Source organism: bacterium (assembly GCA_013360215.1).
Taxonomy (GTDB): domain Bacteria; phylum CLD3; class CLD3; order SB21; family SB21; genus JABWCP01.
Genome location: JABWCP010000004.1, coordinates 173,015 through 230,685, shown reverse-complemented (window position 1 = coordinate 230,685; position 57,671 = coordinate 173,015). Strand labels below are relative to the sequence as shown.

The 57,671-nt window shown below is 43.5% G+C and carries 54 protein-coding genes (2 of these 54 running past the window's edge); 17 read left to right on the top strand and 37 right to left on the bottom strand.

Features of this window, described 5'->3' with window-relative positions; translation table 11 throughout:
* Positions 1 to 449, top strand: partial view of a phosphatase PAP2 family protein gene (locus HUU58_04395; GenBank protein ID NUN44901.1) — the 3' portion only. Its footprint begins 427 nt before the window's first position; the window shows 449 of its 876 coding nt (coding positions 428-876); the start codon falls outside the window, past its left edge; its stop codon occupies positions 447 to 449.
* Between the two features lie 90 nt (positions 450 to 539).
* Positions 540 to 1,460: a hypothetical protein gene (locus tag HUU58_04390; protein NUN44900.1), complete on the top strand. Its 921-nt coding sequence runs from the start codon at positions 540 to 542 to the stop codon at positions 1,458 to 1,460.
* 54 nt (positions 1,461 to 1,514) lie between these two features.
* Here the strand turns inward: HUU58_04390 and HUU58_04385 are convergent, their stop codons facing one another.
* The gene (locus HUU58_04385) at positions 1,515 to 2,132 is read right to left on the bottom strand and encodes a Spy/CpxP family protein refolding chaperone (protein ID NUN44899.1); all 618 of its coding nucleotides are present in this window, start codon (positions 2,130 to 2,132) and stop codon (positions 1,515 to 1,517) included.
* Positions 2,133 to 2,278: 146 nt separating this feature from the next.
* Between HUU58_04385 and HUU58_04380 the strand changes: the two genes are divergently transcribed.
* The 4 genes from HUU58_04380 to HUU58_04365 all read left to right on the top strand — a co-directional run bounded on the left by HUU58_04380 (position 2,279) and on the right by HUU58_04365 (position 7,110).
* Positions 2,279 to 3,010: an SDR family NAD(P)-dependent oxidoreductase gene (locus HUU58_04380; protein NUN44898.1), complete on the top strand. Its 732-nt coding sequence runs from the start codon at positions 2,279 to 2,281 to the stop codon at positions 3,008 to 3,010.
* Positions 3,011 to 3,016: 6 nt separating this feature from the next.
* Entirely contained in the window at positions 3,017 to 3,667 is a 651-nt protein-coding gene (locus tag HUU58_04375; protein NUN44897.1) for a hemolysin III family protein, read from the top strand.
* Positions 3,668 to 3,700: 33 nt separating this feature from the next.
* Positions 3,701 to 6,577 carry a hypothetical protein gene (locus tag HUU58_04370; GenBank protein NUN44896.1) on the top strand — a complete coding sequence of 959 codons (2,877 nt, stop codon included), beginning with the start codon at positions 3,701 to 3,703 and terminating at the stop codon, positions 6,575 to 6,577.
* Between the two features lie 65 nt (positions 6,578 to 6,642).
* Positions 6,643 to 7,110, top strand: coding sequence for a thioredoxin family protein (locus HUU58_04365; GenBank protein NUN44895.1), 468 nt, complete (start codon positions 6,643 to 6,645; stop codon positions 7,108 to 7,110).
* Positions 7,111 to 7,113: 3 nt separating this feature from the next.
* On the opposite strand, the gene HUU58_04360 is transcribed toward HUU58_04365, so the two are convergent.
* From HUU58_04360 to HUU58_04270, 19 genes are all read right to left on the bottom strand, one after another.
* Positions 7,114 to 7,668 carry a DUF3592 domain-containing protein gene (locus HUU58_04360; GenBank protein ID NUN44894.1) on the bottom strand — a complete coding sequence of 185 codons (555 nt, stop codon included), beginning with the start codon at positions 7,666 to 7,668 and terminating at the stop codon, positions 7,114 to 7,116.
* A gap of 69 nt (positions 7,669 to 7,737) precedes the next feature.
* Positions 7,738 to 8,520 carry an enoyl-CoA hydratase/isomerase family protein gene (locus HUU58_04355; protein ID NUN44893.1) on the bottom strand — a complete coding sequence of 261 codons (783 nt, stop codon included), beginning with the start codon at positions 8,518 to 8,520 and terminating at the stop codon, positions 7,738 to 7,740.
* 19 nt (positions 8,521 to 8,539) lie between these two features.
* Entirely contained in the window at positions 8,540 to 9,550 is a 1,011-nt protein-coding gene (locus HUU58_04350; GenBank protein ID NUN44892.1) for a D-alanine--D-alanine ligase, read from the bottom strand.
* A 74-nt stretch (positions 9,551 to 9,624) separates the two neighbouring features.
* Positions 9,625 to 11,091 carry an NADH-quinone oxidoreductase subunit N gene (locus tag HUU58_04345; GenBank protein ID NUN44891.1) on the bottom strand — a complete coding sequence of 489 codons (1,467 nt, stop codon included), beginning with the start codon at positions 11,089 to 11,091 and terminating at the stop codon, positions 9,625 to 9,627.
* Between the two features lie 25 nt (positions 11,092 to 11,116).
* Positions 11,117 to 14,467: an AAA family ATPase gene (locus HUU58_04340; GenBank protein NUN44890.1), complete on the bottom strand. Its 3,351-nt coding sequence runs from the start codon at positions 14,465 to 14,467 to the stop codon at positions 11,117 to 11,119.
* 150 nt (positions 14,468 to 14,617) lie between these two features.
* Positions 14,618 to 16,204, bottom strand: a complete 1,587-nt coding sequence (locus HUU58_04335; protein NUN44889.1) for an NADH-quinone oxidoreductase subunit M — start codon at positions 16,202 to 16,204, stop codon at positions 14,618 to 14,620.
* Positions 16,205 to 16,248: 44 nt separating this feature from the next.
* Positions 16,249 to 18,261: an NADH-quinone oxidoreductase subunit L gene (nuoL, locus tag HUU58_04330; GenBank protein ID NUN44888.1), complete on the bottom strand. Its 2,013-nt coding sequence runs from the start codon at positions 18,259 to 18,261 to the stop codon at positions 16,249 to 16,251.
* Between the two features lie 45 nt (positions 18,262 to 18,306).
* The gene (gene nuoK, locus HUU58_04325) at positions 18,307 to 18,609 is read right to left on the bottom strand and encodes an NADH-quinone oxidoreductase subunit NuoK (protein ID NUN44887.1); all 303 of its coding nucleotides are present in this window, start codon (positions 18,607 to 18,609) and stop codon (positions 18,307 to 18,309) included.
* Positions 18,610 to 18,623: 14 nt separating this feature from the next.
* Positions 18,624 to 19,157, bottom strand: coding sequence for an NADH-quinone oxidoreductase subunit J (locus HUU58_04320; protein NUN44886.1), 534 nt, complete (start codon positions 19,155 to 19,157; stop codon positions 18,624 to 18,626).
* 64 nt (positions 19,158 to 19,221) lie between these two features.
* The gene (locus HUU58_04315; GenBank protein NUN44885.1) at positions 19,222 to 19,833 is read right to left on the bottom strand and encodes an NADH-quinone oxidoreductase subunit I; all 612 of its coding nucleotides are present in this window, start codon (positions 19,831 to 19,833) and stop codon (positions 19,222 to 19,224) included.
* 37 nt (positions 19,834 to 19,870) lie between these two features.
* Positions 19,871 to 20,893, bottom strand: a complete 1,023-nt coding sequence (gene nuoH / locus HUU58_04310) for an NADH-quinone oxidoreductase subunit NuoH (protein ID NUN44884.1) — start codon at positions 20,891 to 20,893, stop codon at positions 19,871 to 19,873.
* A gap of 28 nt (positions 20,894 to 20,921) precedes the next feature.
* Positions 20,922 to 22,535, bottom strand: coding sequence for a molybdopterin-dependent oxidoreductase (locus HUU58_04305; protein ID NUN44883.1), 1,614 nt, complete (start codon positions 22,533 to 22,535; stop codon positions 20,922 to 20,924).
* A gap of 73 nt (positions 22,536 to 22,608) precedes the next feature.
* Positions 22,609 to 23,127 carry a VOC family protein gene (locus tag HUU58_04300; GenBank protein ID NUN44882.1) on the bottom strand — a complete coding sequence of 173 codons (519 nt, stop codon included), beginning with the start codon at positions 23,125 to 23,127 and terminating at the stop codon, positions 22,609 to 22,611.
* Positions 23,128 to 23,145: 18 nt separating this feature from the next.
* Entirely contained in the window at positions 23,146 to 24,447 is a 1,302-nt protein-coding gene (gene nuoF / locus HUU58_04295; protein NUN44881.1) for an NADH-quinone oxidoreductase subunit NuoF, read from the bottom strand.
* Positions 24,448 to 24,532: 85 nt separating this feature from the next.
* The gene (locus HUU58_04290; GenBank protein NUN44880.1) at positions 24,533 to 25,009 is read right to left on the bottom strand and encodes an NAD(P)H-dependent oxidoreductase subunit E; all 477 of its coding nucleotides are present in this window, start codon (positions 25,007 to 25,009) and stop codon (positions 24,533 to 24,535) included.
* Positions 25,010 to 25,096: 87 nt separating this feature from the next.
* Entirely contained in the window at positions 25,097 to 26,404 is a 1,308-nt protein-coding gene (locus HUU58_04285; protein ID NUN44879.1) for an NADH-quinone oxidoreductase subunit D, read from the bottom strand.
* Positions 26,405 to 26,455: 51 nt separating this feature from the next.
* The gene (locus tag HUU58_04280) at positions 26,456 to 26,977 is read right to left on the bottom strand and encodes an NADH-quinone oxidoreductase subunit C (GenBank protein ID NUN44878.1); all 522 of its coding nucleotides are present in this window, start codon (positions 26,975 to 26,977) and stop codon (positions 26,456 to 26,458) included.
* Positions 26,978 to 27,018: 41 nt separating this feature from the next.
* The gene (locus HUU58_04275; protein NUN44877.1) at positions 27,019 to 27,411 is read right to left on the bottom strand and encodes an NADH-quinone oxidoreductase subunit A; all 393 of its coding nucleotides are present in this window, start codon (positions 27,409 to 27,411) and stop codon (positions 27,019 to 27,021) included.
* Positions 27,412 to 27,622: 211 nt separating this feature from the next.
* Positions 27,623 to 29,689: a Zn-dependent oligopeptidase gene (locus HUU58_04270; protein ID NUN44876.1), complete on the bottom strand. Its 2,067-nt coding sequence runs from the start codon at positions 29,687 to 29,689 to the stop codon at positions 27,623 to 27,625.
* Positions 29,690 to 29,922: 233 nt separating this feature from the next.
* On the opposite strand from HUU58_04270, the gene HUU58_04265 reads away from it, so the two are divergent.
* The 5 genes from HUU58_04265 to HUU58_04245 are packed head-to-tail and all read left to right on the top strand — an operon-like array spanning position 29,923 to position 33,169.
* Positions 29,923 to 30,390, top strand: coding sequence for an AIR carboxylase family protein (locus HUU58_04265; protein NUN44875.1), 468 nt, complete (start codon positions 29,923 to 29,925; stop codon positions 30,388 to 30,390).
* A gap of 10 nt (positions 30,391 to 30,400) precedes the next feature.
* Positions 30,401 to 31,132: a polyprenol monophosphomannose synthase gene (locus HUU58_04260; GenBank protein ID NUN44874.1), complete on the top strand. Its 732-nt coding sequence runs from the start codon at positions 30,401 to 30,403 to the stop codon at positions 31,130 to 31,132.
* A 58-nt stretch (positions 31,133 to 31,190) separates the two neighbouring features.
* A complete protein-coding gene (locus HUU58_04255) occupies positions 31,191 to 32,153 on the top strand; it encodes an acetyl-CoA carboxylase carboxyltransferase subunit alpha (protein NUN44873.1) in 963 nt (320 codons plus the stop codon).
* Positions 32,154 to 32,168: 15 nt separating this feature from the next.
* Positions 32,169 to 32,567, top strand: a complete 399-nt coding sequence (locus HUU58_04250; GenBank protein NUN44872.1) for an acyl-CoA thioesterase — start codon at positions 32,169 to 32,171, stop codon at positions 32,565 to 32,567.
* On the top strand, positions 32,564 to 33,169 hold the full coding sequence (locus tag HUU58_04245; protein NUN44871.1) for a phosphatase PAP2 family protein: 606 nt from the start codon (positions 32,564 to 32,566) through the stop codon (positions 33,167 to 33,169). Before HUU58_04250 ends, HUU58_04245 begins: the two co-directional genes overlap by 4 nt.
* On the opposite strand, the gene HUU58_04240 is transcribed toward HUU58_04245, so the two are convergent.
* The 8 genes from HUU58_04240 to HUU58_04205 form a co-directional block, all read right to left on the bottom strand.
* Positions 33,144 to 33,749 (bottom strand): nucleotidyltransferase family protein, encoded by a 606-nt coding sequence (locus HUU58_04240; GenBank protein NUN44870.1) that lies wholly within the window; start codon positions 33,747 to 33,749, stop codon positions 33,144 to 33,146. The genes HUU58_04245 and HUU58_04240 overlap by 26 nt on opposite strands.
* A gap of 5 nt (positions 33,750 to 33,754) precedes the next feature.
* Positions 33,755 to 34,387: a thiamine phosphate synthase gene (gene thiE / locus HUU58_04235; protein ID NUN44869.1), complete on the bottom strand. Its 633-nt coding sequence runs from the start codon at positions 34,385 to 34,387 to the stop codon at positions 33,755 to 33,757.
* On the bottom strand, positions 34,377 to 35,327 hold the full coding sequence (locus HUU58_04230) for a flippase-like domain-containing protein (protein ID NUN44868.1): 951 nt from the start codon (positions 35,325 to 35,327) through the stop codon (positions 34,377 to 34,379). The genes thiE and HUU58_04230 overlap by 11 nt, the downstream gene beginning before the upstream one ends.
* Positions 35,328 to 35,339: 12 nt before the next feature.
* A complete protein-coding gene (locus HUU58_04225; protein ID NUN44867.1) occupies positions 35,340 to 36,575 on the bottom strand; it encodes a peptidoglycan DD-metalloendopeptidase family protein in 1,236 nt (411 codons plus the stop codon).
* Entirely contained in the window at positions 36,568 to 38,010 is a 1,443-nt protein-coding gene (locus tag HUU58_04220) for a B12-binding domain-containing radical SAM protein (GenBank protein ID NUN44866.1), read from the bottom strand. Before HUU58_04220 ends, HUU58_04225 begins: the two co-directional genes overlap by 8 nt.
* A 94-nt stretch (positions 38,011 to 38,104) precedes the next feature.
* Entirely contained in the window at positions 38,105 to 38,725 is a 621-nt protein-coding gene (locus tag HUU58_04215; protein ID NUN44865.1) for a hypothetical protein, read from the bottom strand.
* Positions 38,726 to 38,742: 17 nt separating this feature from the next.
* Positions 38,743 to 40,047, bottom strand: coding sequence for a T9SS type A sorting domain-containing protein (locus HUU58_04210; GenBank protein ID NUN44864.1), 1,305 nt, complete (start codon positions 40,045 to 40,047; stop codon positions 38,743 to 38,745).
* A complete protein-coding gene (locus HUU58_04205; protein NUN44863.1) occupies positions 40,044 to 44,855 on the bottom strand; it encodes a fibronectin type III domain-containing protein in 4,812 nt (1,603 codons plus the stop codon). The genes HUU58_04210 and HUU58_04205 overlap by 4 nt, the downstream gene beginning before the upstream one ends.
* A gap of 389 nt (positions 44,856 to 45,244) precedes the next feature.
* On the opposite strand from HUU58_04205, the gene HUU58_04200 reads away from it, so the two are divergent.
* A complete protein-coding gene (locus HUU58_04200; GenBank protein ID NUN44862.1) occupies positions 45,245 to 46,288 on the top strand; it encodes an oxidoreductase in 1,044 nt (347 codons plus the stop codon).
* Between the two features lie 338 nt (positions 46,289 to 46,626).
* Here HUU58_04200 and HUU58_04195 read toward each other — a convergent pair whose 3' ends face one another.
* Entirely contained in the window at positions 46,627 to 47,280 is a 654-nt protein-coding gene (locus tag HUU58_04195; protein NUN44861.1) for a dihydrofolate reductase, read from the bottom strand.
* Between the two features lie 100 nt (positions 47,281 to 47,380).
* Here HUU58_04195 and HUU58_04190 point away from each other — a divergent pair, with 100 nt between their 5' ends.
* From HUU58_04190 to HUU58_04170, 5 genes are all read left to right on the top strand, one after another.
* Entirely contained in the window at positions 47,381 to 47,782 is a 402-nt protein-coding gene (locus HUU58_04190; protein ID NUN44860.1) for a DUF3592 domain-containing protein, read from the top strand.
* Between the two features lie 28 nt (positions 47,783 to 47,810).
* Positions 47,811 to 48,320, top strand: a complete 510-nt coding sequence (locus HUU58_04185; protein ID NUN44859.1) for a GTP cyclohydrolase — start codon at positions 47,811 to 47,813, stop codon at positions 48,318 to 48,320.
* 44 nt (positions 48,321 to 48,364) lie between these two features.
* Positions 48,365 to 48,916, top strand: coding sequence for a GNAT family N-acetyltransferase (locus HUU58_04180; GenBank protein NUN44858.1), 552 nt, complete (start codon positions 48,365 to 48,367; stop codon positions 48,914 to 48,916).
* A gap of 260 nt (positions 48,917 to 49,176) precedes the next feature.
* The gene (locus HUU58_04175) at positions 49,177 to 51,558 is read left to right on the top strand and encodes a copper-translocating P-type ATPase (protein ID NUN44857.1); all 2,382 of its coding nucleotides are present in this window, start codon (positions 49,177 to 49,179) and stop codon (positions 51,556 to 51,558) included.
* A gap of 31 nt (positions 51,559 to 51,589) precedes the next feature.
* Entirely contained in the window at positions 51,590 to 51,799 is a 210-nt protein-coding gene (locus tag HUU58_04170) for a heavy-metal-associated domain-containing protein (protein NUN44856.1), read from the top strand.
* A gap of 51 nt (positions 51,800 to 51,850) precedes the next feature.
* Here HUU58_04170 and HUU58_04165 read toward each other — a convergent pair whose 3' ends face one another.
* From HUU58_04165 to HUU58_04130, 8 genes are all read right to left on the bottom strand, one after another.
* Positions 51,851 to 52,582: a DUF799 family lipoprotein gene (locus HUU58_04165; protein NUN44855.1), complete on the bottom strand. Its 732-nt coding sequence runs from the start codon at positions 52,580 to 52,582 to the stop codon at positions 51,851 to 51,853.
* Positions 52,579 to 52,941, bottom strand: coding sequence for a DUF4810 domain-containing protein (locus HUU58_04160; GenBank protein NUN44854.1), 363 nt, complete (start codon positions 52,939 to 52,941; stop codon positions 52,579 to 52,581). Before HUU58_04160 ends, HUU58_04165 begins: the two co-directional genes overlap by 4 nt.
* A complete protein-coding gene (locus tag HUU58_04155; protein NUN44853.1) occupies positions 52,938 to 53,228 on the bottom strand; it encodes a hypothetical protein in 291 nt (96 codons plus the stop codon). The genes HUU58_04160 and HUU58_04155 overlap by 4 nt, the downstream gene beginning before the upstream one ends.
* Positions 53,229 to 53,236: 8 nt before the next feature.
* Positions 53,237 to 54,187 (bottom strand): curli production assembly protein CsgG, encoded by a 951-nt coding sequence (locus HUU58_04150; protein ID NUN44852.1) that lies wholly within the window; start codon positions 54,185 to 54,187, stop codon positions 53,237 to 53,239.
* A 248-nt stretch (positions 54,188 to 54,435) separates the two neighbouring features.
* Complete coding sequence (gene lpxA, locus HUU58_04145) at positions 54,436 to 55,200, bottom strand: acyl-ACP--UDP-N-acetylglucosamine O-acyltransferase (protein ID NUN44851.1); 765 nt, start codon at positions 55,198 to 55,200, stop codon at positions 54,436 to 54,438.
* 9 nt (positions 55,201 to 55,209) lie between these two features.
* Entirely contained in the window at positions 55,210 to 56,778 is a 1,569-nt protein-coding gene (locus HUU58_04140; protein ID NUN44850.1) for an amidohydrolase, read from the bottom strand.
* Between the two features lie 60 nt (positions 56,779 to 56,838).
* A complete protein-coding gene (locus tag HUU58_04135; protein NUN44849.1) occupies positions 56,839 to 57,450 on the bottom strand; it encodes a hypothetical protein in 612 nt (203 codons plus the stop codon).
* Between the two features lie 76 nt (positions 57,451 to 57,526).
* Positions 57,527 to 57,671, bottom strand: the end of a protein-coding gene (locus tag HUU58_04130; GenBank protein ID NUN44848.1) for a sugar transferase. It continues 467 nt past the right edge of the window; the window shows 145 of its 612 coding nt (coding positions 468-612); the start codon falls outside the window, past its right edge — the gene reads right to left on this strand; its stop codon occupies positions 57,527 to 57,529.

Here is a 57,671-nt window from a genome sequence, read left to right as displayed (position 1 = left end):
TCGGCGTTATTTTATTTACGCAGCGCGACACCAACTATTTTCGTTTGTTATTGGGTTTTACGGTCACTTTTTATGTCTGTTATTTTATATACATACTCACACCGGTACGCGGCCCTCTGGAGATGCGCGAAGTTCGGTTTTTAGACGGCGGATGGTTTGTACAAATTATGAATTGGATATACGCCAATGCAGAAAAACCCGGAGCTGCATTTCCCAGCTCCCATGTCGCAATCGGTTTACTTACTTTATATTATGCGTTTCGCTACCGGCGAAATCTTTTCTGGATTTTTTTACCGTTTATGACAGGATTGGTTTTTTCTACGGTTTATTGTTTTTATCACTACGTCGTAGATGTCTTTGCCGGTGTTTTTGTCAGTGTTGTTATGTTTTGGTTATGTGAAAAATGGTATGCGCATTCGCTAAAATCCCGTTTCCCTCCGTCAATCTAACTTTTTTCCGCTCTATACATTAAGTGAAACCTTCCGTAGTGAAGTACGTATCCTAATTTAATCCTTTCTCGTCTTACCAAAGGAAACCCTATGCGTATCCTAATTTTACCGATTACCGTGCTATTGATTGCTAGTTGTGCAAACAAGGCCTCTGATAACGAAGGATGGCGAAAGATGCAATCGGGCGTTACCGACGTGCTTCTGGGTATATCCATGCCCTCCCAAACTACGGGGTACATTGTCGGAACAAATGGTCGTATTTTAAAAACAACCAACGGCGGAAATGATTGGTCATCGCAAACCAGCGGTACGGCATCATTTCTGCGGGATGTTTATTTTGTAAATGATTCGCTTGGTGTAGCCGTAGGCGAATCCGGAAAAATATTACGTACGAACGACGGCGGAGAACATTGGAACGTTAAAGTTAGTAATACAACTTCACATTTAGTGCATGTGCATTTTGCAAATACAAAATCCGGTATTGCATCAGGTCAAAATGGTGTGATTTTATATTCCTCTGACGGAGGTGACACTTGGCTATCACGAACCAGCGGAACCGCATCCGAATTGGCCGGATGTTTTGCATTAAGTGATTCCGATTTTGTCTTAGTCGGCTTTGATGGAACAATACGCAGCAGTACGAATGCCGGCCGCAACTGGGTAAGCGAAACAAGTGGAACAACCCAACATCTGCGCGGCATTAGCAAAACCCAAAACGGAGATATGATAGTCGTCGGATACAACGGCGTCCTGCTTCGAAAAGTTTTCGGTTCATCAGAATGGGCGTCCTCCACAAGCCATACGAGCAATAATCTTTTTGGTGTGGATTGCGTTACAACTTCCGGTTCAGTTTTTGTGTCAGGCACATCGATAATACTAGAAAGCTCCGATAACGGTAATGTATGGAATACCCATGATGTTCCAACCTCTGTCGATCTATATGATATTTATGCAGCAAATGACGGAAAAGGTATAGCGGTGGGTCAAAACGGAACTATTCTAATCAAATAAAAAAGCGAAACCGTTTTCACGGTTTCGCTATACCAGAAGAGAGGGCGGTTATTTTTATTCCATACCGCCATGGAAAAAGCGTTTGAATTTCATTGCTTTGTGCCCACGCTTTTCGTGCCAGCGATCGCGTCTTTCGGAACGCATTTGATCCATTTTTTCACGTTGTTCTTTTGTCAAAATATTGCGGCAATCCAACCGTGCATTGATATGATTCATTTTCATTTGCGTTTTTAAGCTTTCTATTTCTTTTACTTTAGCTGCAATCTGTTCTTTTGACGGATTTTCAGCGTCCAAAAGTTCACGCAACTCGATTTGTTTCAGCTCAAGATTTCCGCGCAACGTGATATTTTGTTTTTTTGTTTCGCCTCTGATTTTTCGGATTTTATCTTTTTGATCTTTGGATAAATCTATTTTTTCGGCCGCACCGTCACCCATACCCATAGGTGGAAACTCTGCTTCGAGACCCGTCTCGTCTTCCATAATGACATTCATCATGGGCATATCAAGCATCATCGGTGCATCGGCCATAAAACCTTCTCCATCTTCAAAAAAGAAAATATCAACTTCTTCGCCGGTCCCTAGATCCGGCAACGGTCTTGCCTCTTGTGCATTGATATGTTGGGTTGTAGCTATCGCCCCCATCATCAGCAAACTGAAAATCATCTTTTTCATAAATAAACTCCTTAATTTTGTTTTAAATACACGTATTGGACGGATGCCGTTAAAATTGGTTTAATACCGTACTGTCGTTTAATTGGGATGGTGGTTCGTAAAATTACTTATTGGATTTGTCAGTTTTAATATTGAGTTTATCTATAATGAATTCTGCTAATCAAAATAAATTGTGTCTAGTTACGGGCGCATTGGGTCACTTAGGGCAAGCGCTAAGTGGATGCCTTCTTGAAGAAGGTTATCACGTAGTAGGCGTCGGCGCGGGCGGCGTTTCAAATGAAAATTTTAAAAAAACCGACTTTTTCAAATATGTTTCCGGAAAAGAAACTTGGACATTTTACTCAACTAACTTGACCAGCGAGGAGGAAGTCACTCAATTATTCCAATCCGTATCACAAAATAACAATTCGTTATTGGCTTTAGTCAACCTTGTCGGCGGCATTTATCCGTGGTCTATGTTACATGAAGTTGAAGCCAAAACATGGGACGCAACGATCGATCTTAACCTCAAAACGGCTTTTTTATGTTCGCGGGAAGCTCTCAAAGTAATGATTCCTCAACGTTGTGGTAAAATAATTAACATCGGCGCGCTCGCCGGTATAAGAGGTAATACGATGGCCGGACCTTATGGCGCGGCCAAAGCCGCTCTTATCAATATGACGGAAACTATGGCTGAAGAGAACAAAGGGAATAATATTCAGGTCAACGCCGTCGTACCCGGCATTATAGATACACCGACCAATCGTCAGTCTATGCCGGATGCAGATTTTAGTACGTGGGTAAAACCTCAATCTATAGCCGAAGTGATATCTTTTTTAGTCTCTGAAAAATCTAACGCACTAACAGGGTCTGTTTTGCGTGTAACCGGAAAATTATAAACGCCTATGAAACCTATAACCGATCAACCTGAATATTCTTTTGGTGAAGAATTAGCTCATGCTATCACACATGGTATCGGTGCCATTCTTAGTATCGCCGGTTTGACTTTGCTTGTCGCTTTTTCCGCATTACGCGGCGATGCATGGCATGTCGTATCTTCGGCAATTTTCGGAACAACATTGGTTCTTCTGTATTCAGCTTCGACACTGTATCATAGTTTCCCACAACCCAAAGTAAAACGAATTTTTCGCATCATGGATCACTCGGCGATTTATTTATTGATCGCCGGTACATATACCCCTTTTTTACTCGTGAGTCTTCGTGGCGCTTGGGGATGGACACTGTTTGGTGTTGTATGGGGCGCAGCCATAGCCGGTGTGTGGTTTAAAGTGTTTCACACAGGAAGATTTCCCAAACTTTCGACAACATTATACATCGTCATGGGTTGGGTCGCACTGGTTGCAATAAAACCGATGATGGAAAATATTCCCTTGGGCGGTCTGATACTCATACTGGCCGGAGGGCTTACTTATACCGTGGGCGTAGTATTTTATGTCATGCACCGCATGATTTATCACCATGCGGTTTGGCATTTGTTTGTTTTAGGCGGGAGTATTTTACATTTTTTTGCTGTACTTTTATATGTTATACCCTAAGCTCCCCTGTTTCAATTATAATCTATTCGTACTATGAAAACGCGTTATCTCATCTGTCATGTCGTTGCTTTTTTTTTGTGCTCGCATCTATCGGCACAAATTTTACCTTTGGGAACCGAACAAAATCCGCCCGGCATTGCATGGAAAGAAATTGAAACGAAACACTTCCGCGTTGTTTTTCCTGAAGAAATAACCCAAGATGCACAACGTGTAGCCACAACACTTGAGTATTTATATGAACCGGTTTCCCATTCATTAAAGAAGAAGCCGCATAGAATTACCGTTATTCTTCACAATCAAAATATTATTTCAAACGGATTTGTGACGCTTGCACCTCGACGAAGCGAATGGTACAACACGCCTCCTCAAACCGCTTTTACCGGAACCAATGATTGGTATAATCTTCTTTCGGTTCATGAATTTCGGCATGTCGTTCAATTTGATAAAATGAATCGGGGTCTCATAGCTTTGATGTATGGTTTATTCGGCGAAACAGGAACTTTGGCCGCAAGTTTTTTGAGCGTACCGTCATGGTATTGGGAAGGTGATGCGACAGGAACGGAAACGGCACTAACACAAAGCGGTCGCGGACGCCTTCCTTCGTTTAATATGCCGATGCGAACTATGTTATTACGCGGTCCACAGCAAAATTATTATCAGATGCTTATGGGTTCCTACAAAAACTATTTCGGCGGCGCTTACGAAATGGGCTATTATATGACTTCGTACGTCAAGCGTCACCACGGATCCGATATGTGGTCTGATATTCTTCGCCGCAATTCCAATTTTCCGTTTTTTTATACTTTTTCCTGGGCTATGAAAGCCAAAACAGGGAACGGTGCGCCGAATACATTTGAAAACATGTCACAAGAACTCAAAGATTTGTGGTCAACTCAGGAACCTTCTTACAAATCAGACCTGACAACGATCGAAGTTCGCCACGACAATGGATTTATGAATCCGTTCCCAAACAATCCAAAAGCTTTGACGGACGGCTCTCTAGTTTTTTTTGATTACAATCTCGGTGAAGCCCCCGGTATAAAAATAAAAACGACGGATGGAACAATTTCTCATATCACGCGATCAACATGGTCTGGTAATTTCAGCGCATCACAAAACAAAGTTATTTGGGTTGACCCTGATTGGGATCTGCGATGGGGACTTAAAAATGGCAGTCGTGTTGTCGCCTGGGACGCCACTACTCGAAAAACTCAAACTCTTTTAACTAACACACGACTCACCTATGTTGCGATGTCAGCGGACGGTCAAAAATTTGCCGCTGTGGAACACAGCCGCAGTAATCAGTCTTCAATGATATTGTTTGATACACAAACCGGTAGCATTATAAAAAAACTTTCCAATCCTAATAACGATATGATTATTAACCCGTCCTGGTCTTCCGATAACAAGCATATAGTTTATGTACGTCAAACCTTGCACGATGGGAAAGGCGTTACTCTTATGGATGTCGAAAATAGCACCACAACCGATGTGCTGCCCCCTCAACATACGATGAACTATACTAATCCTGTCATTTGGAACGACTGGATACTTTTGAATGCTCACTTTGACGGTGTCGATAATATTTTTGCCATACATAAAAACGATCGCACATGGAAACAAATCACGCACAGCTCGTTAGGCGCTTTCAATCCGTTTGTTTCCGGCGGTAATAAATTATTATTCGATGAATATAATGTAGACGGCTACATTGCTTGTTCTTTACTTTTGGATACCAATCGCTGGACAAGCATAGATATCCTGTCCCGTAAAAATGACGGTTATTATGAACCCTTGCTCAAACAAGAACTTGGACCCATCCGTTTTGATAGCATAACACCGGGTACCTTCGCCGTTAAAAGCTACAACTCCCTATCCGATCTGATCAACATACATTCATGGTCGCCTACACTGAATCCCAGACAATATGGCTTGTCCGTATTTTCCCAAAACATCATGTCCACGACGCGTTTATCGGCATCCTACAATTATGATCGCAATGAAAAAACATCCGGCGGTGAAGTGGGCGCGTCGTACGGTGGTTTTTATCCGATTGCGGATATTACCGCTAGACTCGGTTCGCGTTCATCTACATATACCGTTACTACTATCAAAGACGGTAAAAAAACTGAAAAACTGAAGTGGTACGGATGGAATGAAAAAAGCTTAAGCGCAGCATTGCGATTACCACTCAATTTTTCGAGCCAAGGATGGCAACGTTATTTTTCAGCATCAACCGGTTTTTCATATACAAAAATTTCCGACCAAAAAATCTCTTTCGCATTTGATCAAAACAATGGCGTTATGCGAAGTATCTTTTTTTCGGGCTTCTATTATAACGCAACACAACCGGCAGCTTATGTCTATCCACAGTGGGGTCAGCGCATTTGGATAACGTATAGCAAATCACCTTTTAAAGATCATTATAACGGGAGTCAATTTTTTGCCCAAGGTGATCTGTTTTTCCCGGGTTTACTAAAACGCCACAGTGGATGGATGCAAGGTCAATTTGAAAGACAGAAAACCGGAGCCAACTACAGATACGCAAGCTGGATGATTTTTCCGCGCAGTTATTCGTACATTTACCACGATGCTATTAAGAAATTGGGGGCGACTTATACTGTTCCGCTTATGTATCCCGATACGGATTTTTTAGCCATGTTTTATATCAAACGGATTTATGCTGATGTTTTTGGTGACTACGGAATCGGGCAAGATTATTCCGGACCCAACGTCAAAACCAAATATCGGTCTGCCGGAGCGGGAGGATATGCCAATATGCATTTTTTTACCTTACCCGTCGAGTTTAGCGTCGGTTATCGCTATGCATATGCCTTTGATAAAAAGAACACCGACGACAACAAACATGCTCAGCCTCAAATTGTAATTACGCTCACGGGACAATTTTAGTTTTATTAACAGGAATACATTATCGATCATTTCGTTCTAATCTAAGAATCATTTAAAGAGGATTTATGAGTTATATAGTTTGGCTTCATTTAATTTTGGCTGTGAATTCTAACACAAATGATTTGGTTTGGCATAAATTTGATCAAGGTCTTGCTTTAGCGGCTAAAGAAAACAAAGCTATATTGATTGATGTTTATACGGATTGGTGCGGATGGTGTAAAAAAATGGATCAGGATACCTATTCCGATCCGCGTGTTGTAAAATACCTACGCGAAAATTTTGTGCTGATACGAATGAACCCTGAAACGGACGGACCGGTGAGCTACGAAGGAGAACAATATCCGGCGGCGGCTTTTGCGCAAAGTATGCAGGTAACGGGCTACCCGGCTACAGCATTTTTCGAATCCAACGGGAAAATGATCACGATGGTACCGGGATATATTCAATCCGATGATTTTTTGAATATTTTAAAATATATGGCCGAAAAAAAATATTACACTGTCAGTTACGAAGATTTTTTGAAAGCCAAATGATGCTTAATCCAGTTTATTTTTTTTAGTTTGAAATAATCCGACAAGAAAAATATAGCTTCCTGCTATAAAAAAGCATCCTCCGGTTGAATACATTATATAGATCGTATGGGGAGGACGTATATGTGAAAGGTGTTCAACCACATTTGCCGGATTATAATAAACAACAAACGTCGAATCTTCTCTCACGGAAGCTACTTCATTTCTTGCTACGTTAAACCGGTTAGATTTGCTCCCAAATCCGGGAACTTCCATATCGGTCGTATCAGTTACCGAAAAACCGTTTACCGTATATGTATAAATAATTTCCGGTCTGAAAGCCCTTTTCCCTACAACTTGCGCAGAAATAACACGCGCAGGCGTCGGCAACCACGCCCGATACGCCTGATAGTTATCCAATTCCTTTTGCGCAAAAAACATAACACTTGTTGCCAACAGGAGAACGACGGTCATACTGCCAAGCCATATTTTTCTATTTTTTAATTCCAACTTACGGCCGGTAATAAAATACAGAAGAGCTGATAACATCAGACAAAACGATACTGTTATTAGTAAATTCATCGTCCACCTAACAAAAACTGCCGCAATTTATGTGCAACTGCGGCAGTTTTAACATATTTAATGTGTTGTTTATTTACCCTGAAAATTGGCTTTTCGTTTTTCCAAAAACGCCTTGGTTCCTTCCTTCATATCATCGCTGCTGAATACAAGTCCGAATAAATTGGCCTCAAAATTAAGACCTTCAGCCAATGTCATTTCCATTCCGCTTTGAACGGCTTCGAGCGTGAGTTTCACGGCTACCGGTGCTTTTGAAGCGATCGTTTGCAGGATTTTTTCGCACGTCGGTATCAGTTCTTCTTTTTTGACTATACGATTTGCCAAGCCCATCCGGAATGCATCTTCAGCTGAAATCATATCGCCTGTACAAAGAATTTCGATCGCACGCCCTTTGCCGACAAGGCGCGGTAAACGTTGCGTACCGCCATTACCGGCGATAAGACCGAGATTCACTTCCGGCTGCCCAAACTTTGCATTTTCGGAAGCGATGCGCATGTGGCATGCCATCGCAAACTCACATCCGCCGCCTAGCGCAAAACCGTTGATCGCGGCTATAACCGGTTTGTGCATCCGTTCGATGTAACAAAGAACCACTTCGCTTCGGAGGGCAAATTCTTTGGCCGTTACCGGTGTTTGTACGGCAAGTTCAGAAATATCCGCGCCGGCAACAAACGCTTTTTCTCCGCTACCCGTAACGATGACGCCGCTTACGGAGGCATCCTCATTAGCTTTTTTCATCGCATCCATGATTTCCATGAATGTTTCCGTATTCAATGCATTTAGTTTATCCGGCCTGTTAATTGTCAGATAAGCAATCTTGTTTTTTACTTCGAATAAAATGTTTTTGTAAGACATGGCTCAACTCCGAGTGAATTTATGGTAATGCTAATTGAATAATTTTTTCTACTAATTCCTCAAATTCCATCCCCCCCGCTTTCGCCGCTTTGGGTACAAGGCTCGTGGCGGTCATTCCGGGCAAAGTGTTTATTTCTAAACAAAAAAGTTCACTGGATTGATTCATTCTAAAATCTACCCGTGCATAACCTTTGCATCCGACGGATCGGAATGCTTTTATTGCAAATTCTTGCGCCTTTTTTGAAATAACCGGATCTATTTCCGCCGGGCAAAAATACTGGGTAAGACCTTTTGTGTATTTGTGTTTATAATCATACACACCACCCTCGGGCTTGATCTCTACGACTGGCAATGTCTGATCACCAAGAACTGCGACCGTCAATTCTCTACCGTCAATAAAACTTTCAAATAAAACATCGCCAATGGCCGCAGCTTTCCGAAAAGCTTCCTGCAATGATTCACCGGGATTTACGATACTGAGGCCTACCGAAGATCCGTCGTCATTGGGTTTGACTACTATTTTACCGGAAACTTTTGATCGTACAATTTCATCTATTTGATTTTGATCGGTATTTCGCGGCAAAAATACATATGCAGCCGAAGGCACCCTTTCCGTTTCAGCAATACGCTTGGTGAGCGTTTTATTCATGGCTATCGCGCTTGCCGCTGAACCGGAGCCGGTATATGTCAAACCATAAACATCCATCATGGCCTGCAAGGCGCCATTTTCTCCGATACCGCCATGGAGCGCATTAAAAACGACATCAACTTTTTTTTCGCTGATAAAATTTAATGCTTCGACAATCGTATGTGGATTTTTACTTCCCGGTAAATCGCGCAATTCCTCTTCGGTCGGCGGCAATTCTCCTACGGCTTTAATTTCGTACTCCTTTATACACCCGCCAAATGCCGGATCTACCGTTAGTACGTCATGACTCATTTTATGAAGTGCGGAAATCACCGCAAGACCGGAATTCAGCGAAACATTACGTTCGCTGGAATTACCTCCATATAATACCGCAATTTTCATCGTTTTGAGTCGTTAAAAAAAATAGTTCTCATCGCTTGGATGAGAACTATTGAATGGCATATCATATTTTTTATTTAAACAAAAGCTTGAAACACAGTACGTACCACGTCAGCGATCACCGTCGGTATCACGCCAAGCAATACAAGCCCGGCGCTGCTTAGTGCGAGCGCTGTGCGTGTGGACTTGGAAAGATAAATATCTTCAAGCGGGTTTTCCGCATCCGTAAAATACATTTTGACCATAACACCGAGATAATAATATACCGAAATCGTAGAAGTGATAACAGCGACGATCGTCAGGGCCACATAACCTGCATCCACAGCTGCCGAGAACACTCTTAACTTTCCTATAAATCCGCCGGTAAGAGGGAATCCGGCCATAGATAACATTGCAATAGACATCGCAACGCTTAACAGGGGATAGCGAAATCCAAACCCGGCAAAATCATCTACCTTAAGGTTTCGACCTTCACGCGTTTCAAAAACGTGAATGATTGTAAACGCACATATATTCATCAGCGAATAAACCATGACGTAGTAGAGTATCGAATCCATCGCTAGGTTAGGATTACTATCCATTAACTTCGGTCCGGCGAGTATAGCCATGATGATATATCCGGCATGTGAAATACTCGAAAATGCAAGCATACGTTTGATATCGCGTTGTACCAATGCCATCAGGTTTCCGCCGATCATGCTGATCACACAGATCCAAAAAAGCACTTCAGACCATTCGATCGCTAACGTATTGAAGGTGTCAATGAATACACGCGCAAAAGCTGCAAATGCGGCTACTTTGGGACCACTCGCGATGAATGCTGTTACCGGAGCGGGCGAACCTTGATATACATCGGGCGACCACATGTGAAATGGAACTAACGCAACCTTAAAACCGAAACCAATAATTAATAGCGAAGTGCCCGCCAACGCCAGAGGATCGCCGAGCAAATTATTCATTGAAAGATAGTTAGCTATTCGTGCAAGGTCAAAACTCCCCGTTGCTCCGTAGGTCAATGCAATACCATAAAGAAAAAAACCGGATGCAAAAGCGCCAAGTAAAAAATACTTCATACCGGCTTCCAGCGAACGAATTTTAGACCGGTTAATACTGATAAGGATATATAAACCTATGGACATGATCTCAAGCCCGAGGAAAATCACCATCAGGTTCATACTTGCCACCATGATCAGCATGCCCGTCGTTGACATCAGCAACACCGAAAAGAATTCGCCTACTTTATGTTCACTCACGTCGTCGTATGTCACGAGGCAAACTAGCGCAGCGCTCGCGAGTATGACGATACTGAAAGCATGCGTGTAATAGTTTAGCGTTATCATACCGCTAAACGCTACCATTTTAGTATCCCACATCGTCATCACATCAAGAAATGCGATCACACATGTCGCAAACGCGACATAACCCGCCCATTTTCTCAGATGGGGTGTAAAAACACCCATCAATAATGTTACGCATGCGCCGATGGTCAGGATCACCTGCGGCATGATCGCTGTTATATTCGTATCCGGAATGACTATTTCCACAAATCCTCCGTAAGGTTTTTATATTTTATGCGCCGCGCAAAACGAGTATTTCGTTTTCACTGCGTTTGATGTTATAAGCTTTACAATTCGGGTTTTGAATCATGACACGCGACAGCGGTCTGGATATCATGTCTTCCAATTGACGATTTATTCCGCGCGCGCCTTCCCGTTTGCTGTCGATGTCTCGCACGCACAGCGCCGCAACATCTTGTTCGATATGGATGCGAATATCACGGTCGGCAAAACGTTTGACTATTCCATCCAACTTCTGCTGCGCGATTTGTATAAGCGCTTCATCATCCAATGGCCTAAACACTATAATTTCGTCAATTCGATTCAAAAATTCAGGTGAAAAATGCTTTCGCATGGATTCTGTGATACCTTGCGAAATTTGCTTGTGAACATCTTCTGTTCCACCCGAAAAACCAAGTTTCTCTTTTCCATAAATATGTTCGGCACCGAGATTGGATGTCATAATCATCGTCGTATGAGAAAACGAAATCACATTTCCTTTACCATCCGTCATACGACCGTCATCAAAAACCTGCAAAAACGCTTCATAAATTTTTGGGTGCGCTTTTTCGATTTCGTCCAAAAGTATTACCGCCGAAGGATCTTCGCGCACAGCTTTAGTTAACCGCCCTTCGTCTTCATACCCTACAAAACCGGGTGCCGTTCCGATCAGTTTGGATAAGGCATACTGATCATTATACTCCGACATATCAATGCGAACAAGTCTTTTATCGCTGCCTTCTAACGCTTCGGCCAATGCTTTAGCCAATTCGGTTTTTCCTACGCCGGTCGGGCCTACAAAAAGAAAAACACCGTCCGGTCGTTCCGGATTTACATCAAGACCGCTTTTGGTCATGCGTACGACTTCAGCGACTTTTTGGATCGCTTCCTCTTGCCCTATCACCCGCATGCGCAAACGATCTTCGAGCGACAGCATGCCCATCATGGCGTCAATTTGAATATTACTTTCGGGAATGCGTGTTACTTGAGAAACCGCTTGTACGATGTGCTCTTCGGTAACTTCTTTTATTTCACCTTCGGCGCCCGAACGCGACAGACTTGCTTTGATCGAAGCGCGCTCAAGTAAGTCACAGGCCTTATCCGGAAAGTAACGGTTTTTGATATATTTTTCGGCCATATCGTACGTCGTACGGAGCATACGATCACTGACTTGCACATGATAAAACGGTTCGATTTTTCCGCGCAAAGATCCGAGTATATTCATCGTCTCATCACGCATAGGTTCAAATACCGTAATACGTGTAAAACGACGATCAAAAGCTCCGCTTTTAGCTATGTTTTTCTGATATTCTTCGTCCGTCGTCGCACCGATCAATTTGAATTCCGGTTGCGTCATCAGCGGTTTGAACATTTCATCCAACCCACCTGTTTCATGCGAACTATAGGAACCGGCACCCATCAATGTGTGCAGCTCATCGATAAAAATAATTACTTTGTTCTGCCGGCAATATTGAGCCAGTTGCATAAATTTCTGCTCAAGCGTTCCGACATATCGTGTACCCGCCACAACAGCAAAAACTTCCAGTTCGAGCAAACGGTAATCTTGCAAAATATCGGGAACTTTTTTTTGCGCCAGTAAGTGAGCAAGACCATTCACCAAAACCGTTTTACCGACGCCCGGTGCGCCTACGATCAACGGATTAGCTTTATTCCGACGGCACAAAACTTCGATCAGTTCCATCAACTCATGCGTGCGGCCAAAAATGTTTTCGATCTTCCCTTCTTTGGCCAATTGCGTCAGATCGCGTAAAAAATTCGGAAGCGCCGGCGCCACTGTTTCACCCAAAACGCCCGTACCGGTGGTAACCGGTGTTTCGGTTACATTTTCCGGGATAGCCGTCGGCGTATAATTGGGATCCATCTCTGTCAGAAGTTCATCAAACCATTTATACGTTGGATCAAACTGTTTGCCTTCGTTCAATGTTTTTCGGGCCAGATCATCCTTACCTAACTTGTGATAAGCCAAGGCGAGGTAATAATAGCCGTACGAATTCTTATTTTCGATGGCAAATGATTTTTTAAGAACCTCTATGGCTTCCTGGTAGCGTTGCAAATCACAAAACACACGTCCCAATTCGCGCATGACTCGTGCATTTTTAGGCTCAAGTTCGACAAAGCGTTCAAACGCTTTTACGGCTTCATCCAATCGCCCCGTATTCATCAAACTATATCCATAATAATCGTAAACAAACGAATCGGTGATTTTATTAGGATACGTTTTTTCGACGAGTTCGATGAGTTGTTTATCGTCTTTCAGATCATAGTAGAGAATTTCAAAAATATGATGCATCGCCCAATTATAGTACGACACATCCGTGCGCTGGTACTCTTTCATTACCTCAATAGCTTTTTGAGGGTTATTGAGCTTGCGATACATTTCTTTGGTTTCATACGCCGCATTACTGTCTTTATTATTAATCTTAAGAATGCGTTCAAAATATTTCAGCGCTTCTGCCCAATTGCTTTTTTCTTTATACAGTTTTCCGAGATTACGCAACGTGTCTAAATTGGATTCTTCCGATGCGAGGCTGCGTTTGTACATTTCAAGCGCTTGTTCGGGTTTATTTTGCTTTTGATAAACCTCCGCAAGACGGTTTAATGCGGAAACATTGGAAGGCTGCGATGAAACGACTTGCTGAAACGCGGTTTCCGCTTTTTCGTAATTCATCTTTCCGAGATACAGATTGCCCATCGCGAAGTGGATTATCCGTACTTCCGGATGTTGTTTGCGAAGCTCTTCGTAGGTTGACTCCACCATAACAAGATCTATCGCATCATCAATCAATTGATCAAAGTTTTTGATATACGCACCGCTGAGAGCCATCGCCATAAGATAAGAGCGAGCGCTGAGCGTAGATTGATTTTGTTTGTCATATACTTCGGCGATCCGCGCATGATGGCGTGACTCCATAGGATCCAACCGAACAGCTTCTTGGGCATGTTTGAATGCCGCCTCAAGCATACCGATCTGCTGACATGTTTCCGACAGGGCGTGATGATTCCACGCATCTTGCGGATTGATTTGTACGGCACGTTCGCAGCACGCAAGCGCTAGTGCATCCTTATGCGTCGCATGCAGTTCCATACCGATCATACGCAGTGCTTTATCATCCAAAAAATTGCGGTGTATAAGATGATGAATAAGAAGCCCGACTTCTTCAAAACGTTCTTTTTCGATGCCGGTGCGAATTTCTTTGACACACAGCCCGTGATCTTCCGGTACGATAAAACTTTTCAAATCCACACTAAACAAGTAACGACAATGCGGGCATGCGGCCGGTTGCGTATCCGCCGTCAATTCTTTACCGCAATTGGGGCACAATGTGGTTAGTGAAGATTGCATTGGAAATTAATACTGAGTTTCTAGTTGTTCAAAGTTCTATACAAAAAAGGTTCGCAGCATGCGCGAACCTTTTCATAATTGGTCGAAATCACTGCTTCATGCGCTATCGTCAGTTGTTTATCATTCGCACAAAGCCGCATGCAAAAGATATTAGTACGGTATCGGCTGATTGGTCATCATCGGGCCGCTATTCTTTTTGGTTTTGGCCTGCTCGACAGCCGTTTTCTGATTATTCAGATACTTGTGCATGGTTGCTTCCGTTTTTTCTGTCAGAATTTTTGGATAGAATCCCAACAGGAAAATCAGAATAAGAAACGGTGTGACAAGTGCATATTCACGTACTGAAAGATCGGGAAGTTTTTTATTTTCCTCATGAACGATCTCACCAAAGCAGACGCGTTGGTACATCCAAAGAAGATAAACAGCACCCAAAATCACGCCCAACATAGCCAGCGTCGCATAGAGACGGGCATGACCTATGGACGAAATAAATGTTCCGATCAAAACAAGGAATTCACCGATAAACCCGTTAGTTCCGGGAAGACCCAACGATGAAAAACAAACAATCATAAAAATAACTGAAAAGGCCGGCATGACTTTCCACAAACCGCCAAATTTCGCAATTTCGCGTGTGTGACGGCGATCGTATAACATACCGATCATGAGAAAGAGCGCGCTGGTTGATATACCGTGCCCGATCATAATCATCATTGCACCCTGCCAACCTTGAATCGTAAACGCAAAAATACCGAGCATAACAAAACCAAGGTGGCTTACGGATGAATACGCAACCAATTTTTTGGCGTCGGTTTGTACCATAGCGACAAGTGCGCCATAAATAATACCGATGATCGCTACCACCATAATCACGGGCGTAAAATCGTTGGCGACTTCAGGAAAAAATGGAATGCAGAAACGCATAAAACCGTAGGGCCCCATCTTTAACAAGATCGCAGCCAGATCCACCGAACCTGCCGTCGGCGCTTCGACGTGGGCCAAGGGCAACCATGTATGAAAAGGAAACATCGGAACTTTAACTGCGAAGGCGAGTGCAAACGCAAGGAATAGCCAATATTGAGTCTCGTATGGTAACTGTAGTTTTGCAAAATCATCAACGGCAAACGAGTGCATGGAGAGCACGGTTCCATTATCCACTACCGCACCGGTTTGGAAATACATATAAATAATCGCGACGAGCATGAACAAGCTGCCGGCCATAGTATATATGAAGAACGTCACAGCGGCTTTGATACGATGATCGTGCCCCCAAATACCGATGATGAGATACATCGGCACCAGCATGGCTTCCCAGAACACGTAAAACAAAAGCATATCCCGCGCACAAAAAACACCCACCATCCCGGCATCCAGCAAGAGCAACGAAATCATGAAACCTTTAACGTGAAAGTGAATGCTTTTCCATGAAGCAACCACAGCCAAAGGCATCATAAAAGTCGTCAGCATGATCAAAAGCATCGAAAGACCGTCCACGCCCAAAGTATAGTAGGCACCCCAATCAACAATCCATTTTGCTTTATACGTAAACTGCATTTCCGGATTGCTGAAGTCGTAATTCATGTAGATCGGTATGGACAAAACAAACACGAGCGCAGAAAACGCAAACGTTGTTGCTTTGATCAAGTTCTCGTTGCGTCGGTCTATGAAAGAAATAACGACGACACCGACCAACGGCATAAAAATCAGAAGCGAAAGCGCAAGCGAATTATAATTTTCCATGGAAAAGCCTCTATCAAATCAACGAACTTTTTTCAGAATTACCTCTAGCGCATGATATAGTAAATAATCAGCGCCACACCCAGCGAAATAAAAAATGCATACGTCTGAACATAACCGGTTTGGAATAATCGAAGGATGCGTCCAAATAAATCCAGCGTAATAGCTATAAGATATATCAACCCATCAATCAATTTGTTATCAACCAAGCGCAGAAATACTTTTTCCGATACCCATTTTGTGGGTTCCACAATAAATTTATCGTAGAATTCATCTATGTAATATTTATTGAGCAGCGTTTTGTATACCGGTTGGTAGTCTGTGGCAATTTTTTCAGCGCTGACTTTCTTAGCCATATAAATCACCCACGCTATACCGATACCGATGACACCTGCCAATACCGATATGACCATCAGCGTCATATCATTGAAGCCGTGATGCCCAACCGGCGCCGCATGAGCACCGACCGACGGTTCAAGAAAATGCGCAAGCCAATTATGACCACCTAGAACCGGAGGAATACCGATGAAACCGGCAATTGCAGCAAACACAGCTAAAATCATAAGCGGCACGGTCATTGTCGAAGTAGATTCATGCAAATGTTCTTTTGCAGCTTCCGGAGTCCGGCTTTCTCCAAAAAATGTGAGGAATACTAATCGTGACATGTAAAATGCCGTCATCATCGCACCGAGCACACCAAACCAGAAAACGCCGTTGTATCCTTTATGATAAGCGGAAGCTAAAATTTCGTCTTTACTAAAAAATCCGGAAAAAGGCGGTAATCCACAGATAGCTACCCATCCGATGAGAAATGTAATGGCGGTTATTTTAGCTTTGGAGAAAAGCCCGCCCATCTTACGAATATCCTGAGGATCTTCATGGATTCCGGCTTTGTGATATGCGTGTTCCATCACATGAATGACACTACCCGAACCAAGGAACATCAGCGCTTTGAAAAAAGCGTGTGTCAAAAGATGGAAAACACCGGCCGCATAAGCGCCGACACCGACACCGATAAACATATATCCAAGCTGAGAAACCGTAGAATACGCCAAAACTTTTTTAATATCCGTTTGTGTAAAACCGATGGTCGCTGCAAACAATGCGGTTGCCGCACCGACATACGTCACTAAGTCGCCCGCCGACATGCCCATAATGTATCCCGCCGGGCCGATGTCAAATGAAAATATCGGACTGCAACGCGCTACCATGAATACACCGGCAGTAACCATCGTCGCGGCGTGAATCAAAGCTGAAACCGGTGTTGGGCCTTCCATCGCGTCCGGAAGCCAAACATAAAGAGGTATCTGCGCCGATTTGCCCATCGCGCCTACAAACAGAAGCATACCTATGGCCGTCATCGTCGTGCCGAGCGCATAGGGATCAACTTTGTGTATGGCGTCAAAAAGCGTTTCAAAATGAATCGTTCCAAACGTAGCAAACACCAAAAATATACCCAATCCAAATCCGAAATCGCCGATACGGTTGACGATAAACGCTTTTTTTCCGGCATCTCCGGCGCTTTTCTTTTTATAATAATACCCGATAAGAAGGTAGGAGCACAAACCTACGGCTTCCCAGCCGAAAAACATAACGGCAAGGTTATTTCCCATGACCAGCATGAGCATGGAAAAGATAAACAGATTGAGGTAAGTAAAAAACCGAGGACGATCCGGATCGTGTTCCATATATCCTAACGAATAGACATGGATCAAGAAACCGATACCGGTCACAATCAAAAGCATTACGCCGGTCAAAGGATCAATCAAAAAACCAAACGTGATGCGCAAGGTATCAACAATAATCCAATCCAAGTAATCAATGTTGTACTTTTGACCACCCAACACTTGGATAAAAACATACAACGACAATAAAAATGAAATAAAAACCAATCCGGAAGCAAGATATCCGGCCCAGGGTTTGGCATGATGATGCGCGTGGCCTTCCTCATGACCTTCGGTGTGATGACTTCCCTGCCCTTCGATCATGCGGCCAAAAAACACATTGAACACCGCGCCGGCCAGCGGGATCAGGGGAATCATTAGAATAATCATTTCCATATAACAACCATCTCCATAAAATTTCCGTCCACCGGTCGGACGCTACTAACCTTGCATCATATGCATTTCATCCACATTGATCGTGTCTTTCTTACGATAGATCGCTACGATCAATGCCAGACCTACAGCTACTTCTGCTGCAGCAACCGTCATAACCAAAAAAACTGCGATTTGTCCGTCCATCGAATCCAAATACCGTGCAAAGGCTACCATTGTCAGATTCACGGAATTGAGCATAAGCTCGATACACATAAATACGATGATCGCGTTGCGGCGTGTCAGTACGCCAACAACGCCAAGCGAAAATAATATCGCTGTTACTATCAAATAATGAGAGAGGGGAACCATATTTGCTCCAGCACTTATTGTTTGCGTTTGGAAATAATAATCGCGCCGACCATACCCAAAAGAAGAAGTATCGAAGCGATTTCGAAAGGATATAAATACTGCGACATCAGTACCGAGCCGATGACTTCGACGTTTCCGGCCTCACGTATTTTTTCGATCGGATAAATTCCGCGATCGCCGAGATTGTACGTAACTTTCGTTGCAAGACCGATTTGTACCAGTATCGCAAAAGCCAGCATGATCGAGATATACTTCATAGGTCCGGCGTATTCCGTCAGATGTGCATCACGACCCAAATTGAGCAACATGATCACAAAAAGGAATAGAACCATTATCGCGCCGGTATATACCAATACTTGAATTGCGGCTATAAATTCGGCTTCCAGTGTAATGTATAACACGGCAATACAGAAGAACACCCCCACCATAAAAATCGCACTATAAACGGGGTTTTCCATCGTCAGCATCATGATAGCGCATAGGACAGCAATCGCAGCAAAAATATAAAACACCGGATTTACCATCACATATTGCAACATATTTTCCATAGTACCTCTAACTTTATTCTGATCCTCGGATGATATATATCAGCCGCAGTATCCCGTCATCTTTTTAGTGAACCGATCCGTGTTCGTCAGAGTGTTTGACGTCTTTCACGGTAAAATAACTCGAATTTTTCATTTGTTTATGCAAACCATCGCGCCGTTGCGCACGATCCGGGTGACGCTTGATGTATTCATCATATACGCCCAAAAGACGTTCCTTATTGTAAATGAAATCCGCGCGCGTGTAATCTGCAAGATTATGCATATCCGTCATATCAATCGCATCTTCGGGACAAGCTTCAACGCACATACCGCAATAAATACAACGCAATTCGTCAATTTCGAAAACTTTAGGATGTTTTTCGCGATTTTCGTGCCCGTCTTTCCACGCATCACCGCTGTCGTTCGCTACGATACGAATACAATCGGCGGGGCATGCCGTAGAGCACATTTCGCATGCTACACATTTTTCGCGACCGTTTTCGTCCCGCGTCAACATGTGCAGACCGCGATAATTCGGAGGAAGAACTTTTTTATCCTCGGGATAACTGAGAACATCGCGTTTTTTGAAGAGATGCTTAAATGTAATACCCAACCCTTTTAAGATCGGTATTACATACGTATTGTCCAGCCAACTCTTACCGCGGGGTTCAGAAACATTTTTTACATTCACAGCCATATTGTTATAAACCTTGCGTTATACCTTTTCTATAGCGTTATACGAAAGCCAGCCAAATAGCCGTAATCAAAATATTAGCCAGCGCCAAAGGAATCATTTTTTTCCAACCGAGATTCATCAACTGATCATAACGGAAGCGCGGAAGCGTCCAGCGTACCCACACATAGAAAAACATCAGGAAAAGCACTTTAAACGCAAAACCGCCAAGATTGATCAGATCGCGTGTGAGCGGAGAAAACCCCATGTCATTTACAAAAGGAATATGCCAACCGCCTAAAAAGAGGCATGTGATCATAATCGAGTTTGTAAGCATATTGCAATATTCGCCAAGATAAAAAAGACCGAATTTCATCGAAGAATATTCCGTGTGATATCCGGCAACAAGCTCTGCCTCCGCTTCCGTCAAATCGAAGGGCGTACGATTGGTTTCTGCAAAAGCGGTCGCAATAAATAACAATGCTGCAAGGGGTTGAAATACGATACCCCACATGTGGTTTTGAATCTGAAAATTGACAATATCTTCGATCTTAAGCGAACCGACAACCAGCACCATACTCATGATCGCCATACCCATCGGTAATTCGTAGCTGATCATCTGTGCGGCCGAACGCATACCGCCGAACAGCGAGTATTTATTATTGGATGCCCATGCACCAAATGTAATCGCGTAAACACTCAACGAAGAAACCGCCAACACATAAAGTACACCGATGTTGGTTTGTCCGATCTGAATCCAGATTTCACGCCCGCCGACAGTGATAAAACCCCAAGGAATCACGCCAACGACAAAAAACGCAGGAAAAACCATCAATGCGGGTGCTGCTACATACAGCCATTTATTGACATGCAAAGGTATGATATCTTCTTTGGACATCATCTTCAGCGCATCGGCGATCGGCTGAAAAAGACCCAGCGGACCGACACGATTAGGGCCGACACGATACTGTACCCATGCGCTGACACGGCGTTCGACGATCAACATGATCGGCACTATCGCAAGATAGATCGCCAGCATCAATCCGATCACTAAGTACGGTACAAAAGGTAAAAACGCATCCATAGTCAAATACTCGTTATAAATGAAAATTCTATAATACCATTTGTTCGTTCGTATATGCTAACTGTGGATAAAGTTTATCCATATCCAAGCTGCTATACGACGAAACAGTTTCTTTAATCTCTTTGGTAATGTCTGCAACGGATTCGTAATACAATCCGTGTTCCAGAGCCGAAGCTATATCCAAAACGATCTGCCACACAGGGCGGCTTTCACCGGCGGGTTGAATGGCTTTATTAAATTTCTGAACCAAGCCGTCTTTGTTTGTAAACGTTCCGCTGGTTTCCGTAAAAATAGTCCCGGGTAATACAACGTCCGCCTGATTGGTAACGGCGTCTTCGAAATGGCTAATCACGATCAATGTTTCCGGCTTGGTTTTCAGCTCTATATTATGGCTGCCCAAAAGAACTACTACCTTTTTACCTGCAATGGTTTGTTCCATTTTTGAGTCGCCCAAACCAAGAACTTCTTTTGCACCACGGTAGTTCGGAGCTTTTTCCGATTCGATCGTAAAGGGATATTTATTTTTGTCCGTCTTAAATGTTTGTGTATCGCCGTATAAGGGCTTGCTGACATCCAACGAAGCGCCAAATGATTTGGCTAATTTACCGAACACATAATTTTCTTCATTGGAAGCATACGGGCTCGCAATGAAAGCCACCGATCCGGAACCTGCCGATTTGATTTTTTCAGTAACCAGCGCCATAGCGGCCGTCCAATTTGTTTCACTCAGCTTGTTGTCTTTGCGTGTATGGGGTACCAATATACGCGTCAATTTTTCCTGAGCATTCAGATGATAACGGCCATCATCGCAAATCCACCATTGATTGACGGCCATATTTTCGCGCGGGCGCACACGGTAAACTTTGTCCACCAGTTCTTCAAGATTGAGCTTTTGGCGTTTCATGGTATCCAGTGTGGTATTGCAACCTTTGCTGCAACCGGGGCAGACGCTTTCGGTGTGAACAAAATTCCACACACGTCCTTCAAATTTTTCGTTTTTGTCAATCAAACATCCGACCGGGCAAAGATCTACGACATTGCCCATCATTTTATTATTCAACGGCTTGCCGGGATTTACTTCGATTTCAGCGCGAGCACCGCGATGATTGACTTTTAATTCTTCTGTTCCTGAAATTTCTTCGGTAAAACGTACGCAGCGTGTACACATGATACAACGGGACGTATAGAGATAAATCGAAGGACCGAGATCTTTTCTTTGCGGAATACGTTTGATTTCAGCAAATCGCGATTCGTGATTTCCATGTTCATACGTATAATCCTGCAACTTGCATTCACCGGCTTTGTCACAGATCGGACAATCGATCGGGTGATTGAGCAATAAGAACTCCAGAACAGCCCGGCGCGCAGTAGTGACTTTTTCGTTTTCAGTAAAAATTACTGCATCGTATTTATCTTCAATTTTTTTTCCGGGCGGTAGCTCGCCAACGGTAGTAGAACAACCCGGTACAAGTTTCGGAGCGCCGACCATATCCACCAAACACATACGGCAACTTGCTACGATTTTCATGCCGGGATGATAACAATAATAAGGAATCTCTATGCCTATGCGTTTCGCGGCGTTGAGGATGGTTTCCCCACGCTGCATTTCCAATTCCTGTCCGTCAATTTTGACCAGCGCCATTATCTGTTTCCTTTAATATCGCAAAATTCTTCGCCGCGTTTGGACCGATCCAAACCAAGGCGTTTACAAAAATTCATTTTTTCAATTGGCAGTTGAGCATCCACTGAATACCGAATTTATCGGTAAACATACCAAACTTAGCACCCCAAAATGTTTCCTGAAGCGGCATGATGATCGTACCACCCGCAGATAACTTGCTAAACACCGCTTCTTGTTCGGCCAGTTTTGTAAAATTGATGCTAAGTGTCACATTGGAACCGTTTGTTACGGGTTGTCCCGGCATCGCATCCGAGGCCATAAAATACACGGCGTCGGCCTTAAACTCCGAATGCATCACGAGATTTTTTTGCTCCGGTGTACTGTCCATCGGAGCGTCCCCAAAAGTTTGAAGCGAAAGTATTTTGCCGCCGATACTGTCACGATAAAATTCCATTGCTTCACGGCAGTTGCCGTTAAAACAAAGATACGGACTCAATCCCTTGGCCGGGATTTTTTCCGTCGGTTTTTTCACCGTTTTTTTTAAGGCTTTCACCTTTTTACGGGCTACTTTTTTAGCGGCTTTTTTGACAACCTTTTTCTTCGCTTTTGCCATGGCTTTATTCGCAGTTTTTTAATTCCACTCGTGAGGAATGGTGGTCATACACTTCTTATTGGTAATATGATATTCAAATTCTTCACGGAATTTGTTCACAAAACTTTGGCCGTTGAGATCGCCGCCTTTATTCTTATCCGGCAATCCTGCCACAGGCCACGCTGCGGCATCGCCGAGCGGACAAATCGTGCGTCCTGCAATATTGTTAGCTGTTTCAAGCAATAGATCCAAGTCTTCCATACGGCCTTTGCCGGTTTCTACACGGCCAAGGATCATTTCCAACCAATGTGTACCTTCGCGGCAGGGTGTACATTGTCCGCAAGATTCGTGCGCATAAAACTTGAGAAGATTCCACAACGCATTGACCATACACGTCGTTTCATCCATGACCATGCAACCGGCCGAGCCTAAAGCTGAACCGACTTTAGCTAACGAATCAAAGTCCATATTGACATTACACTCTTCAGCACGAAGAACAGGCACGGATGAACCGCCGGGAATGACCGCTTTGAGTTTACGACCATGACGAATACCACCGCAATGTTCGTTGATCAGGGTAAGCAGATTGGTTCCCATTTTAGCTTCATACGTACCGGGACGCGTGAGATGACCGCTCATGCAGTACAATTTTGGTTCATTATCTTTCCACCACTGAATGCCGCGACTGATGATATGTACCGGCGTCACTAATGTTTCAACATTGTTTACGATCGTCGGACATCCGAAAGCACCGAAAACAGCCGGAAATGGTGGCTTGATACGTGGCCAGCCGCGTTTACCTTCGAGAGATTCGATAAGACCGGTTTCTTCGCCGCAAATATAAGCGCCTGCGCCACGATGAACTGTAATATCCAGATTAAAGCCGCTACCGAGTATGTTTTTTCCAAGGTACCCTTTAGCGTAAGCCTCGTCTATCGCTTTACGCAAGGTTAAAGCGCCTTTAACATATTCGCCGCGAATATAGATATAACATGTGTTCGCTTGTATCGCAAAAGATGAGATCACAAGCCCTTCGATCACCTGATGCGGATCGTCTTCCATAAGAACGCGATCCTTGAACGTACCCGGCTCAGATTCGTCCGCATTGCAAAGAAGATAACGCGGTTTGGGATTATCTTTGGGTAAAAAACTCCATTTCATACCGGTCGGAAAACCGGCGCCTCCGCGGCCGCGGACCCCTGCATCTTTCATCATTTGGATGAGTTCGTCCGGGGTCATTTTTAAAGCTTTGGGCAAAGCCTGATAACCGCCGTGCTTGATATACACATCAATGTTTTGGGAGTTTTCCACGCCCACCATTTTTGTCAGAACTTTTTCCATGAACGATATCCTTTTACACTACCCGAAGGCAGCACATCTTTATACTATGAAATTCGTAAACGCGCTCTACTCTCGTTGGGATGGCTTATTTACAGGCTGTTATCAGCGCGTCTATTTTTTCTTTCGTTAGGTTTTCATGATAATCATCGTTGAGTTGTAACATCGGCGCTGTACCACACGAACCGAGACATTCGACTTTTACGATGGAAAATTTTCCATCGGCCGAACGCCCTTCGCCGCATTTTACGCCGCATTTTTTCTCCAAATAGTCCACCACTTGGCTGGCACCGTTGATCGCACAGCCTAGAGTATGGCATACCTGAAAATGATATTTACCGACTTCGTGCTGGTGAAACATGGTATAAAACGTCACCACGTCTTCGACACGCGATACCGGTTCATCCAGCGTCTTTGCCACGAGGTTCATCACATCATGGGAAATCCAGCCGAATTGTTGTTGGGCGACATGCAGCACCGGAAGAGTCGCCGCTTGTTTGGTGGGATAGCGGGAAATCAGCCATTCCACTTCTTTTTTATTTTCCGGGGAAAATTCTAACGTCATAATCCAAATTCGTTTGGTTAAATCCGTATCCGTTTTGTTCAAGTGTGCAATATCCGTGTGCACACTTTATATCAAACTGAAATCTTTTTACCGATCACATTCGCCGGCGATAACATTCATACTGCCCAAAATAGCCACGGCATCACCGATCAATCCGCCTTTGGCCATGTGGGACATCATACCAAAGTGAATAAAAGAAGGTGCACGCACGTGCACTTTGTACGGCGTTCCTTCGCCGTTACTTACGATGTACCAACCCAATTCGCCATTGGGCGCTTCGGTCGCATCGTATATTTCGCCCTTAGGCATCGCAATGCCATGTTGATCCATGATCAATTTGAAGTGATGAATCAGTCCTTCGATGGAACCGTATACTTTATTTTTATCAGGTAATGCGATGGTATGATCCGCTACTTTTACCGGGCCGGGTTTCATGCGTTCCAAACATTGTTCGATGATACGAATAGACTGCTTCATTTCTTCCATGCGCACGAGGTAGCGTTCGTACACATCACCTTCCGTTCCGATCGGCACATCAAAATCCACTTCATCGTATTTGAGATACGGCTCATCTTTTCGGATATCTGTCGCAACGCCGCTGGCACGTAAACAAGGCCCTGTCATACCGCAATTAATCGCGTCTTCAGCGGAAATTTTCCCGACATTTTGCGTACGATCCAGAAAAATCTTATTGTGATTGAGCAATCCTTCCACTTGATCCGTACACGTTGCTTTAAACTGTTTACACCACTGTGCGATATGACGCGGATGGTCTTCGGGAAAATCACGCACGACACCGCCGATACGCGTATAACTGGTGGTAAGTCGTGAACCCGTGGACTCTTCAAACAGATCGTAGATAAATTCACGTTGGCGAAACGTATAAAGAAATACGGTAAACGCACCTAGATCAAGTGCGTGCGTACCGATATTGACCAAGTGATCGGCGATGCGGGAAAGTTCGCCCTGTATCATGCGAATGTATTGCGCCCGCTCCGTCAAGGTGATACCGAGAAGTTTTTCGGCAGCTTGCGCAAAACCGATATTATTGGACATCGGCGAGAGGTAGTTCATACGATCCGTGACCGCAATGAACTGATTGAACGTATGATGCTCTGCCAGTTTTTCAAAACCGGTGTGCAAATAACCGGGGCTCGGATCCAGATTGACGATGGTTTCGCCGTCCAATTGCATGACCATACGCAGTGTGCCGTGTGTAGCCGGATGCTGCGGACCGAAATTGAGCGTAAGAAGCTGTGCGCCGGGAAGTGATAATGATTCGTCATCATCACCGATCTTAACGTGCTTTTTATACGCTTCTTTAGCTTTTTTTAGAGTTTCTTCTGAGGATTGATCTTTAAAATCCTCAACAACTTCTGAACGATCTATTTCCATACTTACCTTTCCAACGCCTCTATGGAAAAATTTCAAAATAAATTCAAAAAACTAGCTGCCTTCGGGCAGGATCACATCGCGCTCGCCTTTGCCGCGTAAGGGATAGTCTTTGCGCAAAGGAAAATTTGTAAACGAAGCAGGTGTCAAAAGACGACGCAGATCGGAATGTCCTTCGAAAGTGACGCCGTACATTTCATATGCTTCACGTTCGGCCCAATCGGCTAATTTCCAAAGATGGGATACCGTGGCGATTTTGCAATCGTTTTCCGGCACCGGCGCTTTGACGCGAAGGCGGCGATTGTATTGGGTCGAACGTAAATGATAAACAACCTGAAAGCGTGGATTTTTTTCCATGATCAATCCGTCCACGACGGTCACATCATTAAGCATATCATACGCCAGAGCGGAATCGTTTTTAAGAAATGCCATGATTTCAGCTACGGATTCGCGTTTGATGTACAGAGTGAGTTCATTACGAAACACTTCCGACTTGAGTAATGACTCGCCGAACTTGGATTTAACCGCATCCAGCGTCGGGTTGTTTTCCAAAATATTTTTTTCGTTGTTAGGCATAATATTTCTCAGTGCGATTGATGTTATCTAATTCAGGAGTTTTATTCCCACTCCAGTGCGCCTTTTTTCCACGCATACGCATAACCTACAAGCAGAATACCGATAAAAACCAATCCTTCGATGAGAATAAAAGTACTTACCGACACCCACTTGTTGTAAATCACGGCCCACGGATACATAAAAACAATTTCTATATCAAAAAGGATAAAAAGCATGGCGATAAGATAAAACTTCACTGAAAACTTAGGGTGGGCATCCCCGACAGGCGGCATACCGGATTCATAAACCGAAAGTTTTCGTTCATTAGGCTTGTAGGGACCGAGAAGCCGGGATAGTATCAATATGGCAATCGGGATAATAATAGCCAACGCCATAAGTACAAGAACCGGAAGATAATTGAGATAGACGGGCCCGTCCTGGAGGATGAAGAGCATGGGAAACCTCGTGCTGAAAAAGCTCTATTTTTAAGTCAAATTTTTGGAAAGCAACATTTTAAAAAGCGGACAATTTTAAGAATTTTGCTAATAAAGTGCAACAGATATTTCCCAACAGGTAAGTTGATAAAAATAAAAATGGTTACCCGAAAAGACCTTTTGTGTCTTAACGGGTAACCCTCCCTTGTAGGGCAGATGTGCTATTTATTATTTATAAACCCAGTGATTTCAGAAATGCTTCCTGATTCGGTTCACGTCCCAAAAATTCTTTTACCAACGCATACGGATCCTCCGAACCGCCACGTGCCAGAATAATATCTCTGTAACGTAAGCCGGTTTTTTGATCCATTACGCCATTTTTTTCAAAAACGGAGAACATATCAGCGGCATATACTTCTGACCAAAGATATCCGTAATAACCGGCACCGTACCCATTGAGATGGCCAAATGAAGCTTGAAAATTAGTCCCTTCGAGGTAAGGAAAAAGAGTGATTTCGTTTTGCAAACGCTTCACGATATCCGTAGATGTTTCGGCACCTTTAGGATTCCATTTGTCATGCAACGTAAAATCTACCATACCATAAAAAACCTGTTGTAATGCACCGATGCCGGAACCGACATTTTTGGCGGCGACCATTTTATCGAACATCGCTTTGGGCAATACTTCGCCGGTTTTGTAATGTTTGGCAAACATTTTTACTACATCATAATTCCACACCCAGTTTTCAAAAATCTGCGAAGGCGCTTCTACAAAGTCACGCGGTACGGCCGTACCGGATTGTGAATACAATTCCGAAGTTGTCAATATGTTGTGGAGGACATGTCCGAATTCATGGAAGAACGTTTCAACTGAAGCGCTACCGGCCGAGTGGTACATCAGCGATGGGCGATCGCCGCTCGGTGCAGGAAAATTACATTCCAAAGTCGCCGCCGGAAGTTGGTAACCATTGGGGGTTAATTTACCTTTAACCATGCCAAAGCATGCGGCGTGACCGTATTTATTAGGCCGCGGAAAAAGATCAAAATAAAAATGTGCTATTACTTTACCTTTTTTTCGCACCTCAAACATGCGCACATCACTGTGCCAAACCGACGGGTTTTTTATTTCTGAAAACTCCACATCAAAAAGTTTTTGCGATATTTTAAACAAACCCTCGGTAACGTTGTTCAGTTCAAAATATTCTTTGATCTTTTCGTCGTCAACGCTGTATTTCTCACGCATCAGAATACCGTTGTAAAAACTCGATTCCCAGGGATTGATAACAGACGCGGAAGCGTCTTTGAGATAATTGCGCTTTACCGCTAATAATTCATCATAGTCACGGCGCGCTTTTTCTTTTACCTTATCAATCAATGCGCTTTCAAAATTCCAAACATTTTCAGGTTTTTTTGCCATACGGTCTTCGACGCGATATTGTCCGTACGTTTTATAACCCAGAAGCGCAGCCATCTCTTGCCGCTGGCCAACCAGATCACGAAGCACTTGAAGGTTTTTATCAACAGAGCGGTTATTATATTTGACATACAATGCTTTACGTGCCGATTCGGATTGGCTATACTTCATAAAAGGCACATACGAAGGATAGGTCATATCTATCCTATAGCGCCCGTCGGACATTTTACGTGCGCTCTTATAATCATCCGGCAAACCTTTCATTTCTTCTTCGCTTACAAAAAGCGTATCCGCAGATTCCGCAATATTACGATTGAAAGCGATACCCAGATCGGAAAGACGATCCTGCATGGTTTTCAGTTGATCTCTTTTTTCTTTGGATAAAGCAAAACCGTTTCGTTCGAAATCGCGAAGCGTTTCTTCAAGATATTTCTTTTTAAATCCTTGGAGTTTTTTGGCCTCTGGGCTTTCGGCATATTCTTTCACTGCGCGGTATAAATTTTCATCCAACGAAATTTCATTGTCAAATTTATCCAATACGCTAAGGCTGGCTAAAGCTTGTTCGCGCGTTGCTTTATCCGGGTGGGCATTGGCCATAAGATAGATATTGTACGAAACCTTGCCGTAGTCGTTGTACATATTATCAATAGCGAGCATGGTGTTGTCAAACGAGCGTTTTTCTTTGGGAATGGAAAAAATGCCCGATAACGTCGTTTTCGATTTTTCAATGATGGTCTCGGATGAGGTTTTGATGTGTTCCGGGGTCAAAACATTGAAGTCAATGTTTTGATTAAATCCGGCCATCAGCGGATTGACATTGGGTTCACCGGCACTAAGCGATGCCGTCACAATGACAAACGCCAACATTAAAAGGTTTCGTTTCATGGTTACTCCTATGGTATATTTAAAATAAGAATAGATTCCGATGATATCGGGTACCGGTCATACGAAAAGATATACATAAAGTTCCGGTTATTTTATAAAAAATTAGTTTTAACTATAGTTATATAACCAACCATGTTCAAACAAAAGCATATAATGATGTCTTAAAACTTTTGTATTGTAGTTTACGTAGGGTATGTTAATTTTTGCCTTAAGTTTATCCAAACCGATGAGTTATGAATCTAACCGAAATAGCTATTATTATTCATTCGACACAGGAATCGGAATACATCAAAGGCTGCAAAGAAACTTTGGATCGTTTTGGATTGCATTGTGAAGTCAAAGTTTTCACGCCATTACTGGATCCGCCAGAGCTGCAGGAGTTTATGCAGAAAGCTCCGGAGCGAGGCATAAAAATTTTTATCGCAACCAGCAGCCTTCAATCCAAACTGGCAGCTATGATCGCGGCTTACACGCATCTTCCGGTGATTGCCATTCCCATCGGCAAAGAAGGTTTCGTCGATCGGGAGGCCATTATCACATCTGTCGAAATGCCGGAAGGAGCGCCGGTTGCAGTCGTTTCATCGTACCCTACCGGCGGCAAAAATGCCGCTATTTTGGCGGCGCAGTTTTTGGCATTCTCGGACAATCACCTGATGGATCGTCTTAAACTATACAAACAAAACGGTTGCCGCTTTATATAAGGAACAATCTATGACGCGTGCGCTGATCGTTGTTCCCACATACAACGAAGCAGAAAACATCCCTGTTTTAATCCAACGCATTTTTGCATTGGATTTTTCAGAGTATCAGGTCGCACCGGAGATATTAGTCGTGGACGACAGTTCGCCCGATGGGACGGCGGATCGCGTCCAAGCTATACAAAAAAACGATACACGGGTACATCTTTTATCTCGTCCGGGTAAACAAGGTCTCGGTAAAGCTTACGTGGCAGGGTTCTCTTGGGCTTTGGAACGCGGGTATGAGTACATTCTCGAAATGGATGCTGATCTTTCGCATGATCCAAGTTACCTGAAAGATATGTTCCGTCTTATTCGCGATAATGATCTGGTGATCGGTTCACGCTATATAAACGGTGTAAATGTAATCAACTGGCCGCTTAAGCGCTTGCTCATCAGTTATTTTGGTAATATGTATGCGCGTATGGTTACCGGTATGCCGATCATGGATGCTACTGCAGGTTATAAATGCTTCCGTCGCTCGGTGCTATCTTCGATGGATTTGACCAAAGTCAGTGCCAGCGGTTATTCGTTTCAAATCGAAATGAATTATCGAACATGGTTAAAAAAATTTAGAATCATAGAAACACCCATCATTTTTTACGACCGCACCGTCGGATATTCCAAGATGTCCACCAACATTATTCGCGAAGGTTTATTGCTCGTTTGGAAATTGCGAATAAAACACTTTTTTGGTAAGATATAGCCCGTTTGACGGTTTGCGTACAGTCGTATGCAAATTTTTTTTGTGAATCAGGAGGAGAATCAACGTGCCTGTAATATTGGATTTTGAAAAACCCATCTTTGATCTCGAAGCGCAGATCGCCGACATGAAGTCGGCCCATGCCAATGTGGACATAACACCGGAAATCGAAGCGCTGCAAAATAAACTTGAAGCGATGCGTAAAGAGATTTACGCCAACCTCACGCCTTGGCAGAAAGTGCAACTGGCGCGTCATCCCGAGCGCCCGCGATCCCTCGACTATATCGAACGTATATCCGACGGGTTTATGGAATTGCACGGGGACCGCCTTTTCGGAGATGACCATGCGATCGTCAGCGGAATAGGACGCATTGACGGAAAAGAAGTTATGATCATCGGACAGCAAAAAGGAAAAGACACCAAAAGCCATGTTTATCGCAATTTTGGTATGCCCAATCCCGAAGGTTATCGTAAAGCCATGCGCCTGATGCACATGGCCGCCAAATTTAAACGACCGATTCTTACCCTGATCGATACGCCCGGTGCGTATCCCGGCATCGAAGCCGAGGAACGCGGGCAGGCGGAAGCCATCGCACGCAATCTTTTGGAAATGTCACGCCTCCCCGTACCGATCATTTGTGTAGTTATCGGTGAAGGCGCTTCCGGAGGCGCATTGGGTATCGGTGTCGGCGACAAAATTCTCATGATGGAAAACACATGGTACTCCGTCATCGCTCCGGAATCCTGTTCCAGCATTTTATGGCGCACATGGGAATATAAAGAAAGAGCCGCATCCGAACTCAAGCTTACAGCAGATGATCTCATCCGATTTGATGTCGTTGACGACAAAATACAAGAACCGGTTGGCGGCGCTAATCGAAACTATGATCTTGCGGCACAATATCTTAAAGAAGCTGTAATGCATAATTTTGCCGAATTGGAAAAACTTTCTGTTGAGCAATTACTTGATCAGCGTATGGAAAAATATTCCAAAATGGGTCGCTGGGGCGAGATGAGTGCCTAAAATTATGTTGATCATTTGAAAATCACACGAACCACTGTCCGCGTTCGCTACGCGGAAACCGATAGCATGCGCGTCGCTTATCATGGCAGTTATTTGCCATGGATGGAAGTCGGGCGTACTGAACTCATCCGTGAACTTGGCTACTCTTACAAACGATTAGAATCCGAAGGTATTTTTATGCCCGTGATTCGTATCGAAGTGGATTATTTGCGTTCAGTACATTATGACGATACGGTGCATATTGATGCCTGGATTGCGTCGCAAGAAGGTATTCGCACAACCATAGCTTACACCTGTTATCGTGACAGCGAATCTGTTGCACGCGGTTTTACCACCCACGCATTTACAGATCGTCAAAACAAACCTGTACGTCCGCCAAAGGAGTTTATCGCATGCTTAAAAAAAGGTATATGAGAATCATTCTCGGTTTTTTTTGTTTTGTTTTATCGCTACAGGTTTCGCTGCATTCACAAAATATTGACGCACGATTATTCAAGGCTATCAATAAACATCATTCGCCCGGCTGGGACCGTTTTTATGAATTTCAAAGCCGGTCCGTTAAACCCATTTATATAGTCACTCCGCTCAGTTTTGTTGCAACCGGGCTTTTGCGAAAAGACACTTACATGCGTGATGCGGGTATTCTGATGACGACATCCGCGCTGACGAATCTGGCTATAACCTACAGCATGAAAGCTGCGATAAACCGTGAACGTCCATACAAAGCGCTTAACAATGTCCATACGGTCGGAAGCACCGAGCGCTCGGCTTCTTTTCCATCAGGACACACCAGTTCGGCGTTCAATATTGCAACGTCTCTTTCTTTAGCTTATCCCAAGTGGTACGTGATTGTTCCTTCGTATGCGTGGGCGGGGGTCGTCGGCTACAGCCGCATCAAGATGGGAATGCATTATCCGGGCGATGTTTTAGCCGGCGCTCTTATCGGGGTAGGCACTTCGTATCTCACATTCAAACTACAAAAGCCAATTCTCAATACGATACATAAGTTGTTTTGAAATAACTCAAGATGATATCGTAGTCTTCCCGCGTATCAATGTCCAAAACAACGCCTTGATCATCACCGTCTTGGTAAAAAACCTCGTTTTGATGATTTTGAATCACTTCGTAAAGCGGTTTTTCTAAACCGGTTTCCAGACATTCCTCGGCAATTTTTCGATCCACTAAAACAGGATGCCCTTTTTTTCCCTGATACCGGGGTATTACAATGCGATGCGTTAAACCATGTTGCAACATGGCTTTGATCGTTTGCCGTGAAAACAAAGGTACATCGCCGGGAAGGAACAAAATGGATTCCGAACTTTGATCTATTTGTTGAATTGAAAAGCGAATCGTTGCACTCATCCCTTCGACGTGTCGAGGATTAAAAAAAATCCGAACAAACTCTCTGATTAAGGTTTGTTTTATCGTATCGTGATAAGCGCCCGTAATAACAGTAACACGATCAACACCGGCTGCGCGTAATGTGCGGATAGCGTATATCATTGCCGGTACATCGCCGATGGGTAATAGTAATTTATTATCACCATACCGTGATGCCTGACCGGCTGCAAAAATAATCGCTTCGGTTTTTTTCATTTGATTTATAAACTGCCAAGCGTGCTTTTCAAATTTGAAAAACGTTCTTCCAAATTTTCATCATCCATCAAAAGTGAAATTCCCGCTGCTCCATGAGCACCTTTTTGTAGCCAATGTGAGATATTATTTGTTTGTACGCCGCCGAGAACGAATATGGGAATTTTGACCTCTTCGCGAATTATTTCGAATTCTTTTTCGCTTAGCACCGCATGGCCTTTCGGCTTGGATCGCGTTTCACCGATGGGGCCGATCACGATAAAATCGGCGCCCTCATTTTCCGCGTGAATGGCTTCGTGCAGATCGTGTGTAGATACACCGATCAGTTTATCCGGGCCGACCAGTTTTCTAACATTATATGTAGGCATGCTTTGAGTCGAAAGATGAACGCCGTCCAAATCAAGCGCCATAGCGATATCTACTCTGTCATTGATAAAAATACGAACACGGCGCGTCGCGGATATTGTTCGTATCTTGTCCGTAAGTTCGTACAATGCGCGAGGCGATAAGTCTTTTTCACGAATCTGAAGCGCCCTCAACCCTGCTTTGACGGCACGATCCAGATGCGAAAGAAAAAGACTTTCGATCATACGTTTACGATCGGTAATACCGTAAAATCGAAATGGAATATTATTTTTCACGAAACCACCGAAATTTGTAAACAAAAAAAACACCTATCAGCCCCGGTAAAAGCACGTTGCTTGCAAAAATCATTACGGACGTATTGAATGCCGAAGCGGCATCGACACCGAATCTGCCGAGAAAAAATATTAAAGCACCTTCCCGAACCCCGATATCCATAAGAGTGATGGGCAATAATGCTTTTACGAACATCGCCGCGGCCGCCGCGGATAACGCTTCCCAAAAGGAAATCGAATGAAATGCATTGGCAAAACAGTAGATTTGTATAAAAACAATCCATTGAAATAATAAGGCATAGTGTAAACTCGGCCAAAAATGATGGCGTTTAAATTCGTCCGCCGCTGATAGCACATCTGTGATATGTTGATTCCACGGGAGAAAACGTACCCATGATTTTAGTTTTTCGATCAACCATCGAATGCTTGATGGCCGAAAAATCATAACAGCCAATGCGACGACAACCCAAAAAACAAATACTAAAATGATCAACTGCGTCGGACGATTAAAATCAAAAACAAATTCTGTAAGATACAGGAGCGATACGGCTCCGAAAACGGCAAGCGCGATTTGAGATAATATTTTATCAATAACACCAAAACCAATAATGAGTTTTCTTTGCGGCGAATCAATAAAAACACCTTTACCCATTTCTCCGATACGTCCGGGCGTTATCAGACCGATCGAAAAACCTGCAAACAATGAGCGCCAAACACTGCGCCGAGAAACATCCGGATCTATCATACGCACAAGGTATTGCCATTTTAACCATTGAATAAGCAAATTGGGCAGAGTCAATGCAGCGCCAATCCAAAAATAATCCCATGCGACCGAAGAAAAATCTGCGCGAATCATCGCCGGATCAACTTTGAAAATAAGGTACCCGACGAACGCTATCGTAAAGATTATTTTGATATAGAAAGTTAATTTTTTACTCAACATAATATTTCGTTTCTATCGCAACCATCCTGCCGGATCAACCGCTTCCCGATCTTTATAGATTTCAAAGTGAAGAACGGCTTTCCCCTCATCGGATTCGTCCAGATTGGCTATGGTTTGCCCGGCGGCTACATGCTGATCTACCGACACAAAAATCTCCGAAAGATGCGCGTAAACCGTATAAAATCCTTCGCCATGATCTATAATAACGGTATTCCCGAGGCGGCGTAACCATGAAATCAACGACACTTTTCCTTTAGCCACGCTATGCACTTCCGCTCCTTCGCGGGACTGAATGTCAACACCGGTATTTCGCGTAGTGGTTCCCAATGCCGCGTTATATTGATTTCCAAAACTTACCACGATTTTACCGGGAACAGGATAGGGCAATCGTCCCTTGTATTGAGCAAAATTTGATTTTTCGGTATAAACCGGTTCTTTGTATTTAACGCTGCCCGCCGTTTTGGTTTTACCGGATTTAGCCGCAGCGGCCGCCTCTTCGGCTCGTTTTTTTGCTAAAGCTTCTTCTTCGGCTTTTTTCTTCTCCAATGCAGCGATAATCGTTTGCAAATTGGCCATATCGTCTTTGCGTTGTTCGATGAGCGAGGCCAAAAGACGTTTATCTTTTCGAATCTTGCTCAGTGTGTTTTTTCGGCGAGCCAACTGCTGGTCCAGATTAGCCTTTTCGCGTTTTTTTTCTGAGATAAGAAATTGCTGATTAAGCAACTCTACTTCGATCAACTTCTTTTGTGTTTCGATTTTTTCTTTTTTGGTGCGAAGACTTTGGATGTCCCGTTGATCTTGTTCGGCAATAAGTTTGAGATATTTCATCCGTGCAAAAGCTTGCGTCCACGAATCGGATGTAAGAATGTAAGCCAAGGGATCTTCATCGCGATGTTTATACGTTTGTAAAAGCCGTTGCGACGTGAGGCCTTTGAGATTTTGCAGTTCAGTGCGGGTTTGCGAAAGTATTGAGCGCAATTCGGCAATACGCTCCTCCGTCAATCGACGTCCTTGTTCCAATTCGCCCAATAACTGATGCAGCAACCCTATTTTTTCATTGATATCATTTAGGTTTTCTATTTCTGTTTTTTCTTTTTGCGCCTGAGACGTCAATCGGTTTTCATATTGGGCAATCTCATCTTTTATTTTTTTCATATTGTTGCGGCTTTTATCAATCTGCTTCTGAAGATTTTGAGCCTGCAGAGAAATCAATGAAAAAAACAAAAATAGTGCGACGCGATTAAGCATAGACATTATAATCCGAAACGTGGTTTTCATCGAGCGTGGGATTATCCTTTGGGTATGATCGATTTTTTTCAATGGCGTAGTTTTTTAATCCGTCAAAATCCTCGGACGTAAAACCAGGGTGGCGCAGAGGGTAGACCGATTTATTGGTTAATAGCGGCTCATTGACTGGAAAGTTATACTTTTGGCGCGCCATTTCCCAATCCGCCGTCCCCGGAATCGGTGAAAATGATGAAAGACTTACCTTAGCCCCTAAACTGTGAATATAGTCTATTCCCGCTTGCACTTCATCCGGAGATTGATCCGGTAACCCCATAATCAAATAGACGACAATATCGTGACGAAGAAACCCGGCTTGTTCCAAATATTCTAAAGCCGATTCCAAATCTTTGTCGCTGACTTTACGTAAAACTTTTTGCCTTTCCGGGTTTTTGGTTTCATAACTGAGGCGAATGGTTTTAAATCCGCTTTGAACCAACAACTTAGCTAACTCTGCGTCGATCAGTCGGGCAAAAAGGCCATTGGGTGTGTGAAAGTTTACATTTTTTTCGTTTTCTATGACACCGCGTAAAATCCGTTTAATATGTTTATCGCTATTTACAAACAGCGCATCATCATAAAACGTAATATTTTGTATACCTTGATTCGCGTAATTTATGATTTCATGCAGCGCCCCTTCCGGAGAACGCGGTGTAAACTTTTCAGTAAACGCATGCGTAGCGCAAAATGTACAGCTGTATGGGCAACCACGCGATGTCATCATCGCAACATACTCAAGTTTAGAGTACAGATGATACGCCGGATAGGGGTAATCATCATAACCCTTATAGTTTTTCTTAACTTCCAATCCCGACTGCGAGCAGAGATATGCTAAAACGGTTTTTTCACTTTCTCCCGTAAATACACGATCGGCGCCGGAAAATTCCATAGCATAGTTGGTAAACAATGTTGCATAAATGCCCCCCAAAATAACTTCTGCCTGAGGTACTAATTCTTTGCACATTGCTATGATCTCATGTACACCCTTGTACCAATATGTCATCCCGGATGTGACTAAGACACTGTCCACCGATTGTTCTAAATTTAGGTCGGATATTTTTTTTCGCATCAGTTCCGGTGTAAAACCGTAACGCGCATAATGCCTCGGAATATGAGAAAACACCGTGGGCTTTTCGACAATTTCTCTATAAAAATAACCATCGCCGTACATACGGGATTTGGCACTCGCGCGACCTTGCCATGCCAACATTTCGGTATCATGCCGATCCAACGCATCAATCAAAGAAACTCTAAAACCGTTTTCTTCCAAAACAGCGGCGATATAGAGCAACCCCAGCGGCTTGGACCAAAGATCATACGCCGCAAAGTCGTAAATGTACGGATTGATCAGTAGAATATGAGGTTGATTTTTTTTCATTACGATTGCCAATGTAGCCATTCACCTTAAGATTATCAAAGGCATTTGCCGATGACAATAAAAAAGCCGTTTCAAGTAAACCTGAAACGGCTTTATAAAATCCGGTTTAATTTTTTTAAGCGGGTATGCGTGCGATGTTTTTTCCTAAGGCATTACGCAAGCGTTCGATTTCCACAGACAACGCCGCGCGGCCGGAAACCGTGTTTACATCCGCGTTGAATGACGTGTTAAGGAGTTTGACCTGTGCAAGCGATTCGGTGTATTGGCCTAAAAGAAAATGATTTTCTGCTTTTGCCAAACGCAAATCATTTACGTTCAAACTGCCATCATAGGACAACTCCCAGTCGGTATCGGCATTCAATGCTTCATCAATACGTTGATTGGACAAAGCAAAATCGCCGTTTGCGTTGAGGGCAAATGCATAACCTGCATAAAGATCTGCATTAACATTGGTTTTGGATAATCCGGCTTGAAAATCGGCCAATGCTGCGGCGATATCATTGAGCGACATCGAACACCATGCGGCACCGATATAGGCTGTCGCTGAATTGGGGTTTTTCAATTTGGCCGCATTAAATGAAGTCCGTGCGTCGGCAAAACTGCCGGTTGCAAATTGCGATTCACCCTGATCGACTAGTTTAGTATAAGCCGATTTCCCCTTACCTCCGCCACCGCATGCAGTCAGAGATGCAATAACGGCAACTAACGTCAAATTTTTGAGGATAAAGCGTTTCATTTTTGTTTCCTCGTCGGTTATTTCAAAAACATCATTTTTTTCGTTGCGCGATAGGACTTCGTCTCCAAGCGATAGATATATACGCCGCTGGATACGACTTGTCCGGCATTATTGCGACCATCCCATTGTACGCGATACTCTCCGGCCATTTGGAATCCTTTGCGCAGCGTACGAACTTCCTGACCGAGCATGTTGTATATTTTCAGAGATACCGTTTCATCTTCACGTAGATCGTATCGGATCGTAGTGGAGGGGTTAAACGGATTCGGATAGTTTTGAAGCAACGCAAACTCTGTCGGCACAATATTCGATCCGTCAAACGAACCGTCATATGCGATCTTGTATGTTCCAAAACTTTCTACCTGCGCTTTGAGCGTATTGGTTTTGGTAAATACCTGTGTTTTTTGTTTACTCCAGGTTTCTTTTTCCATTCGATAAATGAACAACTTCGACGGATCGGCGTACTGAGCCGCATCAAACTGTATTTCAAGTATCATGCTGCCGTTGGCTTCCGCATCCGCTGAGAATGTATAAACACCGTCGTCGGACTGTTCGGACAGAAGTACAGCTTCTTCAGCGAGCGTCGCGCGATTAAGTTTGAGGGAAGCTTTGCCATCCGTGCTAGCAAGGGTAGCCGCTTCACCGGATTTGGCAATCACCGCATTAAACGTGCGCTGCACGGTCGTATCGCGACCATTCAATGTCTGTGCGGACGTTTGTAACGTATAGTTGCCTGCACTATTTATCACAAAGCCACCGCGGAACTGTTGGTTGCTTGACGCGATAGCCGTCATCGTGACGGGTGTATTATTTACTCCAAGTTTGGCCGTCACGGTAGGAACCGCTGACAAGGCTTTGGATGATACTACCGTGATTTGAGCATATTTTTTAGCTGCTTTGTTTTGGAATAAACTTACCGTGAGTGAACCCGGCGCATCCAGCGGTTTGACTGAAATATCATCGGAATACACACTGAAATTACCATGTCCGTCAACAGCGGTGATACGGAAAAAGTACGTCGTCCCATTGGTCAAACCGCCATAGGTTTTTGTCGTATCCGAAGCAGAGGTAGTGGAATCTACTTGTGTTGTCGGTGCGGCCGTCGTACCACGGTATATACGATACCGAATTACATCCGATTCGATGTTTTTCCGCCATGTCAAAACAATACTAGTATTGCCGGCTACGGCTGTTAATACAGTCGGTTTTGATGGAGCCGTCATATCGGTCGGTGTGCCCGATACCTGCGTGGAGAAGGCACTAAAGTTATGCCCGGTATCTACAGCTGCAATTTTGAAATTATAAGTTACATCATTAGTCAAACCGTTTTTTGTATAGCTATTGTTCGTAGTCGAATCAATCTGCGCGCCATCCTCAACGTAACTTGACCATCTCCGGCTGTTGCAGCCAAGTCCTGAGGAACCGCAGGTGCCGTCTGGTCATAGGGTGATGAAGATACTTCATCCGAATAATCCGATGCATTGCCTGATGTATCTACGGCCACCATGCGGTAATAATATGTCGTACCATTGACCAACCCACCGAACTCTTTACTCGTCGTTGCGATCGTTGTCACCGAATCTACTTGCGTCGTAGGATTGGGACTTGTTCCCATGAATAAACGATAGGCTTTAAAATCGGATTCTCCATTTGCTGTCCAGTTTAGTGTCAATGCACCGTCTCCACGGGTTACACTAAGACCGGTTACTTCTGAAGGAGCCGTCTGATCATAAGGCATAACCGATACTTGTGAAGTCGGTGCGCTTGCATTGCGGCTGGTATCAACGGCTGATAACTTGAAGTTATACGTCGTGTAGTTCGTTAAGCCGGTCTTTGTGTAGCTATTATTCGTAGTCGAATCAATCTGTGTACCATCCATATATACACGATAACGTGCTAAATCACCTTCACCGTTTGCCGTCCAGTTCAACGTAACCTGACCATCGCCAGCCGTTGCAGCCAAGTCCTGAGGAATCGCAGGTGCCGTCTGATCATAAGGCATAACTGATACTTGTGAAGTCAATGCGCTTGCGTTATGGCTGGTATCAACGGCTGCAATTTTGAAGGAATATGATGTGTAATTAGTTAAAGCGTTTGCTGTATAAGACGTATCGGTCGTCGAATCGCTTTGTACGTCATTGATATAAATTCGATACCAAGCGAGATCCCCTTCCGTATTAGCGGACCATACTAGATGCACCGAGGCGTCGCTAGCCTCAGCAGTAAGATTGTTGGGAATGGAAGGTGCGGTCAAGTCAATCGGGGTTACGCCGATGTCTGAAGTATTTGATGAAACATTATCATTACTATCTACAGCGACGATGCTAACTTGATACGTCGTATAATTTGTCAAACCCGTCACTGTATACGTGGTGTCCGTAAGCGAATCGGCTTGAGAACCATTAACAAAAACACGATAAATTTTAATAGGTTCCGTGTTATCGTTATTCCATGTGAGTTGCGCCGATTGATCACCTGCCGAAGCGATAAAATTTACCGGTGTAGCAGGGGCAACATTATCATAAGGAGATTGGGATAATTCATTGGAATATCCGCTGACCTGCAATGCTGAATCAACAGCTATGATTCTGAAATAATACGCTTGTTCATTGGTCAATCCGGACAATGTCACTGTCGTATCACCATTGGTTGAATCCACCAATGCCGTCGGATTAGAAGACAATCCTGCAGCAACGTAATATTTTAATATGTCGGCATCCGGGTTTTTTTGCCACGTCAAAACTACCGATTGATTTTGAGCTGTAGCTGCCAATAAAACAGGATTCGTCGGCGCGGCATTGGCTGCAAATGGCGTAGCTGATACTTCATTGGAATAATTGCTTTGATTTTTGCCTGTATCTATCGCGGCGATCCGGAAGAAGTACTCCGTATTGCTATTCAGGCCATTGACTACAATACTATCATGCACTGTGGAATCGGTTTGTACTTGATTACCAGAGGAAGTACCCACAAATACACGATACCTCAAAAGATCATTTTCCGTATTGGCATCCCAATGCAATACAACCGAAGCATTACTTGCCACCGCGGCAAGATTTTGCGGTGCTGAAGGCGATGTCTGATCAAAAGGAGTGGCTGATGCAACCGATGAAAATGCCGATACGTTGGCAAATGTATCGGCCGCTGTCACGCGAAAATAATACGTTTTACCATTGGTCAAATGCGTAAACGTTCGTGCGGTATCTGCTTTTGTCAGCGCCGAATCCACCGCCGTTGCAGGCAGCGCCACCGTATCCATATAGATATAGTATTTACCAAAATCCGTCGCTGTACTTTGGTGCCAACGTAAAATAACCGTCGTATCAGCCGCAGTCGTAGATAGCCCCGTAATCGCGGAAGGTGGCGTTTGATCTAATGAAGACGCTGATAATTCACCGGAATATGCACTCAGGTTATTTGCTGAATCTAAAGTACGCACTCTGAAATAAAATGTAACTCCGGGTATCGGCGCTGAAACGCTTTTCGTAGTATCACCGACGATGGATACAGAATCCACCTGGGTTGTGGCTCCGGGCGAAGTACCCCGATAAATGCGGTAACGTTTGAAATCTGAATCGTTATTTTTTGACCAGGTAAGGTTAACCGTCAAATTATCCCCGGTTGCTGAAATAAGCGAAGGCGTTGACGGCGGCACTGTATCGTTGGGTGTACCGGAAATTGCAACCGATGCGTTACTTTGATTACCCCAAATATCAACCGCACTGATACGCGCATAATATTTTATTCCATTGGTTAAACCTGTAATAACACGGGATGTATCGCTTATAGAAGTAGATGAATCGGTTTGGGAAACCGCATTGGAGTCGGTACCCGTATATACTCTGTACTTAGCGAAATCTACTTCCGTATTTTTTTTCCATTTAATTGTCATTGATTGACTACTGACGGTCGCATTCACGACAGCGGTCGGTCTTGCGGGTGCTGTCACATCCGGCACGCGGTATCGTGCAAACCGCGATGCTGAAGACCCGTCAATTGATGTAAAATTTCCTCCGGCATATAAATCGGAGCCGGCAGCAATAATCGCGTAAACCGAATTATTGGCACCATCTCCAAGTGCAGACCAGGCTGATCCGCTCCACTTAGCAATATAATCACCACCTGAATATCCGGCCGCATCTGTAAAATCACCGCCGACATACAGATCTGTTCCCAAAAAAGCCATCGTACGAATGGTATTATTTATTTCTGTGCCTGTACCTACACTGGACCATGAAACGCCATCCCATTTAGCAATATGGTCCGCTGCCGCAACGCCGCCGGCATCTGTAAAATTACCGCCGACATACACATCTGAACCGTTGACGACAATAGAATACACTGTGTTATTAGAAATGCCCGAACCTAAAGCTGACCATGTAGCGGTTGCCGTATCCCAAACAGCTATATGAGATGTATTGGCGACACCGCCGGCCGATGTAAAATCACCACCGACGTAAAGTTTCGTACCTGAAAGAGCCAAAGCATAAACATTGCCACCGGAAACGCCCGATCCCAAAGCTTCCCAACCCACACCATTGGTCCAACGCGCAATACCATTAACAACCGTAGAGTCCCCAAGTTTCGTAAAACTACCTCCCACATACGCACGCGTCGTTGTTACAGCCGCGACGGCATTGACCGAGCCATTCGTTCCAACTGTATTAGCAGTACCACCTGAAACATTCATCGTACCCCACGTACTCCCGGTCCATCGTGCCACGTTATTTACTTTTGTTCCGGTACCTATCTGCGTGAAAGAACCCCCCGCAAATATCGTAGTTCCCGATTGCGACATCGAATACACAGAGCCTTTGAAACCGCTTTGCATGGCCGACCAGGTGAACCCATTCCATCGCGCAGCATAGTCTGCTTTGGTCAATGTGTCGGCATCTTCAAAATCACCGCCGACAGATACTGTCGTACCGGAAGCAACTATAGCACGAACTGTATTTGCTAACCCTGTACCAACAGGTAACAAACGTGTACCGTTCCATTGAGCAAGACGATCTGCATTAACCATCGTTCCAGCATCAGAAAAAGCACCACCGATATAAAGTGTACTTGACGCATAGCCTAAAGCGTTAACTGTACCTGATAAACTATCTAGCGCTTGCCATGCACTTCCTGTCCATTGAGCAATTCGGCCTAAACGGAGCGGTGATTTATTAACGTTTTGTGTAAATGAACCACCAACGATTACATTTGATCCTTGAAGAAGAATACTCTGAACTGCGTTGTTTAACGTGTTTGTCCCACCAACACTACTAAATGCCGTACCATTCCACCTTCTTAAACCCGGCGCACCTGCAATACCAACATAAATACTAGTATCAGATTCAAAAGCAATTGCATTTACAGTAGTAGTTGAGCCTGTTGATAAAGCATTCCAACTTGAGCCATTCCAGTACGCAATTCTGTCTGCTGTTGTAATCGAGCCGGCATCGGTAAAAAATCCTCCGACATAAATATTAGAATTTCCTATCGCAATGGTGTTTACAGTTCCATTAAGTCCAGTTCCTAATGCGTTCCATGAAGCCCCATCCCACATAGCAATGTAGTCAGCGCTGGTATTCCCATTTGCATCTGTAAATGCACCGCCGGCATAAATATTAGATCCGGATACAGCTATAGCGCGTACATTAGGCGTTCCGACTACGGCGAGACCCCCGCCCACCGAATGCCATGCACTTCCGTCCCAACGTGCAATACCGGGCGAAGATATTCCTCCGGCCGTAGTAAACTGTCCGCCAACGTAAACATCTGAGCCGGAAACAGTAATAGCTCGCACCACGCCATCAACGCCCGATCCTAGCGCTTCCCAAGATGTGCCGTTCCATTTAGCAATGTGCGAAGCTGTTGGGTTACCGCTCATCGAGCTAATATCTCCACCGACGTAAACATCCGTTCCAACAACCGCGATTGCATTTACACTTGCGCCTGTAAATCCCGGCGGTATCGTTCCGCCTTGAGCTTCCCAATAGGGATCTCCTGTTTGGACAGCCATGGGTTTGATCGAATTGAGATTTGACTTCGACCAAGAGGCCAAGATTATATTTTCCGCAGATGCTTTAGCCGATGTGCCGAAGCAACTGAGTAAAAAAACAATGGAGAGTAAAATTTTTTTCATGTCTCTATACTTAATTTGTTTAAAAATATAAGTTTTTATAAAAAAAGGTTCTAACTAAGTTCAATAAAAGCTTTTATAAACTGGCATTTTACATGCCAACCATAAACCCAATAAATACAAAGAAACCTTGTATCAAATTTAGAATTTTTATATGAAATACTCCATAATTGTACTGAATTGATACGAATTTGTCTAATGATTTATACCTACATATTTATTATGTCCCGGAAATTATCATCCACGGAGCCAACATAACGGGTAAAAATATTAATTAAACCTATTAATAAAATGCAGCTGAATGTTCATTGTATTGCTTCCTCAAAGGATATAGATTGAGGTTATTCCTACGGAGATAAATTAGTCATATTTGAAAAACCTTTGCAAAACGTATGAAAAAAAACAAAACCTTATTTTTCTACTTTTTTGTAGCCTTATTAGACGGATGCGCGCCCAAGTCAAAAAATATTTGGATTATACAGGAGGCCGTAACTAAAGAACGTTTAAGAGGAATAAGCGCCGTCTCTGAGCAAGTCGTGTGGGCCAGCGGTAATCATGGGACCTGCATTCGAACGACCGATGGAGGTTTGTCTTGGGAGAAAATAAATATTCCGGATTCTGATTCTCTTGATTTTCGGGATATTGAAGCGTTTGGCCCCGATGAGGCTTATGTTTTATCCATAGGTTACGGCCGTCAATCACGTGTTTACAAGACAACCGATGGTGGAAAATCGTGGCAACTACAATTTCTAAACACGGATACAACGGCTTTTTTTGATGCTTTTGCGTTTTGGAACTCACAGGGGGGTATCGCCGTCAGCGATGCGGTGAATGGCCGCTGGATACTCGTATCTACACACGACGGAGGAGCTAGTTGGAACCGCTTTCCATCTCAACAAGCGCCGTTAGCGCTTTCCGGTGAAGGGGCGTTTGCTGCAAGCGGGACATGCATTACGACGTACGGGGATTCGATGGTATGGATAGGGAGCGGCGTCAATGCGGCACGCGTACTTTCGTCAAATGATCGTGGGAAAAACTGGCGATATTCAGAAACACCAATCACACACTCCAATGGTACCTCAGGAATTTTTTCTATCGCTTTTTATAATGAAAAAAAAGGAGTGGTATGCGGCGGAGACTTCAAAGATGAAAAGAACAATACGAACTCACTTGCTTTCACCGCGAATCAAGGTATTACCTGGCAAATCGTAAACGACAAACTACCTCAGGGCTTTCGATCTTCCATACTTTGGTTGACAGATAAAATATTGATCGCTGTAGGACCTAATGGTTCGGATATTTCTTACGATTCAGGAATGACTTGGAACTTTTTAGGCGATACGGGTTTTCATACGGCCGATGCCGGTTTGTACAGCAAAACCATATGGGCCGCTGGAGACAGCGGGCGTGTGGGAAAATTGAATTTGGGTATCTAGGATTTACAAGTTGCATAACAGACAAAAAAATTTTGACTAATAGTTAATTATTAATGGTCGCATAATTAGTCAACTAAGCATTCTCTCGCCTTTAAAACACATATAGTTTCAATTATGAGATCATAAATAATTTTGCGCCTTAGCGCCTTAGCGAGTACATATATTTTCTCGCAAAGCCGCAAAGAGAACTGGAAAAGAGTCTTTTGATATATCAGGGTCTCATAATTATCAATAACATAGTTATCGAATCACTATCTCGTCTTTTGAACACATATTGATTCAACCAAGAAGTCATTGATAACTATGAAATAGAACCGAATTTTAATTAACCGTCACGTCTATTGGTTTTGACGTTGAACTATGACATGCGTTGCTTTTTCTGTGGAAGTACATTCTATACAGCGATAACCCAAAGCAACCAAATCCACATCGCTAAATAACCGCTCGCCGCGACCTAAAAAAACAGGCGAGATGGCAAAGTGCATTTCATCAATCAACCCGGCCCGGAGATATTGCTGTATGGTCTGCACACCACCCCCGATACGCACATCTTTTCCCTTAGCCGCTTGACGCGCCATATCCAGCGCTTCATGGATGCCACCTGTAACAAAATGAAATACGGTTTCTCCCTCCATCGTAATTGACGGACGCGGGTAGTGTGTCAAAATAAACACCGGAACATGATACGGAGGATTTTCGCCCCACCAGCCTTTCCACGACATGTCAGGCCATTCGCCGCGAATAGGTCCAAACATATTTCGACCCAGTATCCACGCACCGATATTATCAAAACCTCGTGTTGCAAATTTATCATCAATTCCTGTAGTGCCTTTATCGGAACCAAACAGTGCTTTTTGAAATGTTTTTGTCGGTATCGCCCATTGATGCAGATTTTGTCCGCCCACCCCCATAGGATTACTCATCGTCTGCTCTATGCCCGCACCGAATCCGTCCAATGATATAGTGAAACTTTCTACACGTATTTTAGACATATTTTTCTTCCTTTGAATTTTAATTAATTGAGGTAAATTTGTTTTTATTGTCAAGTCTTGATTGAAACAAAATCCAAAACCGCTAAGGCCAAATCAACAGATGGAAACATACATTTTTCAATTTGTCAGCTTGACTTTACTTGGCATCGCATATTATCTAGTACGACGAAAACAAAATTTTATCGCCGAATGCGATCAAGTCGAAGGAACAGTGGTAAGATTTCGCGAATCACGCAGGCCCGGCAAAAACACCACATATGCACCGGTGGTCGAATACTTCGCCTATGGCAAATCTTATCAACATGAAAGTTCTCTTTACCGATCCAGTCCGGGTTTTGAAATACATCAGACGGTATCTGTCTTATACAAACGAGATAAACCCGAAGAAGCGATGATTGATAGTTTTTTGGAAAAGTGGTTTATACCGATGATGCTGGGTATTGTCGGTTCTGTTTTTTTGATTATCGGTACAGTTTTCCCATTGCTCGAACGTAAAATTTGAATTTTAGTAATGAATTGAAAGAGTAACCATGATTGTTCGGCTTGCAGAAGGAACCATTAAAACTTTGTACGGTGCATACCATGAATATCTTTATTATGACGGACAAAAAGAAAGTATTGCTTTGGTCATGGGAGATGTGCGCGGAGAAAACATTCTGTGTCGTGTACATTCGTCTTGTTTATATGGCCATGCTTTCAACAGTATGGAATGTGATTGCCGTGAACAAATGCAAATTTCACAAAAACTGATCGAAAAAGCCGGCAAAGGGTTAGTGATCTGGCTTGAACAAGAAGGAAAAGGAAACGGGCACTACGCTTTGATGCAAAGCAAAAAATACAAACAACAAGGCATGCCGCAAGGCGAGGCCTACGAAGCGGCCGGATTTAATCGAGATGCACGAGACTTTCGGAGTGCAGCTGAAATAATACGCGATCTGGGCGTATCTTCGATTTGCTTGATTACTGATAATGCGGATAAAGTCCAAACCTTAACGCAGCACGGGATTATCGTCAGCAGCTCGCATCCGGTTGTTTTTTGATAAAAACATCAATAAAAAATCAAAACTAAACACATACTGTAACTATGACACCTTTCTTACAACCCACACTCCACAATGAACGAATCTACGCGCGGCCATTGCAGTACGAAGACTTTGATGCGCTTTATGCCGTCGCCAGTGATCCGCTTATTTGGGAACAACACCCTAATAAAGACCGGTATAAAAGAGATGTTTTTGAAAATTATTTTCGCGGGGCTATGGAATCCGGGGGCGCTTTTTTGATTTGTGACGCGACAACACGTCAAGTTATTGGCAGTTCACGATATTGCAATTGGAATGCAGAAACACGAACCATCGAAATCGGTTATACGTTTATTGCACGCGATCATTGGGGTACCACTTATAACCGCGCGCTCAAAACACTGATGCTGGATCATGCATTTACTTTTGCTGAAGCGGTTCAGTTTTTTATCGGTGCAGTCAATGTGCGATCGCAAAATGCGATTACCAAATTAGGAGCACAAAAAATTGCAGAGCGGGAAACAGCGTATTATGGCGAATCCAAAAAATTGGACTTCGTATACGAAATAACAAAGTCAACGTGGCTTGCCATACGCGACGCCAAACAACTTTGATTTAATATTGTAGTAGCTCTTCGAATTCCCTCCGATTGAGTTTTGCCTATTTTTTGTAGCCAATTAGATATAACAAATTTCCATTCAGATATAACGGTTTTTTTTATCACCGCCGTATATTATGGCAGATTATTTTATTCAACCGGTATTTAAAAATGAATAGCTCCTCTCCAAAATCTCTGCAACTTCAGGTTTTACAACCTGCAGCTGCGAAATCCAAAACATCTGAATCCATCACGCATGAATTATCGTTATCGGGAATGCATAGCTCGCATTGTGCCGGTATTATCGAAAATGAACTGCGTAAGCTCAATGGTGTGCAGAAAGCGGATGTCGATTTTGCAAATCACCGTCTCATAATTTGTTTCTATAACGACATTGTTTCGATCCATACGATTATCCGAAAAATAACAGATCTCGGATATGGTGTTAACTACACTAAAAAAACTTTAGGCGTGCAGGGCATGACGTGCGCAGCATGTGCGGCTAGTGTCGAATCTATGTTGCTTTCCCAAGAAGGTATCTTTAATGCGCAGGTAAATTTTGCTGCCAAAACGGTATTTGTCGAATACGCTTCCGATCGTATAAATGTCGCTGAAATGAAAAAAGTGCTGCAACAGATCGGATACGATATCAGCGGGGATATGGAAAACGATGCCGATCAAATCGAAGTAGCTGAAAAAAAGCGTTATAATGAACTTCGTCTCCGAATGCTTGTAGCCATTCTGTTGTCATTACCTGTTTTTACCATAGGGATGTTTTTTCACAATACATGGACTTGGGGAAACTGGATCAGTTTGATCTTATCAGCTCCGGTTTTGTTTTGGGCTGGTCGTGATTTTTATATCAATGCGTTCAAACAAGCGCGTCATGGTACTGCCAATATGGATACTTTGGTAGCTCTCAGTACCGGCGTAGCTTTTGTTTTTTCTCTTTTTAATACTCTCTTTCCTCATGTTTTTCATCAGCAAGGTTTGCACGCCGATGTATATTATGAAGCCGCCGTTGTCATCATCGCCTTAATATTACTTGGCCGATGGCTCGAAGAAGGTGCTAAAAACAAAACCACTAGCGCTATCAAAAAACTTATGGGTTTACAGCCCAAAACAGTTCGTGTTCTGCGGGATGGAAATACATTAGAAATTCCAGTTCGTGATGTTCAGATCGGAGAACTAGTGATTATACGACCCGGTGAAAAAATCGCCGTGGATGGTATGGTTACAGACGGAAATTCATTTGTTGACGAAAGCATGATCAGCGGCGAACCGATCGCTGTCGAAAAGAAATCTTCTTCGAAAGTTTTTGCAGGAACGATCAACCAAAACGGAAGTTTGACGATCCAAGCTGAAAAAGTCGGTCGAGCAACTCTGCTGTCGCAAATAATCAGGGCCGTACAGGAAGCGCAAGGAAGTAAAGCGCCTATTCAAAAAACAGCAGATCGTATTGCGGCTGTTTTTGTTCCAGTGGTAATCGGGATCGCGCTGATGAGCGGTATGCTCTGGTATGTGTTGGGACCGGAACCTGCTCTGACACGTGCTATGCTTGCCGTCGTTACAGTATTGATCATTGCGTGCCCTTGTGCTCTCGGATTAGCTACACCGACAGCAATAATGGTTGGCATCGGTAAAGCTGCTTCTCACGGGATTTTGATACGCGATGCACAAAGTTTAGAAATAGCCCATCGTGTTGATACTGTTGTTTTAGATAAAACAGGCACGATCACCGAAGGAAAACCTAAGGTTACGGATATAGTTTGGTCACCTGAAACAAATAAGGATACCTTCACCTCTATCTTGTTTGCTATGGAGTCACGCTCGGATCATCCTTTGGCCGGCGCGGTTGTCCGTCACTTGAAAATGGAATCTAACGATAACCCCATCATCACCGATTTCCAAAATACACCCGGTCGCGGTGTGTCGGCTTCGGTCAACGACCACCGATATTATGTAGGCAGCGAGGCGTGGGTCAATGAACTGCATGTTCCCTTTATTGATACGATTCAGATATCAGCACAAAACATGATTAATAAAGCGCAAACGGTGGTTTATTTTTTTGACGAAAAATCAGTTTTAGCTGTGATCGCCATCGCCGACACGATAAAACCCTCGAGCGCAGCGGCCGTAACCGAACTTCACCGTTTGGGGATAGAAGTGCACATGCTCACCGGTGATCATGGTATCAGTGCAGAATATATAGCCAAACAAGCCGGTATAAGTACAGTTCGGTCCGGTGTAATGCCACATGAGAAAGGTCAATATATTAAGTCATTACAAGCTCAAGGAAAAGTGGTCGCCATGGTCGGTGACGGCATCAACGATGCGGAAGCTTTGGCTTTGGCGGATGTGAGTTTAGCGATGGCCCGCGGGAGTGATATTGCGATGGATACGGCCAAGATAACACTCATGAATTCGGATTTGAAGCATATTGCCGCAGCAATGCAAATATCTAAATCAACCGTGATTACGATCAAACAAAATCTTTTTTGGGCTTTTATTTATAATATCATCGGTATTCCCATCGCCGCCGGTTTGATGTTTCCATTTTTTGGATTTACACTCAATCCGATGATCGCCGGCGCTGCGATGGCGTTCAGTTCCATATCTGTTGTTACCAATAGCTTGCGCCTCGCGGCTAAGCGATAAGTTTTATATTAAATTACTATTAAAGGAACACATCATGACTTTTAAATTTAAAACCAATATCAAATGCGGGGGATGCGTCGCGACGGTAACGCCGCATCTTGACAGTGAAAAAACGATCGAAAAATGGCATGTGGATCTCCAATCACAGGAACGATTTTTGACTGTAGAGGGCTCTGAACCGAATGAGGAAATGATTTTTGAAAAGGTAAGACAAGCTGGTTTTACGATAGAGAAAGCATAAAAAATAAAAAAAGGGGTGATTAATCACCCCTTTTACAAATGATCAAAACAATTATTTTGCTTTCGTAGTGCTTTTGGATCCGGTAGATTTTACCGGTCGTGAGGTTGGACTTTTAACGTTACCTTTTTTGACAACCTCCATCTGACCATCTTTATTGAATTGCGGATGGTATTTACCATACGGCATAGCTAGAAAAATTTTCTGGTTGACTTCTTTAGCCAGGGGGACATAATCTTGTGTTGCCGTTTTGATGGCTGTAGTCGCTGCTTGAATGAGAAACCCGGCTAATCCTCCGTTTCCACCACTGTCGCCACTCGTGTTTACCACTACGACATCATCGTAAAACCAAAGAACCTCTCCGGTCTTTGTGGACTTTAATTCACATGCAACCTTTACACTTACATTTCCACCGGTAACATAATAGCTCGTATTCCATTGCAAAATGGTAACATATAGTACGGCATCCGCATTAAAAAAATCCTTAAATTTCTGCGGCGGAATATGAGCATAAGATTCTGTTTCAAATAGACCTTCTTGTTTAAGAATATCATTTACGACTTCCAGCGGGTACACATAATAGCCGCTATTGGTCAGCGGCTCAGCAACCGTTGTCGTATAATATTCTTTAGCATCAGCCGCGGTTGATTTATTGATCGGAGGCAAAACCAAAATAGTGACCGGATGTTCCACATACATTTTGGGCGCAAATTCTTGTTTTTTGATCATTGGTGCACAGCTCATCATAAGTATGCATAATGATCCAATGGTAATATATTTTTTCATTGTTGATTTCCTCGACTGATTTCTTGTTGCAATTTGGCGACAAATTCTTTCGACTCAGGGTATAACTGCAATTCCTTACCAAAATACTCCTGTCCTCCCACTATATCACCTTCTTGAGCTAAAACGTACCCGTATTCCGCATGAACTCCTGGCGGAATTTTTTTGAATTTTTTCTTGGCATTATCAAGAATTTCCTTCAGTGCCGATTTATAGGCCGCACGTGTGGATTCGTCCGGTGTTTTTTTGTATTTGTAAAGAGCCGATGAATAATTGCCCCAATAAAATATGGTCGTGCGTGTAGGTGTACAACCGACTGTAAACATCAAAACAGTAATGATCAGAATACTTAATTTCTTCATGGTATTTCAATCTCCATTGTTATTTGATTATCGAGGATCACTGTTTTGGTAAGAACAAGGTTCCCGTTTCTGTATATTTTTACTTCGTGTTTTCCGGGTTTAATCTGATAACGCTGAGTTTCAGCATCAAGTGCGAACGCTGTACCGCCGTCCACAGATACGGTTACGGCCGTTGTATCACCTTTAAAAACGAGATAGGCATGTTCGGCTTTAAGCACCACTCCCTCATTGTATCCTCCGCAGGACACAACTAAAAGAACTATGGCGCACGCGATGATAGATCTCATGGGATTCCTTATTGGTTTTCTTGTAAATAATAATCTTTAAATTCGGACTCAGGGATTTCACCATCAACTTTTTGACAAATAGCAAGCTCTGTAGTAATATCTCCTTTGATTAACGATACAACTTTGAGTTGGCCCACCGGTTTTCCCGGTAATTCGATCATGATTCCTGTTTGTGGATTATTAACTTTACTTCCGCGCTGAAATACAGTGAAGGTATCATTGACTCGAATACCTTGCATTTCGCCTCCGGAAATAAAATAACTTCCTTTTTCGTAGGACAAGATATACGAACGCCAAGGTTTATCGGTAAGATTTTCTACTATGCGGTTAACGAGTTTGGATATCGCGGCTGATATAACTTTGTCATTCAGAGTCGCATCATAGTCTGCCGTATTGCCCACACCCATAGTCGTCTGACTTTCTGAAAAGGCTTCACCTTCACCTTCTTCTGAATATACAATCTGGCCAGTTGACACATCAACTAATCGGATGGATACTTTAGCGTACGCCGCCTGTTTCTTAGTGCGGCTAAACACACCAACATCACTCGTGTTCTTGCGACCAAACTCGGTGACAGAACCCAGAATCAAATAATCAGCAGGGATGTTTAGTTGAGTGAGATTATTCATCTGTTTTTCTTTGCTCAGATAATCCAAATCAACGCGTTCGAGCATGATAAATTTCTCAGTTGCCGTGAGCTTAGAAGAAAGTATATCCATTGCCTGTTTTCCGAGACGGTCGTTGGTCGGATCATAAAAGAAACCCTGCCCATATTTTGTTTCGTTGGAAAAACGCGCTATAGCAACTTTGCGTTTTAGCGATCGCACAGGTACTGTAGACTCAACCGCAACCACCGCAGGTTTTGTTTTAATGGTTCTGGTTGTTGGCGGCCCTACCGTTGCGCAGGATTGCAATAGGAGCACACCAATGATTACTAAAAGAATCGATGTTCGGTTCATAGACACCTCTGTTTATCTAATTACGTACGTGAATAGAAAAATTCGATAATGTATCTTGGTACAATATATTATCTTTGGAATTAAAACCGTTTTTGTGATTGAACGAAAGGCAACGACGATGCTTATTAAAAACCCCATATATTTTCCCTCAACCCCAATTTCCCTAAAAATCAGTTTTCCCTAAAACCGATTTAATCTAAACAAATTTAGAAAATAATCAATTGATTTAACAACCTTATATGACATCCCTAAGGTTTTATCAATCCTCGCTCGCATGTCTCTACAAATTGTATGATGTTTAGTACATCCGGATTAGTGTCAAATTCATCGTGTATTTTTTTTAACGCATCACGACGTGTCAGGCCTTGGCGATATAAGATAAAGTAAGCTTTATCTATGACTTTAATTCGTTCTTCAGAAAAACCGTTGCGTCGTAATCCGACATAGTTTAAACCGGAAAAACGTAACGGTTCCCCGGCAGCCAACACATAGGGCGGAACGTCCTGATTGACCCGAAATCCCCCGCCGACAAACGCATAACGACCGATACGACAAAACTGATGTATGGGTACCATCCCGCCGATACCCGCATAATCTTCGATATGTACGTGCCCTGCCATGTTTACGGCATTTGAAATAATAACATGATCGCCGATCGTGCAATCATGCGCAACATGCGCATACGCCATAATCAACGAATGTGAACCGATTTTTGTTTTTCCGTTCGCACCGGTTCCGCGGTTAATCGTTACATACTCGCGAATCACGGTTTCATCACCGATTTCTACCGTTGAATACTCCCCACCGAATTTAAGGTCTTGGGGATCACCACCAAGTGCCGCACCCTGATGAATTACTACACCCTGACCAATCTCCGTAAATGATGTAACACGTACATGATTATGAATTATGGTATGCTTTCCGATTTGTGAGCCATCATCAATGATCGAATACGCGCCGACTTGTATGGATGTATCTAACGATTCGGAAACCAGAGCTGTAGGATGTATCATATCAAGAAATCAACTTTCATATACGACGTTACCACCGATCACCATAGATTGTACTTTGGTGCCGGCAATTTTCTCGGGCTGTACGGAAAAAATATCTTGCGACAGCACCATAAAATCAGCCAGTTTACCGGGTGATAACGTACCTTTTATATGCTCTTCCCCGCTGGCCAATGCGGCTCCTACGGTATAGGCATAAATAATTTCTTCACGCGTCATGCGTTCTTCCGGGTACCACACCTCATCGGAAGTCCTGCGAGTTCGGCATAAAGCGGCTGTCATACCTTCGAATACATTGCACGTTTCGATCGGTACATCAGAGCCCAAGGCAATCGTTGCACCGCTTTGGAGCAAACTACGAAAAGGATATACCCATCGAGCACGGGCGCCCCAATACCGGTTGGCCGCATCAATATCTTCAGGTATGTGTATGGCCTGCATCGAAGCAATAGTTCCACTCCGAGCGAAACGTTGTATATCATCAGGATGAATGATTTGAGCATGTTCGATCCGTTGCCTTAATTTTTTATCCGGGAACAGCCCCTGCGTTTTTTCAAATGCATTCAACACCTTGCGATTCGCTCTGTCTCCGATGGCATGAATCGCGCAGGCTATGTCATATTCAGCTGCTCTTAAAACGTATGCGTCGAGCGCATCCTGCGTCGTGATTTCAGTTCCATAATTTTCCGAATTCTCAAAAGGCTCCAACATATGTGCAGTCTGTGATCCCAGTGTGCCGTCCATGAAAATTTTCATCCCACCAAACCGGAAATAGGCATCACCGAACCCGCTTTTGATTTTGGATTCGACCATCGTATCGAGATATCGTATTGGAAGATAAAAACAAACGCGTAGCTGAAGCGCTCTGTCCCGATGCAAAGATTGGTAGGCTTCAAAATCAGGCATGGTTTCCATGCAATGCACACCGGCTAAACCGTTTTTATATGCCAATGTTTGCGAATTGCGCAATACCTCTGCTCGTTGCGCGGCCGTATCTTCCGGCATGATCTTCCATACCAATGTGCGCGCATCTTCTTTGATAATACCGGTAAGCTGCCCGTTTTCATTTTTACATATTTCTCCGGCACCACTAAACACTGTCTGTTCGTTGATACCAGCTTGGGCTAGAGCAAGCGAATTGACCCACAGCGAATGAAAGTCGCGGGCATCTAGTGCGATGGGATGCTGACGGGTAATACTATCGAGTTGTTCTTTTGTCGGATAGTGTGCAGGTGACCATAGATTTTGATTCCAACCCTTGCCCTTGATCCAAGCTCCCTCCGGGGTGGTCGCTACTTTTTGCCGTATGACATTCAGACAGGCTTCGACCGATGTCAAACCACTCAAATCAATTTGTGCTTGTTGTAAACAGTGTGACAAAAAATGAGTATGGCTGTCAGTAAAGGCAGGTAAAACCGGCTTTCCGTCCAATGAAATGCGCTGTGCAAAAGGAAAAGCCGAACGCATCTCTTCGTTCGTACCGGTTGCGACGATCGTTCCGCCGCTGACAACAATGGCTTCACAGAAAGGCTGACTCTTTTCGCCAGTATATATTTTTCCGTTATAAAATAATTTTATCATATGAAGAAATATAGCGGATATTCGTTAAGCTACAATGGGATTATGAAGAAGGAGTTTATCCTACTGCCGTACATAGAATTTTCGATTATTCCAATCCAAATCAAGAAGTTGTTTGAATACACTATCGGATACATGTAGCTCTATAAACCCGTCATTGCGAATACGAACATTGTTTGAACTCACATGTTTGGTGATTTTTAAGCTATCGGCACGCGTCGGATACATAAAATCTAAAGTATCATTGCGAAGGTACATCCAACCCAATATCCAAGCTTTATGATGGGCATCTCTACGATTGAGTACCCAATAATGATCGGATTTGCGCAAATGATTGATCGTATCTATGACAAATAATGTATCGTTTAACTCTGTAAAAAAACGAAAGCGGTCTTGTAAAAAATCCATTTTTCCACCGATGCTTTTCAATTCCTCATCTAGCAATTTTCTATTCTTATATTTCCCTCCGTCTACAGTATCTAAAAAAATAATCGGACCTTCGGAAATTGTTTGCGCTTGCGTGTACATGAGTTTTGATGAAATGACCAGATTTGTTGTTGAATGCACTACACGCATCGGAGGACCGGGATTATATGCGGTATCCGGCAAAAAAGCAGACCACCGCCCAAGTAATGCATCCGGAAAACTAAATTTCGCACTCGCTTGAACCGGCATCGGTTGGTCAAATAAAACCCCGGGATGCTGGCAGGATACAAGCACGAGTAGAATTAAATAATTTTTCGAGGAAACATTATTTTTTATGATATTTAAATCCATTTTTTTGAAATTGAATACGTGCATTTGTAGTGTTTGGGTTAATATCGATTTTCTTGCCTAAAACGGCATACCTAAATGTTGCAAATATTATTCTGAGATTATATACAAAACTTCTTTTT

What these genes read in the sequence shown, in the direction of transcription:
- nuoK (NUN44887.1), bottom strand. Translation starts at nt 18,609, where the DNA reads ATGGTTCCCCTCTCTCATTATTTGATAGTAACAGCGATATTATTTTCG.
- HUU58_04205 (NUN44863.1), bottom strand. Translation starts at nt 44,855, where the DNA reads ATGAAAAAAATTTTACTCTCCATTGTTTTTTTACTCAGTTGCTTCGGC.
- HUU58_04370 (NUN44896.1), top strand. Translation starts at nt 3,701, where the DNA reads ATGAAAACGCGTTATCTCATCTGTCATGTCGTTGCTTTTTTTTTGTGC.
- HUU58_04230 (NUN44868.1), bottom strand. Translation starts at nt 35,327, where the DNA reads ATGTTGAGTAAAAAATTAACTTTCTATATCAAAATAATCTTTACGATA.
- HUU58_04180 (NUN44858.1), top strand. Translation starts at nt 48,365, where the DNA reads ATGACACCTTTCTTACAACCCACACTCCACAATGAACGAATCTACGCG.
- HUU58_04320 (NUN44886.1), bottom strand. Translation starts at nt 19,157, where the DNA reads ATGGAAAATATGTTGCAATATGTGATGGTAAATCCGGTGTTTTATATT.
- HUU58_04140 (NUN44850.1), bottom strand. Translation starts at nt 56,778, where the DNA reads ATGATAAAATTATTTTATAACGGAAAAATATATACTGGCGAAAAGAGT.
- HUU58_04350 (NUN44892.1), bottom strand. Translation starts at nt 9,550, where the DNA reads ATGAAAATTGCGGTATTATATGGAGGTAATTCCAGCGAACGTAATGTT.
- HUU58_04360 (NUN44894.1), bottom strand. Translation starts at nt 7,668, where the DNA reads ATGAATTTACTAATAACAGTATCGTTTTGTCTGATGTTATCAGCTCTT.
- HUU58_04265 (NUN44875.1), top strand. Translation starts at nt 29,923, where the DNA reads ATGAATCTAACCGAAATAGCTATTATTATTCATTCGACACAGGAATCG.
- HUU58_04220 (NUN44866.1), bottom strand. Translation starts at nt 38,010, where the DNA reads ATGGCTACATTGGCAATCGTAATGAAAAAAAATCAACCTCATATTCTA.
- HUU58_04335 (NUN44889.1), bottom strand. Translation starts at nt 16,204, where the DNA reads ATGGAAAATTATAATTCGCTTGCGCTTTCGCTTCTGATTTTTATGCCG.
- HUU58_04365 (NUN44895.1), top strand. Translation starts at nt 6,643, where the DNA reads ATGAGTTATATAGTTTGGCTTCATTTAATTTTGGCTGTGAATTCTAAC.
- HUU58_04380 (NUN44898.1), top strand. Translation starts at nt 2,279, where the DNA reads ATGAATTCTGCTAATCAAAATAAATTGTGTCTAGTTACGGGCGCATTG.
- HUU58_04290 (NUN44880.1), bottom strand. Translation starts at nt 25,009, where the DNA reads ATGACGTTAGAATTTTCCCCGGAAAATAAAAAAGAAGTGGAATGGCTG.
- HUU58_04355 (NUN44893.1), bottom strand. Translation starts at nt 8,520, where the DNA reads ATGTCTTACAAAAACATTTTATTCGAAGTAAAAAACAAGATTGCTTAT.
- HUU58_04280 (NUN44878.1), bottom strand. Translation starts at nt 26,977, where the DNA reads ATGCCTAACAACGAAAAAAATATTTTGGAAAACAACCCGACGCTGGAT.
- HUU58_04315 (NUN44885.1), bottom strand. Translation starts at nt 19,833, where the DNA reads ATGGCTGTGAATGTAAAAAATGTTTCTGAACCCCGCGGTAAGAGTTGG.
- HUU58_04225 (NUN44867.1), bottom strand. Translation starts at nt 36,575, where the DNA reads ATGCTTAATCGCGTCGCACTATTTTTGTTTTTTTCATTGATTTCTCTG.
- HUU58_04305 (NUN44883.1), bottom strand. Translation starts at nt 22,535, where the DNA reads ATGGCGCTGGTCAAAATTGACGGACAGGAATTGGAAATGCAGCGTGGG.
- nuoL (NUN44888.1), bottom strand. Translation starts at nt 18,261, where the DNA reads ATGGAAATGATTATTCTAATGATTCCCCTGATCCCGCTGGCCGGCGCG.
- nuoH (NUN44884.1), bottom strand. Translation starts at nt 20,893, where the DNA reads ATGGATGCGTTTTTACCTTTTGTACCGTACTTAGTGATCGGATTGATG.
- HUU58_04390 (NUN44900.1), top strand. Translation starts at nt 540, where the DNA reads ATGCGTATCCTAATTTTACCGATTACCGTGCTATTGATTGCTAGTTGT.
- HUU58_04300 (NUN44882.1), bottom strand. Translation starts at nt 23,127, where the DNA reads ATGGCAAAAGCGAAGAAAAAGGTTGTCAAAAAAGCCGCTAAAAAAGTA.
- HUU58_04245 (NUN44871.1), top strand. Translation starts at nt 32,564, where the DNA reads ATGAGAATCATTCTCGGTTTTTTTTGTTTTGTTTTATCGCTACAGGTT.
- HUU58_04275 (NUN44877.1), bottom strand. Translation starts at nt 27,411, where the DNA reads ATGCTCTTCATCCTCCAGGACGGGCCCGTCTATCTCAATTATCTTCCG.
- HUU58_04240 (NUN44870.1), bottom strand. Translation starts at nt 33,749, where the DNA reads ATGAAAAAAACCGAAGCGATTATTTTTGCAGCCGGTCAGGCATCACGG.
- HUU58_04135 (NUN44849.1), bottom strand. Translation starts at nt 57,450, where the DNA reads ATGCCGGTTCAAGCGAGTGCGAAATTTAGTTTTCCGGATGCATTACTT.
- HUU58_04215 (NUN44865.1), bottom strand. Translation starts at nt 38,725, where the DNA reads ATGAAACGCTTTATCCTCAAAAATTTGACGTTAGTTGCCGTTATTGCA.
- HUU58_04200 (NUN44862.1), top strand. Translation starts at nt 45,245, where the DNA reads ATGAAAAAAAACAAAACCTTATTTTTCTACTTTTTTGTAGCCTTATTA.
- HUU58_04270 (NUN44876.1), bottom strand. Translation starts at nt 29,689, where the DNA reads ATGAAACGAAACCTTTTAATGTTGGCGTTTGTCATTGTGACGGCATCG.
- HUU58_04195 (NUN44861.1), bottom strand. Translation starts at nt 47,280, where the DNA reads ATGTCTAAAATACGTGTAGAAAGTTTCACTATATCATTGGACGGATTC.
- nuoF (NUN44881.1), bottom strand. Translation starts at nt 24,447, where the DNA reads ATGGAAAAAGTTCTGACAAAAATGGTGGGCGTGGAAAACTCCCAAAAC.
- HUU58_04185 (NUN44859.1), top strand. Translation starts at nt 47,811, where the DNA reads ATGATTGTTCGGCTTGCAGAAGGAACCATTAAAACTTTGTACGGTGCA.
- HUU58_04165 (NUN44855.1), bottom strand. Translation starts at nt 52,582, where the DNA reads ATGAAAAAATATATTACCATTGGATCATTATGCATACTTATGATGAGC.
- HUU58_04375 (NUN44897.1), top strand. Translation starts at nt 3,017, where the DNA reads ATGAAACCTATAACCGATCAACCTGAATATTCTTTTGGTGAAGAATTA.
- HUU58_04285 (NUN44879.1), bottom strand. Translation starts at nt 26,404, where the DNA reads ATGGAAATAGATCGTTCAGAAGTTGTTGAGGATTTTAAAGATCAATCC.
- HUU58_04150 (NUN44852.1), bottom strand. Translation starts at nt 54,187, where the DNA reads ATGAACCGAACATCGATTCTTTTAGTAATCATTGGTGTGCTCCTATTG.
- HUU58_04160 (NUN44854.1), bottom strand. Translation starts at nt 52,941, where the DNA reads ATGAAGAAATTAAGTATTCTGATCATTACTGTTTTGATGTTTACAGTC.
- HUU58_04175 (NUN44857.1), top strand. Translation starts at nt 49,177, where the DNA reads ATGCATAGCTCGCATTGTGCCGGTATTATCGAAAATGAACTGCGTAAG.
- HUU58_04190 (NUN44860.1), top strand. Translation starts at nt 47,381, where the DNA reads ATGGAAACATACATTTTTCAATTTGTCAGCTTGACTTTACTTGGCATC.
- HUU58_04260 (NUN44874.1), top strand. Translation starts at nt 30,401, where the DNA reads ATGACGCGTGCGCTGATCGTTGTTCCCACATACAACGAAGCAGAAAAC.
- lpxA (NUN44851.1), bottom strand. Translation starts at nt 55,200, where the DNA reads ATGATACATCCTACAGCTCTGGTTTCCGAATCGTTAGATACATCCATA.
- HUU58_04340 (NUN44890.1), bottom strand. Translation starts at nt 14,467, where the DNA reads ATGCAATCTTCACTAACCACATTGTGCCCCAATTGCGGTAAAGAATTG.
- HUU58_04385 (NUN44899.1), bottom strand. Translation starts at nt 2,132, where the DNA reads ATGAAAAAGATGATTTTCAGTTTGCTGATGATGGGGGCGATAGCTACA.
- HUU58_04155 (NUN44853.1), bottom strand. Translation starts at nt 53,228, where the DNA reads ATGAGATCTATCATCGCGTGCGCCATAGTTCTTTTAGTTGTGTCCTGC.